Here is a 57,671-nt window from a genome sequence, read left to right on the forward strand (position 1 = left end):
ACTCCGCTCGACTTGCATGTATTAGGCATGCCGCCAGCGTTCGTCCTGAGCCAGGATCAAACTCTCCAATAAAGATGGATTTCAGCAGCGCGGTTAGACGCTATGAAAATCATCTGGGGTATTGAAAAGAGCGATTAGCTCATTTTGAATCTGACGAGATTAAAAATCTCAATTGTGCTCCGGTTTTCATACAGTCAGATGACTTGTACCGAAAACCTTCACGTTCATCCTGCAAGCAGGATGATTACTCACTCGTTGTTCAGTTTTCAAAGATCAAACTTCGTTTGCATCCGAGTGTTGTTCTCTTCAGCAACTCTTATATATTATCACGTCCGAACCAATTTAGCAAGCACTTTTTTTTAAGTTTCTTTCGAAGCTTATTTGTTTTGCTTACCGCACCGTGTTTCTCGTGTTTTCTTGGCCGGACAATTAATATATCACAGACTCAAACAACTTGTAAAGAGTTTAATTATAATTATTTTTCTCATTATAGTATTCCTGTGTTTCAAGTGACTGCGTAGAACTCCTACGATAGTAGATGATAGTCTTTCTTCTATATAATAAACATACCCCGTTCAATCCTACTGGATTTGAACGGGGTATGTTTAGAAATCATTGTTGTTATTTACGTTCTACTGTGTAACCTTTATCCTCAAGCAATTTCACGATTCCGTGCTCACCCAGGTAGTGGGCAGCACCTACAACGATAAAGTACTCCTCTTTCTTATCACTCTTCAAATACCCATCAATCTTGTCAGCCATGCCAATGTTACGGTCGATCAGCATTGCTTTGTTGTACTCCTCGTTATCAGAGAAGTTATTAGTGAAGTCTAACAACTGCTCGTCGTTACCCGTTTTCCACATCTCAGCCATTTGGTCTACGCTGCTATCCAATACATCGAAGTTATCCAGTGTTGCACTCAGTGTTTCTTCTTGCAATTCTTTCGAGAAGTCGTTAAACATGCCCAGTTGGGACTCGTAAGACTCCAGTTCAATAACCGGAAGTTTACGTTCGATCGCCTTTTGAATGAAATATAGATCCACTCCCGCTGAAGCCTCATATCCGGCCGTCGCCGCTTTCAGGCTGGCAAGTGTACTCTCTACAACCCAGGGCTTGAATGCATCCAGTGCATTAGGCTCCAGTCCGTTTTTCTTGAGAACATCCCCCAGCTTGGTGTACGTCTCGCTTGAAACATGATCCTTCAGTGTTGTTCCATCCTTGTAAGTTCCCAGATCCAGAACCAACTGTTGTTGTGCCTCGTCAGCCCCTTTACTTACATCAACCTCTACGCCCAGATAATCCGCTTCAGCGAAGGCCTCTTCAAACTCCTCAGGCAATGGATAGAAGCTATCGTCCGCAATATGCATGGAGCCTACCAGATATACCGTGTTACCGTTGCTTTCCACTTCCCACATGAATCCGCGGCTACCCGTTTTTGCGGCAGTTTCAGTTCCCTTGGAGACAAGCAGCACTGTGCGGGTCTTCGCATCCCAGTTTACTTCGTAACCTGTAGCGTCACCTACGATACGGATCGGTGCATACGTTACGCCATTAATGCGTGTAAGCTTGCTTTTGAGTGTAATCGTTTTGCCATCCACTACTGCTGTAATCGTATCATCTGTCGCAGTCGTCAGCTTCACATCCATCGCATCAAGTGTGGAGCGAAGCGGAACCAATGTAGTTCCCTTATTATTAATTGGTGCTCCTACATTGTACTCCACTGCCTGGTCATTGACTTTAACAGAAGTCCCTTGAGGTGCAGCCATGGCCGGCGCAGCTGAAGCGAGCAAACCCACCGAGATTGTGAGGGATAAGAGCATGCGTTTCCAGTTTTTCATATTATGTATTCTCCTTTTAGATATATAGTAGATTAAATCTATTAGTTCAATGAATGAACATCCATCCATATTACGATAATAGACTGGGAGGGGTTCCACCTTTTCCCTAGGATGGTCCCCTCTTCCCTTATTTTGATTACTTCTTAAAGCAGTAATAGTAGAGTAGTAGTAGTAAGTAAGTACTTGAAATAACTTAAATTTTGTAAGCTCGCATCGCCTTAAATAGCTCCTTGAAAGTTGGACGCTTACCATACATCAGTACACCTGTGCGATAGATTTTGGCAGCAAGCCAGCCGAAGATTAATATCGATACGGCCAGTATGACCAGAGACACGATAATCTCCCACGTTGGTGCAACCCCCGCCCCGATCCGTACCAGTATGGCCGTAGGCGAGGTGAACGGAATGAAGCTGGCAACTTTTAAGAGCAAAATATTCGGCGTTGAAATACTGAAGATTGCAATGTAGAAAGAAACCAGTGACAGCATCGTAATCGGCAGAACCGCTTGACCCAATTCTTCCGTACGGCTAACCATTGAACCAATCGCAGCAAACATCACAGCGTATAGGAAGTAACCAAGAATGTAAAAGATAAGTCCGTATGCAATCACAGCTAAATTCACATCACTCAGATTCAAACTGAATTCACTCAATACATCACGGTTATGAGGAAGCAGCACATTCCCGGCAACCACTGCACCGAAAATACCGATTTGAAGCAGACCGACCATAAATATACCGATGATTTTGCCAAACATCTGACTGAGTGGAGACACGCTCGTAATCAAAATTTCCATAATGCGCGAGCTCTTCTCTGCAGTAATTTCGGACGCAATCATGTTACCGGTCATCATTGTGGATGTGAACAGCAGGATGATCAGCAGGTAGACTACAATGTAGTTGATCGGGCTCATTCCATTCTCGGACGCGGCATCAGATCCCCCCTCATCCACAGTTAAGCTTTGCTCGCTTACCTTAACAGGCGTATTAATCAGTTCCTTTTGTTCATCTGTAAGAACATCCTTCACAACGACATCCAGCTTCACACTTTGCAGCGCAGCTTCTATAGAAGCAATAATTTGAGGGGACACCTCTTCCGTTGAATACAGGATCGGTTGCGGGAACTCCTGTCCTTGGGCCGCCTCGAACTTCAGATATCCATCGGTAAGCCCGGATTCTGCGTCTGCCTTCAGCGCTGCTTCATCTTTATCACCAGCAGCAATGAATCGGTACGCCTGATCTCCTTGTGCGGATGAGAACTTCTCCAGCTTCTCCGACAATTCAGGCTGTCCAGCACTCAGTAGTCCAATGTTTACAGGGTTGCTTCCTGCAGTTCCACCGCCACCTGAGCCACCATTAAACAAGGTAATGAAATAGGGCACATTAAGTCCAATCGATATTAAAAGTGCGAGTACAATTGTCGTAACTACAAATGATTTCGTTTTAACCTTGTTTTTGAACGTAAATCCGATGATTGTTCCCATTTTATTCATTCGACTCACCTACCTCACGAATAAAGATTTGGTTAAGCGTTGGTTCTTTGATTTCAAAATGCTCTACGGTAGTCTGCATCATTGCGTGTTTCAAAATCTCCTGCGCCGCCTCCACCTGAGCGATATGGATGAGATATCCACGCTCGTTTCGTTCTACCTTTTTCACACCAGCCAGCTGCTCCAAGCCATCGACGCTGCCAGTAGTGTTTAGGTACACCTGCTCACGTGGATAGCGGTTCTTGATCTCCTTGATCTCGCCTTGAACCACAGTATTCGAGCGATGCAGGATTGTTATCTGACGACAAAGTTCTTCTACATGCTCCATACGATGTGTCGAGAACAGAATGGCCGTTCCCTCGTCACGCAATTCCTTGACGGTGGATTTGAGCAATTCCACATTCACTGGATCAAGACCACTAAACGCTTCATCCAAAATAAGAATTTGAGGACGGTGTACTACCGCAGCAATAAAGCCCATCTTTTGCTGATTACCCTTCGATAATTCTTCAATCTTTTTGTCGTAATACTCGGGGACTTCGAAACGATCGAGCCAATACCTCAAGCTTTTGTCCGCATCTTTGCCATTCATGCCGCGAAGGCGGGCCAAGTAATTGATCTGATCACTGACCTTAACCTTGGGATAGAGCCCGCGTTCTTCCGGAAGATAACCCATGATCTGCTGCAGCTCGGTACTATAAGGCTTGCCGTTATATCGTATCTCCCCACCATCCGGATGAATCAGTCCAAGGACCATACGCATCGTTGTTGTTTTACCAGCACCATTGGCGCCCAGCAGTCCGTAGATTTCGCCTTCTCCCACATTGAGCGTAACGCCATTAACAGCTGTCTTATCCGCATATTGCTTCACTACCTGTTTCAGTTCCAATCTGTTCATCATCTATCGTCCCCCTTCTTTTATCTCCACAGTGTCGGAGCATACCCTTCAATCCAATATTGCAGTACTTCGTCCAGCTCCAGGTTTCGGATCTTCATTATGCGATTACCCGCAAGCTCCAGCCTCTCCTGCGCTTCAACGACCCGGGTCGTAATCACCCGAATGGCTCCAGCCTCCTGCTTCGACTCAACAGCCCCCGGTATACTCTCAGGCCTAAGATCACCTTCGTACCAGATTTCTCTCCATTGATCGAGTACCACATCTTTCTCTGCCATGCCAAGCGATTGTCCCCGGTGCATCAGCACGATGTAATCAGCGAGACGCTTCACTTCATCAGCAATATGTGTAGCTATCAAAATGGTGGTATCCCCATCCGCCATGAAATTGCGGAATTGTTCTACCATAACCCTCCAGGCAAAGGGGTCAAGCCCTGAAGAAGGCTCATCCAGCAGAAGCAATCTCGGCCGTGCAGCAAGCGCAGCCGCTATTTCGAACTTGCGACGTTCTCCTTTGGACAACTTCTTTAACTTCACATCATAAGGAACATCCATATCATCCATGAGCTGGTTGAAAAATTTCGCATCCCAACGGGTATACCAATGCGCCCGGAATCTGGCAGCTTCAACAGCGGTTATATTGTCTTCTTCCGAACCTCCACCGTCTGCAACAAAACCAATATGCTCTCTCAGCTCTGTAGGAAGTTCACTTTCGTAATGCTGTCCGAACCACATGATCTGACCGGAATCCGGTAGCACGACACGCTGAAGCATATTCAGCAGGGTGCTCTTCCCTGAACCGTTATGTCCCAATATGGCGACGACGTATCCTTCGGGAATTGCGAGATCAATAGGGCCAATAATTCTACGCTTGCGTATCTTGGATACACCGTTTAACTGAACCGCTATTGGTTCCATGTTTGGTCCCTCCTCACTTCGGATAGTAGATCTGAAGAATCTCTTGGAACAATCTAGCCATTTCTTCCTCACTGCATCCAACGGATTTACCTGACTGCACTGCTGCCTGCAGTGCTTCTCTTGCTGCTGTCAATTTGTACGTTTCCCGGTCTCCTGCCTCAACTTTGGCTACGAACGTCCCCGTACCCTGCTTCGTTCGAAGCAAGCCTTCATTCTCCAAATCCTGATAGACCCGGCGAACAGTAATAACGCTGCAGTTCAATGATCCTGCGAATTCTCGAATGGACGGCAAATGCATTCCCTCCCCCAATTGACCCGTTATAATTAAAGATCTTAGCTGGTTTTCAATTTGGTGATATAAAGGTTCAGCACTGTTTTCATTAATTTGAATCGGTATATTCAAGCCCTGCACCTCACCCTCGCGTACACTTCAGTTCACTTGCACGATAGTGCCGGTCATCCTCGATGTCGTTCTGTATTTGGCCTAACTTTAACTTAAATCCCGTTTCGATAATTTCCTGAGTGTGATGCGACTAAGCAACCACAACACCGCAAAACCTAGGATTAACGAAACCCACATAAAAGGTGATAACAACCCCCAGGTTTTACTGATCTCTACGGCATATTGCACTCCGTTCCCGCCCATGAGTCGAATTATAATCGCAATAAGGACAATCACGGGTATAAACAGCATGCTGATTAACAAATACTTTTTGCCAGTGTGTAAAAACTCTCCAAAGATATAGAACCCTGTAATCAGAACCCCATATCCTGTACAAGTTAGGGCAAAGGCCAAATATTGATCCCATCGGAACCCTTCCAGATGCATAACGGAGACATACAATGCGCCATAGTGGAATATGCCATTATAGATAAAGGCCAGCAATGCCTGCTGAATGCGTCCCCACATGACTGTTTCTGCCGAGATGGGAAGTCTGCGATAGTAGGTCAGCATCTGTGTATACGAATCTTCCTGTATGTAGCGGAAAGAGCGTCTGGAGAAGATAAATCCCTGAAATGGAATCATAAGCATGAAGTAGGAATCGGAAATCGTGTTAAGTACATTTTCCTCTCTCTGTCCATATAACATGACACCACCCATAGCTCCAACGTAGATCATAAACATCGCAGACCATAACCATTGAAGACGATCCTTGCTCCATTCGCTGCGGGTTAACCACCAAGCCTGCTTCCAATCATTCATAACATTGCCTGCCTTTCCATCTCACGCTTTACTGTGCAAGCTGTGTTCACTGTGTTTACTGTATATATCAATATACACAGTATACAGACTGCACCTCTGTGCCGTCAACCCTTATTTTCCTGAATCAGGAATATTCCAGGGGCTTATTTCCTTTTCCATGCTGCTGAACTCCTGAGCGTGACGGGCCTTTCAGGCAGATAGCGCGGCACGTACCACTATGATCGTTCAATAACTGTATTGAGCTGTAAATTTGCAGGCACAAAAAAAGAGAGCTGACTCCGAAATTGTGCGAACACAAAGTGGGGTCAACTCTTTCATTTTCACGGCAACTGTATACAGAAGAGGTCTAACTTTTAAACCAGAGTGTAGCCGCTTGGCAAACGGCGATTACGACGGATGGCACGAATCTCGGCTAGTGTCAGCCGTTGATTAGTGGAAATCAGGGATTCCACATCATTCCCACGGATCAGATCATCCAAATCTCTCAAGTTGGTGTTGCCACGATAAACACGGAACCCACCTTGAAAGTTTGGTCTCGTAAACACAACCAGCGTTGCATTCGAACTTGTCGAGAAAAAGCGCAGGCTCTCTACCCCACCCAGAATGTTGTCCAGATTGCGAAGACCCGTGTTGCCACGGTAAATCCGGCTTCTTCCGTTATAGTTCTCCTCTGAATACACCGTAAGACGTGGATACGTTTGACTGACTTGGACTGTTTTTTTCATTTGTCTTCCCCCCTCTCGATCTCATTCTATGAATGGATGTGAGAGAAGGTATGGACGAATCAACGGATCGATTCATCCATTTTCATATTTTCATAGGGAAATTGCTCAAATTCTACAACCCAAGAATGACTTCCCATACAGGACGTGTATGCCCGCCAGGATATAGGAGGTATAACAATACATACACAATGACGCCAGTCAGTGCACTACTGAACCAGACCATGGAAGTAAATCGTCCCCAGCGGCGATGAGTTGCAAACTTCTTTTTGAAACCCAGTACCAGTGTGGAGATACCAAAGACAGCTGCTGCCGTAGCGAGAATAATATGAAATATCAAAAAGATCCGGTAGAAAATCTCCATCTCAGGATCACCGCCCCAGGCGGTATTTCCAACAAAGATCGTACGAGACATATAAATCACAAAGAACAGCAAGGCAGCAACGGCTCCTGCAACCATCGCGGTTTGGTGTGCCTCACGTTTTCCACGAATAATCAACCCCCACCCAATTCCCACCAGCACAGCACTAATTACAATGAAAGAAGTACTGATCGTAGGCAGCAGAAAATGTATATCCATCATCGTGTATTCCCCCTCTTGTCTAAACATGACTTGGCTTATTTCGCAGGATTAAGCGGCCCACCGGAACTCTCTACAGGATATGGGTCATCATCATCTTCGCGTTTTTCCTTGCGATACCATTGGAAAAAGACATAAGCCAGCATGGAAACGAAGATACCCTCCTGAATGAATTTCATCACAATCCCGCCCACCTGCTGATCCTCCTTGGCAGAGGACAGAAAGTTGAAGAAGGCTGGACCTCCGAAAGTGCGCAGCAAGGCCGAGGAGTCCCCGGATACACAATACCGCATCGCTTCAGCCCATACACCCGGGTTGCTATACGTTGCATATAACGGCTCGGACGCAAAGATAATCAGACCACAAGCGGGTGTCAGCAGTACCATGTTGAGAAAGATAAATCCGATCTTCGACAGTCCTGATGCCTGTCTTCTTTCTGGCAGCGGATTAAGAAGTGTCCACCACATGAGCATGGAGGTTATAAAGAGAACCAGGTAATATAATCGGTGGACTGTAAAATTGAGCATCACAAAATCATGCACAACAGGCAGATGATATAAGGAGAATAGTCCATTGAAAAGCAGGGCCGCCACGATTGGATGAGCCAAGAAGGAGAGCTGCCGTGTTGGCAGCCATCGAAGCATTTTGCGCCATACCCACGCAGGCAGACCCTTCATTAATAACGGTGGCGCTACCAGATAAGACAAAGCCATGCTCACCATGTGGAAACTGAACATGACATGCCCCAGCAGATTAAATGGCCCGGCTTGCGCGAGATAGAATACAGCTAGACCAATGATAAACATGTTTTTTTGAGCAACCGTTGCCGGCTCTGCATCCTTGATTCTCTCACTCAATGGACCTACGACGACCAGATATGCAGCTGCGATAAGCAGAAAAAAAGCAAGAATTAGCGGACTCCATAAATCGTTGAAACTAAAATATTGCAACCCGAGCATACGGGAAACCTCCCGGTGATCTAATATGGTTGTTTTCTGGAATTCGTTACATGGATTTGGATCGCCAAAAAGGGGAAAAGACGGCGGCTCTGCGCCGCCGCCATCTCATTTACCACCAAACCCAATAAAGCGCCATAATGATGCACGTGAATGCTACGAAAAATCCGAACGCCATAAACAGGATTGGCATCAAATGCCCCTTATCCTTCATGTGCATCCAATATCCAAGCTGAACAAAAACCTGAAGGATTGCCATGACCACCAGAAGGATAATGGTAAAGGACGTATTCATGCCCCCTGCCTTCACGGCTGCGAACGCAATGAGTGTCAAGACGATTGAGAATATAAACACAACAACGTGTTTCTGTGGTCCTTCTGTTCGGTGACGATGCTTCACAGGTTGTTGATCACTTTTATCCTGTACCGACATGTGTTACCCCACCTTTCCGAGCAGGTAAACGACCGTAAAGATAAACACCCAGACCACGTCAATAAAGTGCCAGTACATTGCGGAGACGTACACCTTTGGTGCGGTTACGACCGTTAATCCTTTTCTGAACAGCTGCCCGATAATAAGTCCGATCCACAGAATACCGAATGCAACGTGGGCGCCGTGGAAGCCAACCAGGGTGTAAAAAGCCGAGCTGAATGCACTGGTTGTCATCCCGAACTCTTTGTGCACCACATATTCATAGAATTCATAAATTTCAATACCAAGGAATCCAAGGCCCAACACTACCGTTATTCCGAGCCAAAGCGCCAACGCGTTGCGGTTGCCCCGGTGCATGGCCTGGATCGCAAAAACACTTGTCAGACTGCTGACGAGTAGGATGAAGGTAGCTGCTGCCACGAGAGGCAAATGAAACAATTCATTGGCTGATGGGCCCTCATTCGTTTGGTTCCGAAGTGCCAGAAAGGTTGCGAAGAGTGTACCGAACAATACCGTCTCCCCGCCAAGGAACAACCAGAAGCCAATAAGCTTGTTGCGTCCCTCCAGCGTTGCTTTCTCCGGTTCATGCGGCAGTTGGCCGTTCACCGGTTCGGCATGTGAAGTTGTCATGTTCTAACCCCCTTCTCATCCTGATCTTCCGGTTCGATATGCCAGCCATGGTCATCATAGAGTGAACGCAGCGCCATCGCTCCGAATGTAATCAGAAGGCCGACAATGACCACAATATAGTTATTGAACAGTCCATTCATAAAAGCATTGCCAAAATCGTCCTTGCTGAACATCAGACCCAGTCCGGCAATGAAAATACCGACAGACATGACAAATGGCAGTGGAGTCGCAGATGGCATATGAATCGAACCTACCGGTTCGGCCGGAGTCATTTCGGTATGACCTGCCATCTTTTCCTTCCAATATGCATCGATCCCGCGAACAAGCGGAGTCTGCTTGAAGTTATATTCTGGCGGCGGAGATGGAATGGACCATTCCAACGTACGGCCATCCTCCCACGGATCATTTGGTGCGTCGACCGGTTTTCTCGTTGTGATTACGATGTTCACGAGGAACATGATCACCCCAACTCCCATCAGGAATGCTCCAATGGAGCTGACCAGATTAAGCAGGTCGAAATCCTGGTTCGGCAAGTATGTAACGATCCGGCGCTGCATTCCCATGAGACCCAGGAAATGCTGTACAAAGAACGTCAATTGGAAACCGATCATGAACGTCCAGAATGTCCATTTTCCAAGCGTTTCACTCAGGATGCGACCAAACATTTTTGGCCACCAGTAATGCAATCCCGAGAACAAGCCAAGCACCAATCCGCCAACGATAACGTAGTGGAAGTGGGCCACGACAAAGTACGTATCATGAAACTGGAAATCGGCCGGTGCAGATGCCAGCATGACACCCGTAACACCACCCATGACGAAGGTTGGAACGAATCCAACAGCAAACAGGTTCGCTGCTGTAAAGCGGATCTGTCCACCCCACATCGTAAAGAGCCAGTTAAAGATTTTGATTCCTGTCGGTACAGCAATCAACATGGTTGATATTGAGAAGAGCGCGTTTGCGACATTACCCAAACCTGTTGTAAACATGTGATGCGCCCAGACCATGAATCCCAGGAAGGCAATCAGGATGGTTGCAAACACCATGGAGCTGTAACCAAACAATCTTTTGCGTGCAAAGGTCGGAATAACTTCCGAAATAATACCAAAGGCCGGCAAGATGAGTATATACACTTCAGGATGTCCGAAGATCCAGAAAATGTGCTGCCAGAGTACCGGGTTACCACCATTCGCAACATCGAAGAAGTTGGCTCCCAGAATACGGTCAAATGTTAGCAGCACCAATCCCACCGTAATGGCAGGGAATGCAAAAAGGATAATGGCTGATGTAATAAATGTTGTCCAGGTAAACATCGGCATCCGCATGTAGGACATGCCTGGCGCACGCATCGTGATGATGGTAGCAAGAAAGTTAATGCCCCCGATGAGTGTTCCCAGACCGGCAATCTGGAGACCGATTGTGTAGAAATCCACACCGTGTGTCCCGCTATATTCACTACTAGAGAGTGGCGTGTAGGAGGTCCAGCCTGCATCAGGTGCCCCGCCCATAATCCAGCTCAGGTTGAGCAGCAGTCCACCAAACAGAAACGTCCAGAAACCAAGTGCATTGACAAATGGAAATGCGACGTCCCGGGCACCAATCTGCAACGGTACAACAGCATTCATAATGGCAAATATGATTGGCATGACTCCGAGAAATATCATTGTTGTTCCGTGCATGGTAATCAATTCGTTGAACACCTGTGCCGATACAAAACTATTCATCGGCTTCATCAGCTGAATCCGGATTAAAATGGCTTCAATCCCGCCAATCCCGAAGAAAAATCCGCCTGCAATTAAATAAAGAATGGCGATTTTTTTGTGATCGACGGTGGTGATCCAATCCATCAAGCCCCTGTACCGCTTGACGCTATGAGCATGAGCCAAGGTTGTGTACCCCCTTCTTCGTCCTTGCTGTTCTATTCATAGTCCAATTTGTAGTTGGCTAGATATTCGGCAATTCCGTCGATTTCTTCATCCGTAAGTCCAAGATCTTTTGGATTCGGCATCGTATTGCCTGGCTTCACGGATTGCGGATCATGGAGCCATTGTTTCATGTTATCCAGTACCGGATTGCCTTCTTCTTGTCCCTCACGCTGGTTCAGCAGAATTCCGGCAACCGATTCCTTACCACCGATTCCTGTGAGATTCGGCGCAACCGGTCCGCCCTGATCTCCTACAGCGTGGCAAGAGAGACAGTTTGTTTTGAATTTCTCAGCAAGCTGTGTATCTTCCGGCAATACCGCTGGAGCTTTCATTTCATTGACCCATCTGTCGAAGGATTCCTGGCTGACTGCTTTTACCTTGAACTCCATATAGGCATGAGACCTTCCGCAGAGCTCTGCACATTTCCCGCGGTAAACGCCTTCATTCGGAGCCGAAAAACTAAATTTGTTCACTGTTCCATCCGGGTTTGTGTCCATTTTGCCCGCAAGTGACGGCACCCAGAAGGAATGAAGCACGTCAGCGGTTTTTAATTCGAATGCGATTTTCTTGCCGGTCGGGATGATTAGATCTTGAGAGGTGGTGACATCATATTGAGGATAAGTGAATTCCCACCAATACTGATGCGAGGTAACTTTGACCTGAATTGCATTTTTGTCCTTGGACAGATCTTCGCCTTGGGCAAAAATCGTCTGAACCGTCGGTACGGCCAATACAATAACAAGCAATAACGGAATGGCTGTCCAAATAACTTCCAGCTTGAAATTGCCTTCAACCTGTTCGGGCACTTCATTCTGCCCGGCCCGCCTGCGAAACCGGATCAGCACATACGCAGCTATGGCAAATACAATGATGAGCACCACGATCATAATCGCAATGGACAGCTTCATCAGATCATATTGGCCTTGCGCCACAGGACCCTGAGGTTTCATTACCGACAAGTCTTCCCGCCCGCATGCGGATAGCAGCAAAGAGAACACCGCCAGCAAGGGGAGAATTCGCTTTGCAACCTGCCACTGTTTCATCATTGATCTACCCCACTTTTTTACATTTTCGTAGATTACCGTCGTCGTTCGAAGGCCTAGCTCATTCAACCTGTTTCAACCCGATACGCATAATCCTGTCCGTCATACAGAACGCTTACAAAAATAACGCTTCCAGAACCCCCATCATTTCCTTCATAGGGCATGTCTGCGCATTCTTCCAATTCATTCTATATGGTTCAATCACTTATTAAATATAAGTTGAGGGTATGATTTTGTCAATCTTTGGACACATGTTCACAAATTGTTCACTTTATGTAAAAATCCGCACCACAACTTAGTTTGCAAACGATTTCAGTTATAAATGTAAACCTCTTAATTTGAAAATATTTGCCATATTTCGGTGATTTAACGTGTTCTTTTGGTGATTTTTATCACGTTAAAAACATGCAGTATTATGCAAAGGGATTGCTGCTTTATCTCCATTTGCCTTTTTCCAGATCTACTGGGAAGTGGCGCTCATTCAGCTCTCATTTACAACGATGAACCGGCATGAAGCGCCATCCCTGTAATATAGTTACATTTTAAATTAACACTGGAACTGATCAATTCTGTCCCTTAGTGGATTTATGATCCATCTGTCAGAATAAGAGGTCCATCCCGGGTTATCGCTATCGTGTGTTCATATTGGACTCCCCAGCTTCCGTCCACTGTCCTGACAGTCCATCCATCTTCATCCCAAAATACCGCTCCAGAACTTCCCCTCGTAAATATCGGCTCTATCGTAATGACCATGCCTTCGGTGAGCATCATGCCCGTTCTGCGTTTGCCATAAGGAAGTACATTGGGTGGTTCATGAATATATTGACCAATACCATGACCAATGAGCGGCTTTACAATACCATATCGATACAGCCTTGCGGTACGCTCAATAGCGTTGCCGATATCCCCGAGCGTGTTTCCAGGGACCGCTTGGGCTATAGCCCGATGGAGAGCCCTCTCCGTTCGTTTCATCAGCTTGCGGATGGACCTGCGTTGTTCACCGATCCCGTAAGTCCATGCCGAGTCGGCAAGCCAGCCGTCCTTGTTTACCACCATATCAATGGTCACAACATCCCCTGCGGCCAATTCCCGATCGTCCGGGAAGCCGTGACAGACAACTTCGTTGACCGAAGCGCAGGTTGCATAAGGATATCCCTTATATCCCTTTTGCTCCGGCGTTGCTCCTCTTTCGGTTAGAAATGCCTCAACCCGTCTGTCAATTTCAGCTGTGGTTATACCAGGAGTGAGCCATTGTTCAATTTGCTCGTGGCAGCTTCGCAGAATCCGGCCTGCTTCCCGCATGTAGTCAATCTCTTCTCTCGTTTTCAAAATAGGGTCCACATGCATTCATCCTTCCTGCCATATGTGTACTTCCATGTATATGCAGCAAGAATGCAACAAAGCCCAAAAGTGATGCAAAGCTCTGTTCCCTCTCCGAGTGAACTACAGAACAACAAAAAAAACCGTCTGCCGGAGCATGACGCCCGGGAGACGGTTCTATTCATATCGGAACAGTATAATTCAGTGATGTGGTGTTTCAGGACACGGAAGAATCCATCTTGACAAGCTCATGCTCGACCACAGAAGTCAATTCTTCCTCATATCCACCCGTAATCCGGTATTTCCTCACGTACTCCTTCACGAATTTTTTTGGATCCTTAGGACGGAAAATCCGAGTCATTTCCCTCAAACTTTCTTTGACCTCATTGTGACCTTTCGTTGCCATTGTAATTCCCTCCCAAAACGTTGAAAGTGAATGCTCCGTTTAGAGAACGCCGAATAAGTCTTAAATGCCATCCATGAAGTTGTGTGCGCGGCTTAAAGCAAGCTTTAGGTCGGGAACCTCGCTAAAAGCAAGTACCTGACACTATAAATACCCGATATGATTCAGTGTGAATCATAATCTTATTGTAGCATATTCGGGAGTATGTTACGACTTGACGATTTTACTTATTATTTATAACGGTTTTTACGCCCAAAAAGTTTAATCCCGAATCATATTTTATGAATATGTCCTTTCTGTACGGAATTAATTCTATCCAGCATAACACGGAACTATTCGGGGGATATTATCACGGACAACCCATACAGTTAAATTAATGGTATCCAAAGGAGGCGCCGTTTCATGGACCGCGAAGAACAGGATATGCTGCCCCTTTCGCATGAAAAGGTGGAAGTCGACGGAGTCTACATCAACGAAGCGGGACGCGAGGAACATCTGCACCGGGGTCAACATTTCCCGGCCGATCCGGTTCTGGGCAAATCAGAGTGGAAACTCACCGAATTTATGTTTGACAACCATCACGAAGGCCGCACTGACGAACGACTTGTACCCAAAGAGAACGATACCGACAAAATCGGCAAAGTTACTCATCCACGCAGAAATTTTCAACGAAAAGATCTTTAAATTCGTTGAAGTGCATTGATTATCTAGCAAACTGACTGGGGCACATCCAAGCCATACCTATGGCTGGTGCGCCCTTGTTTCCATATAGGTTTCTACATATTAAAGATTGCGCTTCAAAATGAATATCTTCCGTAGTACTTATGGTTCAGTTCTGTCCACCTTCTTCATACCTTAGAGAAAAAGGACAAAGGAGGCTGGACCGGATGTCCCCAATGAAATCGTCAAGCGGTCTGGATGAAAATATTGCCGGCATGCTTTGTTACCTGTTTACTTTTGTAGGCGGTATCGTCTTCCTGGCCGTTGAAAAGCGCAGCCGGTTTGTGCTGTTTCACGCGCTCCAATCCGTTACGGTCTTTGGCATTATCATGGTTGGCCATGTATTATCCGCATTTCTTCCTCTTTTCGGCCCCCTGGTGGCATCCTTGTTATCACTGCTGGGTGTAGTCGTATGGATTATCATGGTCGTCACCAGTTTACAGGGAAAATGGCTGAAGCTGCCTTGGGTTGGTGATTTTGCCGAGAAACAGATGCGCCATCTGTAGCTTTCTTAATAAGCAAGTTCCGTCTGTTCAATAACAAAAGGCGATCCGAACCTGACTGAGGTTTGAATCGCCCTTTTTCTATTAAATTGCTGCCACCATAATTGGTCAATGCCACCCAAAGACATACAAGGAATCAAGCAGTCTGGCAAACTGTTTTCGCTGGCTCCATAGTAGTAAGGGACTCAGATAAAAAATTTTGTTCCCTTGCTTTTCCTCTGAAGACAAAAAAACATCCGGATCGCTGCTCTTCCACGCAGCCATCCGGATGTTTAGGTGATATATCATTTATTCCGTGAATCAATCATGCCATTAACTGTATTCATTCATATCGTGACTGATTCATCCTGTGAGTTAACATAGCTACCATTCCGGTACCTATATTCAAGCTTTAAGCCGATTTTCCTGACTCTCCAAGAATCACATCAGCCTGCTGTTCAGCCATCTTGGCAGCCGTCGCCTTAGTCCCCAGACCATTGAACAGCAAATTCATAAAGATGGCCGTAAAACTGCCGGCAATGATTCCGTTACCGAGCATAATCTGTGCCCAGTCCGGTGCACCCGCAAACAACTCTGGTACGACTGTAACGCCCAATCCCATCCCTACGGAACAGGCAATGATGAACAGGTTCTCATGTCGATTCAAATCGACCTGGCTGCCAATGATGCGGATACCGGAGGAAACGACCATTCCGAACAGCGCAACCATCGCTCCGCCCAATACGGAACCGGGTACAAGCTGTGCGAGTGCTGCAATTTTCGGTACGAATCCGATCACAACCAGCAGTCCACCTGCTACCACGATAACATCCCGCGTTTTAACACGGGTCATCTGTACAAGCCCTACATTTTGCGAATAAGTGGTATACGGGAATGAGTTGAATATCCCGCCAATCACAATCGCGAGTCCTTCCGCACGGTAACCACGGGCCAGATCCTTGGAGGACAAGTCTTTGTCCAATATTTTGCCGAGAGCCATAAATACACCTGTCGATTCAGCCACGCTTACGATCGCTACCAGGATCATCGTCAGAATAGGAACAATCTCAAACGTTGGTGTACCGAAGTAAAATGGCTTCACCACATGGAACCAGCTTGCTTCACGAATCGGAGCAAAATTAACCTCGCCCATAAAGCCGGCTGCTACCGTCCCCGCAAGAAGGCCGACCAGAACGGCAATAGAACGGATGAATCCTGTCGTGAAGCGGGTCATCAGAATGATAAACAGCAATACGCCGAACCCAAGCAGAAGGTTTGTCCCGCTGCCGAAGTCTTCCGCTCCCTGACCGCCCCCCAGATCTCTAAACGCTACAGGAATCAGTGTCAAACCAATAATGGTCACGACCGAACCTGTCACAACGGGTGGAAACAGACGGATTAGTTTGCCGAATAACCCCGAGAACAGCACAACGAAAATCCCTGACGCGATGACCGCCCCGTAAATGGCAGACACCCCACTATTCAGACCAATCAAGATCATCGGAGATACTGCCTGGAACGCACAGCCGAGCATGACAGGCAGTCCAACCCCGAAATAACGATTACCCCATACCTGCAGCAGCGTTGCCACACCACAAGCGAGCAGGTCGATGGCAATCAGGTACGTCAGTTGTTCCTGCGTGAAGCCCAGTGCATTACTAACGATAAGTGGTACGACTACTGCTCCCGCGTACATTGCAAGGACATGCTGCAGACCAAGCGAGAACGTTTTGATGGGATGCCGGTGCCGCTGGAAAATGCGCTCGCGTGCCATATTAGTTCGTTCCCTCCTCGTCCGCAAATGTAACCTGTCCATCCGACAGGGCTTTGATTCGAACCAATGATTCCACTCGATATCCCGCTTCTTTCAGCAAGCGGCCTCCCGGTTGGAATGCTTTTTCAATGACGATCCCGATGCCAACCACTTCAGCGCCAACCTGCTCCACAATGCGTGCCAGACCAAAAGCCGCCTCACCATTCGCCAGAAAATCATCAATGATCAGCACACGGTCGCCTGGCTGCATAAACTTCTTGGCAACCGTAATTTCATTCGTTTCCTGCTTGGTGAAGGAGTACACCTTCTCTACCAAAATGTCTTCCGTGAGTGTCAGCGACTTCTGCTTCCGCGCAAAAATCAGCGGCACATTCAGTTCCAGCGCAGTCATGATGCCCGGTGCAATTCCGGACGATTCAATCGTAAGCACCCGCGTAATGTTCTCTCCTTCAAAACGGCGGATAAACTCCTTGCCCACTTCCTTCATGAGAACCGGGTCCATCTGGTGATTCAGGAATGAATCCACTTTGAGTACCTGCTCGGACAGGACGATTCCTTCCTGTCTTACTTTGTCTTTTAACAATTGCATTGTGATTCTTCCCCCTGTGCGCCCTCTATACAGCCAGCCAGCATGTCCATATCCCATGGTAAAAAAGCAAAAAGCCCGCCTTTTTCACGTGCTGCGGAAAAACCGGAGACGGGAAAAGACGGACTTGTACTTATCAGGACAAGCCGTATCGGATGCTGCATGTACACATGAATAGATTGGATATCAATACACGACAACCACTCTCGGCATATACCTTCAGTCATTTACCTAGAGAGGGTGCCCAATCATAGCGATCATGCAGATCTTTCCCGTAGTCCGATCATTCCGGTGATCGGGTAGAGACATGCAGGCCTATTCCTGCACATATACGAGTAACGGCATATTTAATTTTTGGCTCCAAGATTCGTTACAATATATGATTGCGAACCTGAAATATAAAAGTGTAAACGTAACTGACAATGTTAGAAGTATACCGAATCGGCGGCGTGAAATAAAGAAGTATTTTCATGGAAATTGTGAAAACATGTCTTAATTTGTAACTAGGGGGTGATTGGTGCGTGTTTTTTTTGTACAATATGATAACGGAAGCGCGGCCTGAACTATGAATTTATCGGTCAAAGGAGATTGCAGACATGAAAGGCATACTTAAGGAGTTTAAGGAATTCGCTGTACGCGGCAACGTGATCGACCTGGCAGTTGGTGTCATCATCGGGGCTGCTTTTGGCAAAATCGTCACGTCCCTCGTGAATGATATCATCATGCCCCCTGTCGGGAAGCTGCTAGGAGGCATTGATTTCAGTCAGAAAATCATTAATCTGGATGGGAAAATGAGAACCGCCAGCGGAGAGGAAATAACGACATTGGCTCAAGCCAATGAGGCAGGCGCTACAGTTATCGCCTACGGACAATTCATCAACATACTTATTGATTTCCTGATTGTTGCATTTTGCATTTTCATGCTCGTCAAGGGCGTCAATTATATTAAAAGCAAAGAGCACAAAAAGCCTGAGCCGAAAAAAACAACCAAGGCTTGCAAGTACTGCCTGTCCGAAATACCGGCTGCAGCTACCCGCTGCTCGCACTGTACTTCAGTGCTGGAGGCAGAAGGCAGCAGCGCCCCGGCATAATCAGCAGGGTTACTACTGTCACTGTTTATGTAAAGGAAACCGCTCCAGCATGAAAGGTCTCACCCTAAAGGTGGGGCCTTTTTCATTATGGCCATGAGCAGATGAATGCTGCTGTAACTTAAACTATTTTAAGACATCATCATGGTCTAGAATCGGCGTGGCAGCAGATGCTCCAAAATCGACTTCAGATCCTTATCTTCCTTATAAACTTCTTCCCCGGTATCGAGTTCGGTTACCCGAATATATTCAAAGTTTGCCGAAGCATCTACCGGTTTAAACAGCAATTGTGCCTCATCTTCAAGACGTACGTTGAATCCCATATCCTTAAACATGGTCGTTAACTGATGGTTTGCCGGTTCCTGTCCTTGCCCAACAAAGATAAGCCCTCTAAGACTTTTACGCTCCTGTGGTTGCGGATAGATGACCTGAAAGTGTACAATGCATTCCATATACGTTCGTTCCCCTTTCGTTTAAAACATACTTTGTGAAATTTTGAACTTTAAAACTTGCTATATAAGGAGATACGTATTATGACCCAAGAACGTTTCGACATTTATGACGATCAGCAGCAATGGTTAGGCACGGAGCTTCGCAGTGAGGTGCATGCCAAAGGATATTGGCACCGTTCATTCCACTGCTGGATCGTGCGTGACGATCGCGATCAGCGGATGGTTCTTTTTCAACGTCGCCGCGAGATCAAGGATACCTTCCCCGGTTGTTATGACATTACAGCAGCAGGACACCTTAGTGCGGGTGAGCAGCTTGAGGATGCAAGTCGCGAACTGGAGGAAGAGCTGGGAGTACATGTCCCTTTTGAAGCCCTGACTTATCTGATGACTGCCAAGCAGCTGCTGCAAGGCGAGGTTCGCGGCGTACCATTTATGGATCGGGAGATCAGCTCGGTATATGGTTTATGCCTGAACCAGCCACTTGAGGCTTACACCTTGCAGGCCAGTGAAGTGGACAGCCTGTATGAAGTGCCTCTAAGTGATCTGCTCGCCTTGTTCCGTGGTGAAATGGATTCGATCCAGGCCAGTGGGGTGAATGCGGAGCAGACACCGTTGCCAGAATCCGTGAATCAAGCAGATCAGAATTATAATCGCGAATGCTCATCTCCCTTTCCGGCACGTCAGGATCGTTTAATCCAAGCTTCCGAATTCGTACCTCATGGGCCGGAGTATTACATCAGTGTACTCGAAGCTCTATATCACGTGCCCAAAGGCTGATTCAAACGTTGTTCAAAATGGAGTTTCGGGTTCATAGTTTCAGTTTCTCAAAATTAGCATGACTTCATACCTTACTCTAACTCAGCAGGGCACATGTGCTGTGATGAACATCACTGCTTTGCTTCAAATCACAAAAAGCAGGCGTCTGTCTCGTGGGAGCGCCTGCTTCGTTTTTTTACATAAATTGAGTTCTCAATAGATTGTTCTGCTCCAGCTCAACCGAGGGCCGTTGCCTCAGAACCTTTGGCTTAGCCTTAGCCTTGATCTCCTCCGGCATGAACCGACCAGTAACGTGCAGATAGCTGCCCAAACCGACGTCCGTAGCGAGACTCCAGCTCTTCCCCCATATCCTGTTCCAATTCGTATAGTACCAATTCCTGTGCAAAATGATTCAGCAGCAAACCTGTCATGACCGGATGCTCTGTCACGACAGCCTGAGTTGCGCAGGACTCCCCGCGCATCCCCAGCATGCACCAGCGTCGATCAACGACAATGGAGAATTTTCTCCCGTTGCCATTACCGTATAGAGGCAGACCCGGCCATGGCGCTGGCTGATCCAACATGCCTTCGCCTCCATCACATGACCATAACAGCCTGACACCGCGATCCTCTGCCCGTTTCAGTTGATCCTGCAGCAGTTCGGCTTCCTCACGCCAAATATCCACGACAATCTCGTGTTTGGCATCTGCCAGCTCGCGGCTCAGGTTATCGAACACATTCTTGTCACCTTCAATATTGTAGAAGACCGGTTTCTCGGGTTCATGCTGTGGCATGCTGCTCTGTACGTAATCAAGAGATGCACGCATCTGCCCGGAGATCATTCGGGTCATCTCCTCCGGTTTCAGCACACTGTACTTCGCAGGCTCTCCGGCACTGCAGCGCAGAAACCCGCGCTGTGAGAGTCTTTGCAAAGTGGAATATACATTGGAACGGGACACGCCCAGCCTCTTAGCAACCTCATAGCCTGAGGCAGAGCCTTGGCGTGCAAGTTCCACCATAATTTTGGATTCCATCTCGGTAAACCCGAGATGATTCAGATGATGCAGCAGTTGGTCCATATTCCCGTCCCCCCATGCTGTCAGCAACCACACTGCCTTACCTTACTGTGGCAGTGACTCTACTGCATCAGATCTGTTCTGCACCACAACGTGGGCACCACTTCGAGCCTTTCGGTAGCTCAGCTGCACAAATCTGGCACTTGACCATTTCACGAGGCACTTCGGTCTGTACGTCAACCGTGTTCACGATCGGGTTGTTTTCTTTCCAATAGCGAATACGCTCATCAAGTTCCTGCTGCCGTTCCCGTTCGCGCAGCATTTCTTCTTCCCGGCGGCGTTCCCACTCTGCATCGAATGCTTCCTTTTCTTCCTGTGTGAATTCGGTGCTGTTGTATTCGGATTCGGTCTCCAGATCGGCAATGGACGGAATTACCGTGTGATATGGCTCGGCTTCGTCCGTTTCTTCTTCAATCGTTTCATCATAAAAAGGCCGTTCCGTACTTTGGGCTACTGCCGCTTCCTGTCTGGCTGTAGCCGGACCTGCGGATGCCGCTGCTGCGGCCTTGAATCCCCCCAGCTTGCGTCCGCATTTCGGACAGAAGTTGGCATCCAATGAAGCAACGTGGCCACATTCGCACAACCGCTCATTTTTGAGTTCCGCAATTTTGCTGCGGAGACCGTCAATCTCATCCTGCAATTCGTCGCACAGATGTGACAGATCCACCATCTCTTTTTCGGCACGCGTCATATCTTGTGCACGGTAACCCTCATAAAAGATGCGACCCATATCTGTAAAATGGACTTCCTGTTCCTGCTGCAAGCCCACAATTTGATTGTTTAATTTCCCAATCTCAACGGCGTGCTGGGCACGCTCTGTTGCCTTGTTCGCTCCGTTCTTGATACGTTGAAGCAATTTCATGACATCTCCTCCTCTGTCCCGTCAGACGTTGAATCTCTCGATTCAACTGCAATTTGTTCTTTAAATTTTCATAGTATATAACTTATACGATATCATGCCAAAAAGTTGCGCATTCGCGCGCGAGTGCCCGTTTTCTGCCGATGATGGATGAAATCGGGGGCTTTCGTCAGGACCATACGTTCGGGTATAATGAAGCTTTGGCCCTGCATAACCGCCTGCTTAGGCGACTAACTCTATCATACCAATTTACAATGTGATTGTGAAAAGGGCAAATGGTTTACTTTTAACCGGGATAGTCCTATCCCTGAATGCATACAGAGGTGGATGAAACATGTTAAGCCCGAACTCAACGTTCTACGCCCGTCCGCTCGGGGTCACTCCGGCGGCATCCTTGCCCCAGTCCCCGTCTGCTCCACTGGAGACCAGTCGGCAGCTCGTGGGCGATGATCAACAGGATGCATTCTACTTCCGTTCCCTGGAAGAGGCAGGCATCCGTCTGAACGGGCCACAAATCTCGGCCGTCCGTCACGGCAAAGGGCCCCTGCTCACGCTGGCCGGAGCGGGCTGCGGCAAAACAACCGTACTGGCTGCCCGAGCCGGCTACCTCATGGAGGTCAGCGGTGTTCATGCAGGCAGCATTCTGCTGGTGACGTTTACGAACAAGGCCGCTGCCGAGATGAAAGACCGCATCGCATCACTGCCAGGCATACGTCCTGCAGCTGCGCGAGCGGTGCAGGCCCGTACATTCCACTCCTTCGCCCTGACGCTGCTGCGTCATTACGGTGTACAGGAAGAGATTTTTGGAGAACCCCGTGCCCAGCATACCGTAATCAAAATGCTTCTGCGCCAATATGGCATGAGTGAAGCATTTCAACCCGAGAGTCTGCTGTCCATGCTGTCTGCATGGAAGATGCAAGGCTCCGAGACAACGGACCTTCCCGAAAAGTCGCAGGAGGAACGTGATGCCAAGCGGGTTCTTCTTGGTTACGAGAACTGGAAGCGAGAGCGAAACAAAATGGATTTCGATGATATTTTACTGAAGGCAGCAGCACTGCTTCGGGATCCGGCTGTGCTGAAGCCGCTGCAGCAGCGTTTTCAGTACATTATGGTCGATGAGTTCCAGGATACGAATAATCTGCAATATGAAATTGTCCAGAAGCTGGCTTCGGCCCATCGCAACCTGATGGTTGTGGGGGATGATGACCAGACCATCTATACGTTTAATGGAGCGCGTCAGGAATCGATTCTTGAATTCGATAAAGTTTACCCTGGTGCACGGATCGTGACGCTGGATATCAATTATCGCAGTGATGCACGCATCCTCGGACTTGGCAGTGAACTGGTCGCCCGCAACAAGCGAAGGCGCGACAAGCGGCTTCGTGCAGCCGGACATCGCGGAGATGCGCCCCGCTTCGCCACACCTTCGAATGCAGAGGAGGAAGCAGCTTGGGTCGTGAACCAGCTCTGCCAGCAGGTTGAGGAAGGATTGCACACGTATCGCGATATTGCGATCCTGCACCGAACAGCCAGCAGCAGCCGGGCAGTGTTTGAGCAGTTGGTGCTAAAAGATGTGCCGTTTGTACAGCACGGGGCTTCTCCTGTATTTTACGATCAATCACTTATCAGACCCCTAATGGATCATATGCGTCTCTCCCTGAATCCACGCGCTGTGGATGCTCTCCCAAGTGCACTTGGACCACTCTACGTATCCCGTGATGCTGGTCTGGAGTGGATTCAGCGGAACGAACAGCAGCAGGCCAAAAAATATCCGCTGATCCATCTGGCCAAATGGGACAAGCTGAAGCCCTTTCAGCAGGAACAGGTCAAGGAACGCATCAAGCTGATTAAGTCGCTGGTCAAAATGAAACCGGTCATCGCCATCCAGGAGATGCGACGCCAATTTTATGACAAATATATGGAGAGCGGCGATCCCAGCATCTTCACCCACTACAAGGAGACGATGCTGGAGACACTGGATGAGTTCGAAGCCGCAGCCAAAAAGTTCGAAACGGTGGAAGAGTTTATAGAGTTTGCCGATGAACTCTCCCGCAGACACCGTGAGATGGAATCACTGCGGCGTGCCCAGGACAGTGATGCAGTACAGCTGATGACCATCCACCGGGCTAAGGGACTGGAATTCCCATGTGTCTACTGGATTGGTGCCAGCGAGGGAATCGTACCTCACAGTACAGCTCTGCGGCAGGAAATTCCTGAAGATCAGAAGGCTGCTCTGGCGGTACAACAGACCGATACGGAACTGGATATGGCGCTGGAAGAGGAGCGGCGGCTCGCTTATGTTGCCATCACGCGAGCCAAACAGTACTTGTATGTTACATCGCCAGCGAGTCATCACGGCAAGCCAGCAGATGTATCCCGCTTTCTGCTTGAAGCCTTTGGCATGGAAGTTCCAGACAAACGGAAAGACCGTGATGAAAGCCGAACCAGCAATCATACGTCATACAGCAAGGGATCAGGGCAACGTTCCCGATCGGGTGCCCGATCCGAAGGTCGGGAAGTGGTACATCGCCGCTCTATCAGCCACAGTGAGCGTGACTTCGAGGTCCACAATGAACGTGACGAGGATCGCCTCAGTGAACGTCGTGGCAGTGGTAAGATTCGCAACCACAAGGCATTCAGCACCACCGGTGTGAGTCAAACAGCCACGACCTCCTCCCGCTCGCAATCTTCAGGTTCAGGCCATGCTGAACGGACTGAGACCGTTGCAATCTGGAAATGCAGCTCTTCCAGCTGCAAGGCATGGCTCCGTCAGAAACCAGCTGTGCCTTCGGCAAAAGTAAGTAAACGAGCAGCGTCCGGGCCACCAGCCTGTCCCCTGTGTTCAGGATCCATGGTAGCCGGAACACGCGAGGTGCCTGTGACTGGGCGGATAGGCCGGTAACAAGCACTACATGATATAAAATCTCTTTGGAATACTAGATTGGCAGTACAGCCTATCCACAATTGTTTATTGATGGATAGGCTTTTTTACGCAAGAATATGTAAATATAATATTTTATTGGATATTATTGTAACCAGCATTGTTTATCAATATATACTTAAGATATCTTGTCTTGAATTGGATCAATTGAACCGAGGAGGTGTGTTAATGGAATTGGAGAGCGCAATCAAAGAGAGGATACAAGAGCGATTCGATATATTACATGAGCTTTATGATATCTGGTTTACGGAAAATCCCGCTTTAATTGCACCTATGGAAAGATTCTATCAGCAAGCACATATTGAGAAACACAGAGCCATTACTTATTTGTTGAACAAAGGGTTTATCGCTGCCAATCCCGTAGAGAATGAACCAGAACTTGTGGCAGTCTGTATCACCGTAGACGGAATTGATTTTTTCGAACAAGGCCGTTTGGATGGCAAAGGCAATGGATGGTCCGTTGTGACCGAATACTCTGATGGATAGGCATAAGTAACTGTATCCTTCGTTTCAGGGCGCTTACTGCTGTTTATTAACAGTAGAAGCGTCTTTTTTCCATTTTAGAATGGAGGTTGGATTATGCAAGATGGTAAAACGCATTTTTATGTGTCCGTAACCCATAACCTCATTGAACAGACCAAGAACGAATCGACACCATTTGAAGTCATGGTGGATGACGAAGAGTTGAATCAGCTGAAAGACCTGATGAAAGTACTGGAGGATGACGATGCCTATACGCTGCAGCGCGCCCCTGTACCCTACAAATCGGCGGATCACGATGAAGCAACCGAACAATTTTCGGATGGCATGACATTGCTGTACAGTTTTCTGTACGACCATGGCACCTCCCATACCCGGCAGGCCATTAAGAGCATGAATGTACTGCTCCGGCTGCAGGATACCGATTACGATGACCCTGGGTATGAAAATTCACCGATGAATAAATGAAACAGTCAAAAGCATGCGAGGCCGCATATCAAGCGGAAGCGCATGCTTTTGTAATATTATTAGAATCCTTGCAAATCCTGCAATACGATCAGTCCAGACGAATTTCCTGACCTTTTTCCGCCGACTCGTAAATTCCGCATAACATCCTTGTCGAGGCAACACCATCCGCAATCGGGCTGATCGGTCCAGTCCCATTCAAGCAGCAATCCACAAAGTGATCGATCTGATTCTGAAATGCACTATGAATATGCAGCCCCGTGTTATCTGTTTGCGGCTCGATATTCAATATGGTGTTGTGTTTTTCCGTTACAATCAGTGTCTCCGGCTCCAGTTCGAATCCGCCTCGTTCTCCATACAGTTTTACTGAAGATTCATCTCCGCGTGCATGCAATGTAAAGCTTACATCCACCGCCAGCGAAGCCCCGTTCTCGAAGCGGATCAACGCATTCGCCATATCTTCCACGTTGTTCACGGCTGAACTGTAATCCGCTGCCTTATAGAAAGAAAGTTCTTCGATATGAGCACGATTGCCGAGCTTCCGATACGTGTTGCCACTTACCGAGACGGGTTTCGGCCTGCCCATGAGATACCAGCATTGGTCAATGATATGTACGCCCAGATCAATAAGCGGACCTCCGCCGGAACGGTTTTTATCCGCGAACCAGCCTCCGGGATTGCCCAGACGCCGCAGAATGGATGCCTTGGCATAATACAACTGACCAAATTCCCCTGCATCGATAAACCTGCGCAGCATTTGCATATTGTTATCGTAGCGCCGCACAAATCCAACGATAAAGGTACAGCCACTTTTCTTCACGGCTTCCTCGATTCTCAGCGCATCTTCCACATTTGTAGCCACCGGCTTCTCCAGCAGCACATGCTTGCCCGCCTCCAATGCGGCAATGGCGAATTTGGCATGCGTGTTGTTCCAGGTACAGATGCTGACTGCATCCACATGAGGGTCCTTCAGCATTTCCCGGTAATCTGTATAGACGGACTGTGCATCATATTTCTGTGCTGCTGCTGCTGCGCGCTGTTCGTTCAGATCACAGATGGCATAGATGACAGCATTCTCGTTTTTGGCGTAACACCTCATATGCAGATCCGAGATGGATCCGGTCCCGATCATTCCGATGTGCAGCATTTTGCTCGTACTCATTTTCGTCCTCCCTTCCTTTTTCCGGAACATCATTCTCGTCTAGTCTGCCCGCAGCATACCTTTGTAAATACCCGGTGTTGAATTTTCGATCTTGACGGCACCGAGCGTCCGGGCATAAAAATCTACTGGTCCTGCCGATCCGATGATCGCATAGGCATAACCATCTGCCTTCATCGCGTGCATGCAAGCCAGCAGCAGTGCTGTACCCACACCTTTGCCCCGTGCATCCTGATTCACCCCTGTTGGGCCGAAAAAGTTGCGGCATGTCGCTTCGTAACAGGCGAAGCCGATCATTTTTCCATGTTCGAGGGCAATATAACAGGATACCGGCTGACGTGCAAAAGATACATCACACTCATCCACCCAGGGCTGGCTAAAATGAGATTTAACCCAATCCAGCACAAGCTGCTTCTCCGGGGCGATGGCTCTTCGGATGACGATGGAGGATTGCTCCAGTTTCTTCAAACCACTCTCCTGCTCCGGCAAATCGTAGAGTGCTACCAACATATCACTCATCTGATCCATTCCTCTCCTCATTGAATGTGATAATGCTTTTTTTCAAACAACTAAGCAACAGGAAACAGACCACAGGTTGTACCACTCACCTGAAATTTAACCGTATCCCACTGCCTGTAACCTGCAAATTGCCACATGTTGCAAATAATGAGCTGACACGTCACACACATGACCAAGCGTTCAGGTGCAACAATTTACCAAGTTGTCCCGTCTATAAGAATGAGCGCAGCCCTAATTAGGAGTTTACCGCGATATAACCAAGATTAGAAGGGATGATCAACAATGAACAACAACATGAAAAAAGTAAGTGCCCTAATGGTCCTATCCTTGGCCCTGAGCGGAGGAGCAGCATACGCAGCAACACTCGACACGACACAGTCTGGTAACCAAACTTCCGTAACAACGGATAGTTCATTATCCTCAGCTGTAAAAGTGTCCGTGAACGGCACAGCGATAGCTGATGGCTATTGGAATAAAGATGGCAAGGAAGCCATGATCGCACTGCGTGATCTTACGGATGCACTTGGCATTGAGTTGAAATGGAACAAAGAAAACAAGTCGGCCGAGCTGACAAAAGGTAACCTTTGGACACTCGTCACAACAGACAAGGATCAGTATTCCGTCAATAAAATGCTGCTTACCCTGGGAACTGCCCCTCAAATCACCGATGGCAAACTGTTCGTACCCGCTTCTTTTACAGAAAAGGTACTACATACCCAAGTAAACACAACGGGTAACCAAGTCACGATTACAAATGAAGAGGACGTGAAAAACGTTACGGAGCGTGGTGTCATTACTGGAATCAACCCGGATACGAAGTATCCATCCATTCATATCGGGGGTACAGGCACCGAGGGTCTGGTACTTAACCTTGGCGAGGATACGGTCATCAAGTCTGCAGATGGCAAGGAGATCGCACTTGCCGATCTGACCATTGGCATGACTGTGGAAGCCGTACATGCACCAATCATGACGATGAGCCTCCCACCGCAAACACCAACCTACCAAGTTACTGTTCTGGATACCGTTTCTGCGGATGCTGAGGCACAACCCAAAGAAGTTCTTGGTACAGCCGGTACGATTGAAAATGTAAAAACAACGGAAGATCAGGTGACTCAAATCGAGATTTCTGGTACTCGTTTAACCGAAACAGCTCCTGACCACGTCATCCTCAATATTTCGGAAGACACCAAGCTGGTAAATCAGAATGGTAAGGCCATCAAAGCAGAGGAACTGACGAAAGATGCAAAAGTCATCGGATTCTACAGTCCTATGCTGACTCGCAGTCTGCCTCCAATCGGAAATGCCTGGAAAGTCGTTTTGGAAACTTCCGATGCAGAGGTTGTACCATTTCAATAAGCAAGTTGTCACAGGTTTATTAAAGTAAACCGATTGATTCTACTAAAGCTCAAATTGCAAAAATAACCTTACCCAGCCTGTTTTATGCAGACATGGATAAGGTTATTTTTCCGTTCTTCATTCCGCTTCAGAATCCGTTTCAATCATGGCTTCTACCTCAATCTCGACCATTAATAACGGATCAATAAGTGCACTCACCTCAACCATAGTGGCCACAGGCTGGATCTGGCCAAAAAATTCGCCATGAGCCTTGCCTACTTCCTCCCAACGGGAGATATCGGTCACAAACATGCGGGTTCGTATCACATGCGATAAATCTGCGCCGAGTTCATTTAATGCCTTTTCAATCGTTTGCAAAACAAATCTTGTCTGGGCATAAGGATCTCCCGCACCGACAACAACACCATCCTGCATGGCTGTTGTCCCTGCCACCTCGATCCGGTTCCCGATCCGGATGGCTCGACAGTAGCCCACAAGTGGTTCCCATGGAGAACCGGTAAACACCTGCTGTTTGCTCATTGGGACCTCCCTTTCTCTACTTGTCATTTTCGTGGATAATCTCTGAATTATAACAAGCCGGGAGCATTTGGCATACCAAAAATTAGGTGATTGATCGTTATATGTACAAAAAAAGCCCCGTGCATGAAACCAGCTGCTCAGCAATTGGTAACTTGCACGGGACTTATCACGCAGATGCAGGCGTCAACACATGAAACGTTTTGCCTACAGTTTAATATTAGCCTCATCAAAGTATTCCTCAAGTGTCAAACCGCTCTTTACAATGTCCGGTGCCAGATCGGTTCCGACATAACGAATGTGCCAAGGCTCATAGACGTAGCCCGTTATGTCCTCCTCACCTTCGAGATAACGGATGACGAAGCCGTACTCTGCAGCATGTTCGGCCAGCCACTGGCCTTCCTTCGAGGTTCCAAATACTTCTTCCAGCGCGTTCCCTACACTCGGGCTGGATACATCCATCGCCAGACCGGTCTGATGTTCGCTTCTGCCCGGCTTAGAACTCACACGATCCGTGTATTCTTGACCTTTGGTTTTGACATTGTTGTTATAGATGGAAACCTGACGCTCATATGAACGGTATCCGGATACGGCACGCAGTTCAATGCCGTCCGCCTCGGCCCCGGCAAACAGCTTCTCCAGTGCTTCTGCGGCTTCCTTCCGCATATGGCGCTTCTCATGAGGACCGTCGAAGGAAAACGGCACATTCGGCTCTACCAGATCGTTCGGCTCGTATCCTTCTGGCAGGCTGCGCTGCTTGTTCACAATGACAGTCATTGCTTCTGCATTGGTTACAACGGATTCGCTGTCAATCGTATTTTGCATAGCGCTGACGCTGCGCTGCTCCATCAGGGAGTCGTCCGTTGCCGTTTCATTGCCAGCATCCGAAGAACCTTGCTCTTCATCCGTAGAAGCACTGCCCGAATCCTCACTGTCACCAGATGGTGAACTGTCAGATTCACCGTCTGTCTTAGCACCATCATCTCCAGTGTCCTCGGTTAAATGAACGGTCGTCCCGTCCGCCTCCTGTTGTGTATCGCCTGCTGCATTCAGATTCTGATTCTCCTCTGAACCCGAGCCATCCTGGCAAGCGGACAGCAATGCTCCGCATATCATCAGTGAGGACAGCAATACCGCAATGTGGCGCTGTCTTCCTGTTCGTGATTTCATATAAAAAACTCCTATCGCAAAATAATCATGACAAAAATTGAGTACGCTCTGGGGCATTTCTTCCCCTGCGACAGTATAACATCAAATTGCATTGAAGCTCCACTGCTCCAGACCTCACTGGCAGGGAATGGCCCTCGCGTGAAGGAGGGTGTGCGGGCTATACGTCCGTTTTTCGGACAATTAAAGCTTCATCCCAACCTTTAATCAACAGATCCAGAATGAAGTTTGGATAGATATCCTTTCCAAAACATGTTTATGCAGATGCCATACCACAAACAAGCGAGGGTGATCTAAGATCTCCCCCGCTTCGATGCGAGCATCATTTGGTTGCCGGGCTGTCCTTCTTCTTCTGGACAGCCTGCCAGATCCGCGCGGCTACACGCTCGCGGATCATTGTCAGCCCGGCTGCTACGGGTACTCCCGGCAGCAGCGCGGCCAGCTCCGGCGTTGCCGGGGGCTTGCCCGGCTGCGCCAAACGCACTTTCACGGCGCCGAAGCCAGGCCCCGGCTGGTGCATCGCGCCGTCTGCGGCCGCCTCGGCGATCCATTCGCCGACGGCAGCGCCGCCTTCGCCGCCCCGCGCCTGCGGGCGGCCGGCTGTCTCCGCTGCGCGGCCTGCGCCGCTTGGATCATGGGCCAGCTCCTCTGCCCAAGATCCAAGCACGCCGGCGAGCAGCGCTTCGCGCGGCAGGCCGGCGTGCGCCAGCTGGAGCAGCGGCTCGGCCGCGAAGCGCGCAGCCATGGCCTGCTCCGCAGCCGCAGCATGTGCGCAGTCCGTGCGGCCGCAAGTGCACGCTGCAGCGGCCGCAGCCGCAGGCATCAGCCCCGCAAGCTCCCCTGGGGCGGGGCCACCGCGCAGCAGCGCGTACAGCGCCAGCGGACGCTTGCGCAGCTGGGCCAGCACGGCCTCGCGTGCGGCTTCGCTGAGCTGCGGCAGCGTACCGGTTACCGTGAACAGGCTAGCTGCTGTCCCGGCCTGATCCACGTCTGCTGACACATGTTGACGTGCTTCAGCAGACTCACTTACCTCTGCTGTCCATCCACCGGGGGACATATGCAGCTCCACATTCCACTTTTCGCTCATAACCTTCCCCCTTCCCTTTTATCGCTTACCAATGTATTCATCAAGCCTATAACCACGTCTCACCCTGAAGTGAAATAAGTCCGCGCAGTTCGTCATCCGACATTTCAGTCAGCCAGTTTTCACCGGAACCAACCACCTGCTCGGAGAGTGCCTTTTTGCTCTCAATTAATTCATCTATGCGTTCTTCCAGCGTACCCTGACAGATCAGCTTGTGCACCTGCACATTGCGGTTCTGTCCAATTCGGAACACCCGGTCCGTTGCCTGATTCTCCACCGCCGGGTTCCACCAGCGATCGTAGTGAATGACATGACTGGCCCGGGTCAGATTCAGACCCACACCGCCAGCCCGGAGTGATAAAACGAACAGAGATGGTCCCTCGCCTTTTTGGAACGTCTCCACCATCTCATCCCTCTGTGTCTTGGACACGCCGCCATGGAGGAAATAAGGCTCTTCCTCATAACGCTGTGTAAGACGTGAGACCAACAGCTCGCCCATCGCTACATACTGAGTGAAAATGAGTGCCGATTCCCCGTTGTCCCGGATGGCATCAACCAGCTCCAGCAGGCGCTCCATTTTGCCGGATGCCTCCACCTTCGCATTATCCTTGCGGCTGCTGTCAGCCAGTACCGGATGATCACAGATTTGCTTCAGCTTGGTGAGCGACGATAATACAATGCCTTTACGGGCAATGCCGTTTCTGCCGTCAAGTCCACCCATCAGATCATCGACCACACGTTGGTATAGAATGGTTTGCTCGGGTGTTAACGAGCAGTACGATTTCAGCTCCAGCTTCTCTGGCAAATCTTTGCGGATGTCCGGATCACTTTTGAGCCTCCGCAGCATAAATGGCGAGACAAGCCTATGAAGCTCCCGCAGTGACGCGCTGTTTTCTTCGGATGTCCCCATTCCTGTATAACGTTGACGGAACGATGAAGCCGTTCCGAGATACCCCGGATTGAGGAATTGGAAAATCGACCACAGCTCACTCAGGCGGTTCTCGACCGGCGTACCGGTCATGGCAATCCGATGAGGAGCCGATAAGCGCATTACACTTTGCGCCTGCTTGGTGCGATAATTTTTAATATACTGCGCTTCATCAAGGACCACGGTAGACCAATGCAATGATGCAAGATCCGGTCCGTCCCGGCCAGCCAGATGATACGTCGTCAGTACGATATCATGGGCCTGTGCCTCGGCTTGAAATGCGCTCCCGTGCAGTCGTTGTCCCCCATGATGGATGTACAGCGACAGATTCGGGGCGAATCTTTTCAGCTCGCGCTGCCAGTTGCCGAGCAGAGAAGTCGGGCACACGATGAGTGCAGGCTGGTGTACATCCTGTGAGGGGATATTCTCGCCAATCTCCAATGGATGGTCCGCCCCATACATCTCATGTTCTCGTGCCTCTTCAGCCGCTGCCTGCTGCTCCTCATGTTTCAGGTCCAGCAGGCAAGTAATCACCTGAATCGTCTTCCCGAGACCCATATCATCTGCAAGACATACGCCGAATCCAAGCTCGCGCATCGCAGATAACCATTGATACCCCCGCTCCTGATATGGCCGGAGCTCCCCGTGCAGCTCTTCGGGCACCTGACGGGGCTCGATACTGCGAAGCACCTGTCCGTCCAGCAGGAAGGAGAGCAAGCCTTCGGATTCCGCCCCAAAAACAGACAGCCCTTTCCAGGCTGCATCCTCCCCTTCCTCTGCAGCCAGATGCAGCCATTCAGATAGCGGCATATATTGTTCTTCTTCTTTTTTCATATAACGCAGAACCTGGCGAATCTCTTTGGTATCCACTTCGATCCATTCACCGCGGAACATGACATAAGGTACCGTGGCTTCTGCCAACGCAGCAAGTTCCTCTGCTGTAACGGGTTTACCATCCAGCATCGGCTCTGCCTTGAAGGCTACCAGCTGTTCCATCCCCAGTGCATTCGGAGCGCCAGGCGCCCGTTCATTCCCACGATTCAGCATTTGCAACCGCAGCCCGGCCCGCCGTTTTCCGGCACGACTCCAGCGGGATGGCATCAGCACAGTTATCCCTGCCTTCTGCAACCGAGGCACCGCATGTGTCAAAAATTCAAAAAACGGCTGCTGCTCCAGCTTCATTCCCTCCGGGCGTGGTTGAAGCAGGGCGATTTCCAGTTCAGGTGCCAATTCACTGGCTTGACCCAGTGCCATCAACAGCTGCTCCGCCGCTGATACGTACCGTACCTTCCCCCGATCCAGGTCACGTTCCGGGTGGGCCCAGATGGTGCGTGCTGGCAGTCTCAGTCCAGATTCCTGCGCACTATCTGCCCAGAAGGTGATTCCCCATAACGATTCATGTTCACCAAGAGGGGGCTCAAGCCGCAGCACCAGTTTCAGCTCGCCTTCCGTGGGAGCTGTCTCCTCACTGCCCACGACCGGCATCGCCGTGCCCCCTGCTTCTTGCAATGTCTCGATAAGTTCTGCCATTTCCTCCGTCGGGCCCTGCACAGTCACGGGACGGAACATGGAAATCAGACTGTTCCACCACAACTCGGCTACAGGAGAAGATCCACGCCGAAATTGAGTACGGTATCGGGACAAATCACTGTCCATACTTTCAAGTTCCCCTGTTACAACCGCGTGAATCATGCCACTCATGAATGAAAATAAGACAGCAGCACCAGCCTCCTCACGCGATTCCGGCTCAAAGGAAGCATACGCACCAGGAGCAGACAAACCGATCGGCGGCATGGCTTCCGCCAGCTCACGGAAACGCTCCACATCGTCTTCCTGCGACAGACGAGGACGCCAAGTTCCTGTAAGCGTCTCTTGACCCGTACGCCGCCGCGCACCGGTTTTGGCCGCGAACTCAGCAGAAGGAGCAATCTCCCCGCGCAGCAGCAGTTCCTGTGTGAACTGTGCCGCTTTTATCCAGTAGCGGATCTCCTCCCCTGCCTGAATCCCCGCGGCCTTCAGTATGCTGACATCCCAATGCAGCAGTAGTTTAAATGTATCTTTGGGTGAGATCGCCAATCCTTCCAGCGTCCGTCCAAGAAATTGGCGCCGCTTCGTACCCTTGGCTTCCGCAGCATTACGCATCGGATTGGGCCAGCGCAGCTCCGCAAGACGCAGAGCCGCAGGCTGAAACAGACGACCCCCGTCGCCAAAATTCAGCCTCCTTACCACGTGGGTCCAAGCATCTACACGTGGTTCCGATGTTTCACCGGAAAAACAAAAAAATACGTCACCAAGCCATACTCCATACAGCGATTGCATCATTACAGTCTCCCGTCATCCCTTCGCATTGTTACTCTCCATCATATACGAAAATGCCCGGATTTAAAAACCTTTACGCACAAAAATTGCTTTATCCATCTCCTGACGCTCTCCTTACAGGGGGAATTCGCATAAAAAAATGTCCCTTCTCCCCTGTAAGGGATTAGGAACATTAAAATTTTAGGCAGGGTGTCCTCTGCCATTGCAGTAAAAATGAAATTGTTATTCGCCTAAGCTCGTCAACATGCCCAACAGTACATCCAGATTCAAAATACCCGCCGTATGATCCGGGGCATGTCCAATCTCCCTAAATACGCCTGTCATAAAACGTTTATGCTCTTCCGCAGGTTCTTCGAATCGATCGTACGTCACCACAGAATCCACCGTATCCACGATCAAAGGCACATATCCTCCTTTATATGGAACGACAATGATACGCGTCGAAGCATCATCTTCCCGATCGGGCATTCCCAGCAAAACCCGCAGACTAACGACGGAAACCACCTTGCCGTATAAAGATCCAAAACCTCTGATTTCCGGGCTGCCGAACGGGACGGTGGTCACGGGAATCATCCTGATAATTTCATGAACTTCCTCAATGCGAAGCGCGAAAAACTGATCTCCGACCGTAAAATTAATGTATTGAACTTGAGCTTCCTCATTCATAGTTGTCTCCATACCCTCTCACTTTTAAAGTGTTACTTGGTGTATCGGCTATTTTCCATGAAATATTTAGAGCTTCGTCCATTTTGGCAAGCTGCAGCAATGAGTTGAGTACTCTAAAAAACTTGATAGAGAATTCGAAGCATTATCCGATCATGCAGATTGCTGAGTGAAGTCCGCCGTTTTAATACGGAAAACAAATAAACTAAACCAGTACACTCTAAACGAAAAAGACCAAAGGGTTGGCTGCATGCCAAATCTTTGGTCTTTTTTATCCTAATATCTGTGGATAACTTTTATATTTCAATAATTAGAGTGAATTTCCACAGTGAAAGTACAAGTTATACCCCTTTTGTGGATAAGTTGTGCACATATTGCACACAGTTTGTGGATAAATGGGTATTTCTATGTGGATATACAATAATTTAATGTGGACATGTTGTGTATTTGTTTGTAAATCTCACGTAAAACCTTAAATGCCCACTCCAATTATCCCTCACTGTGGACATACTGTGGATTGCAGAATCCACGTATTCATCAGTCCCGTTATTCAACCAGCTCGCCTCTGCGCATAATCAGCTTGTCATCGATATAGACATCCGGCTTTTGCACAACTGCGTCAATATGTACCCCCGCCGCAATCGTTCCACCGAAAGTGTTATTGCTGCCGAAGGCAATATGAATGGTTCCATACACCTTCTCATCTTCCAGAACAACTCCCGTAATTCGAGCCTTATTGTTGGTGCCAATGCCGAATTCACCGAGGTAACGACCATCCCCTTCGCCCAGCATCGCGAGCAATTGCTGTCCGTCCGGGCCATCGGTTGAAACCAGCCGTCCTTCTTGTACTGTTAGGGTCATCGGTTCACGGAGTGCACCGATCCCGGCGACAGATCCATCTACAACAATGCTGCCTTCACCTTGGCCTTCAACCGGAGCAATGTACGCTTCACCCGAAGGCAAATTTCCCGATTCGCCAGGATTCAAATACATTCCCGTGCTGGGCACTCCGCTTCGATCCTTGATGGAGAACACCAGGCTGTGTCCATCCTTTTCAATCCGAACCTGGCTGCCGGCAGTTAGTAAAGCTGTCACCTTCTCGGTCAGTGCCTTCACCTGTGGGTATTCGGCTGTGATGGCACCATTCATGAACATATCTTCCGTCATGCCGGGCATGGTGGCCACTCGTGTTCCTGATGCAGCAGCCTGTTTCCGGGCCTGTGTGTGGGTTAATGAATATCTCGTCACGCATACGGCCACATCGGCTTGCATCATGGCTTGTGCAACCGCTGCTGGCGGTTCTTCTCCGGACCTGCTCCGCTCCTCCATGATCATCAGTACAGATTCTGCACCAAGTGCTTTACCCGCCCCATAAATGGATTCAGCCAACTCCCGTTTGGCATCGTCCGCCACAACGACGAGATTCTCTCCCCCACGCAGCCCCAAACATTCGGTAAGTACATTTTTACTGATTTCCACACGTTGCTGATTCATTTCATTCTCTCTCCTGTCTTTGGTTGAACTCAGTTGGACTCCTAAACACTCGACTTGACCCTTTCGACAATCCGAATGGAATTCCTGCACGCCCCAACTTGGACAGGAATTTGAACTCATCTCATCGTAGCGGACCATTCTGCGAGAATTGCAGCCGTTTCCCGGTATTGAAAGACTGGAAAGTAATGACCATAAGGCACATCTATCCGGTTAAACTGTGGATTCAAATCCTCTGGGTAGTGATATTCCGGGTCTTCCTTGGCCCATACTACTAATGTATTGTTAGCTTGATCGACTCGGTTCCACATTCTCCCCCATGATGATGTAGTACCCTTTATTTTGCCGGAGTGAATCCACCGCAACAAGTCGGCATGCGCTCCTGCTATCCGCGGGGATTGCAGACTGGACTGGATTCTCTTAGCCAGTACAGCCTCCGTAAGGCTACCTTCTTCTCGGACGCTGGATGTACTTAACATATGCCGCCAACTCTTCTCCGACCTTCGACTAAGAAGTGTGCGCATCATTCCTCTTGGCAAACGGGAAACCCACCGCAGCATATTTGGGTCTGTATTGTCAGCGACCGGCTGAAGCAAACCAAGCCTAATATCCTTCCTCCCACTGCGCAGCACCGCCGCAGATGCAATAACTGCACCTATGGAGTGACCTACCAGCTTCATCGGACCTTCAAACTCGCCGATGGCTGTAAGCAACGTATCAACCTGACCTTCAAAGGCTTCTTCCCCCTGATGTACAGGAGATCGTCCGAACCCTGCCAGATCCACAAGCCAAACCGGATGACCTGTAAGTACATGAAGCTGCTCTCCCAGAGGTAACATTTCATCAGCACAATTCAGCAGACCATGCACGATCAGCCACGGTTCTCCTTTCCCTTCCCAGCCAAGCGCCGCCAAGTTCCCAATGCGGGTTCTGGTCCAACCGGAAGGCCGACTTTCATATGTTGTATGACAAAGTCGATAATCCAGATCGGCTGTCACAAACGGAAGCTGCTCCCGGATATCCGGCCATGATTGTCCCATGCGTTTAAATAAATCTTCCGTCTCATCCACATGAAATATTCTGTCTGTAATAAAAGAAACGGATTCGGCCGGCACACCGCTGATCCGTGCCCCTCCGGATCTCATTGCAAATTGCATCCATGATAACGGAACAGCCCCGTTGGGCTTCGGCACATCCAGCTGTTGCGCAAGAAGATGGAGCAATTCCTTCATGTTGGGACTGTTTTCTTTGCGTGCCAGGAGCGGATAGGTCCCGCCTGACGGAGCTGATTCTTTGGTCAGGAAAACCAGAGTCCGCGTAACTACATCATTCTCAACTAACGGCAACCAATAAGATGATCCTCCGGGCACAACCGGCATGAGCCGTTTTTGCATCGCCTGAATGAGCAGGCCGATACCACCTGTTTGCTCGGTCTCACCCGTCGGACGCGGTCCAACCACTGTACTCGGGTTCACAACAGACAATGGATATTGATGCTTTTCTGCATGTTCACGGAGATACAAATCAGCATGAAACTTCATTTCTTCATATGCGCTTTCATTCGAAGCCACTTTGTCAATTGGTATGACCTCACCCTTTTCGTTACGCAGCCCATAAGGACTCATGAATCCAACCACATGGATAACATGTCTTAGACCACGTACACGCTGAATCTCTTCAGCCAGTCCGGCTACTTCTTTTGCCCCATTCATAAATATCTGCTCCGCAACTTTGCGCTCCAGGGTTACGTCCATTGTCCCGCCTGCATGAATGATGACATCCGCTCCAAGTGCACGCCCCCGATCCGCTGTAGTGAGTCCAAGTCCCTTAACCGTCAAGTCTCCTTGTAGAAATGTAATTTTGCTAAAATCTGTTATGCCATAAGAATTCAAGGCACTTCTCGCTTGGGATTCAGAACGGACAAGCAGTACTAATCGTACGTTCTCTTCCAGTAATTGCTTTATGGCCTCCTTGCCGATAAATCCAGTACTGCCTGTCATAAAGATAACGGCTGATGCCTCTGAGTCCACCTTGTTTGTATGTTTCGAGTCGTTTGATGTTATATATGTAGAATTTACGTTCATGAATTCATTCTCCTCATTAGTACTATATAGTACTAAATATATTCAAAAAAAGAGCTTCGCTTAACGAAGCATCTGGCAAAATGTACGTGCGGATTGTTCGATAATCCCGGTATCCTTTGCGGTCTCCGCCAAAACCAGCGAACCTTCCAGTGCCGCTACAAAGAGCGAAGCAGCTGCTCCTGGATCAATAGTTTGACGGAATTCGGCGCGATCCACCCCCTGCTGTAATAACTTCTCGATCATTGGCTGGAGCTCACGGAAAAATCGGGATATACTCGCCTTCACCTCAGGCGCACTCGCGGGTGTCTGCATATAAAGGGTAATAAAAGGACAGCTCCCTTCATAATTGCGCCCCTCCATTCCAGCCGACAATGACGATATAAACGTGTTAATGCGCTCTTCGACGCTTCTTTCTCGCTGACTGAGCAATAGGTATACCTGCGACTCGTACTGGGCGATCCAGTATTGCACAACCGCTTGAAGCAGTTCCTCCTTATTTTTAAAATGATAATAAATATTGGACTTGGACACACCGCTCGCCCGCACGACTTCATCCATGCTGACATAGCTGTATCCCTGACGCAAAAATAACTGTGCCGCTACTTCAACTGCCTTGGTCCGGTTAACCGGATTGGAACTTCTGGATTTAGCTGAACCAGAGCTTGATGTTTGTTTTGTCATAAATAGAACTATACAGTACTAAACGTGCATATACAAGTATTTCTGTTAACAAAAAATGATAATCTTCACATGAAATCCTCGCACTTTGTCCACATGTAGAAACGTATACACACAAGATATCCACATATAGTGTTAACCTGGTGTTAAACATGTCATTGAACCATCTTATAATCCCGGATTATCCACATTTCAGGAGCCGTTTCTCGTTGTGTTGGATTTAAACTGCAATAATTGAGTCTCCACATAAAGAGAGGCCAACCAGAATGCAATTCTGGCTGACCTATTTAAGCTGGCAATGAATTAACCCTTTCCTAAGGGCTTCAAATCCTGTGGATACCCCTTTTGTGTGGATAACTTTTCAAGGATGAGAAAGCTCCTATTTTACGGATGTAGTGAATCGTTGATGGGTTTACTTTTTCAGACTATCCCAGTTTTGCTGTAAGGCATCAAGCAATCCGGCTTTATCCGATTTGCCTGCGACATATGCCTGAATCGTGCTGCCATACTCCTGTGGAACACCTTCCGGGAAGCGGTTGAAGTTCCAGCTCAATGTTTTATTTTCCTGACTGTACTTCATGATCTCTGTTGCCAGATCTCCCAGATCCTCTTCCGATGCCTGGATCGAGCTGAACGCCGGGATAAACTTGAATTCTTTGGTCATGTACTGTTTCCCGATATCAGATGTCACGAGCCATTCCAGGAATTCCTTCGCTTCCGGCTTCACTTGCGAATTTTTGTTCACAACCCAGTAGTTCGGTACGCCGACAAACAATTTGTCATTTGGTTCATTCGTGATTGGCATTGGCAACATACCAAGATTCAGATCCGGGTTAATTCCATCAATCTGCACCTGTGTCCAGTTCCCTTGCTGCATCATTGCTGCTTCCCCACTTGCAAACAGGGTTACCTGCGTATTGTAGTCCGTTGTAAGCGGGTTTTTGTTGCTGTATTTCAGCGTTAGGTCAAGCAGGTTCATCCAGTCCGTAAACACTTGGTTGCCCGGGATTTTTTCTGTTCCTTCGTTAAGACCTTGAATGAACTTCACCGGGTCTGCCTGATTCGCAAACGCCACGTTTACATTATGATTGCCGAGCACCCACCATTCCTGATATCCATTCGAAAATGGTGTGATGCCAGCAGCCTCAAGTTTTTGTGCTGCCTGATCCAATTGTTCCAGTGTTGTTGGAATTTCAGTGATGCCTGCTTTTTCGAAAAGGTCTTTGTTATAAATGAAACCATAGCCTTCCAGTGCCAGCGGCTGTCCGTACAGCTTTCCGTCTTTGGTCATCGGCTCTTTGGCTACATCAAGCACGTCCTTGGTCCAAGCTTCACCCGACAGGTCTTCCAGATATTCGAGCCAGGTATCCAGTTCACGATATCCGCCAACGTTGAAAATATCCGGTTGTTCGCCAGCCGCGAACTTGGCTTTCAATGCAGCGCCGTAGTCACTGCCGCCGCCGACAGTTTGAATGTCCAGCTTGATGCCTGGATGGGAGGATTCATATTCCGCTTTGAGACGGTTAAGCGCTTCCGCAATTTCGACTTTAAATTGAAAGATTTTAATCGTTTTTTCCCCTGCAGCGGCCTCTCCACCAGTTTGAGCATCCGTATTGACCGGACTACCGCTTTTGTCCCCGTTACCACAACCTGCGAGCATTACGGAAAAAGCAATCAGCATGAGCAACGTCAACTTTGTCATTCTTTTCATACATACACTCTCCCTATAGTAGTTTCAGTTATAACAGCTTGTTGGCTATATTCAGCCACCGGGGTGCAGACGGCGATTGGATTTACAACCGATCCTGCATCGGTGTCTTCCCTTACACCTTGCTAAGTGACCTGGTTCTTCCTCGGAGGGGATGTCTTAACAGCCATAAGTATGAAGGGTAACATCCCTTTTTGGTGTCCTTCCCGTCTAACGAACCAAGCGCATGCTATTCGCTTTTGTTTGCACAGGTTTGCGGTTTAACGAATCATAGAGACGTTATTTCGGCGAATTTTAAGGTTTTGAAGCTTGTTTGTCCTAAATAACGTTACTGAGGTTCGTTAATCTTTGCATGCCTTGATTGTTCACCTTTAATATGCGTCGGGTTCGTTAGCGCCTGACCCGCAAGTATATCATTCTCCCCAAGAGGAGTGCCCAGGCTATGCGGGCATTTACTCCCTTGGCACACCTCTGTGCGAGGCGAGAGCGGAGGGATCATGATGCACTGCAGAAGCGGAGCGCTCGCCTTTGATACCCGGTGGCTTCCTTTGCTCCAATTATTCAGGCCACCGGGGAGCAACAGCGATCGGAAGTGCACATGTGCCCGGAGCGACCCCCCCCTCGCACCTACCCTTTAACGGAGCCAGCCGTAATCCCCTGAATAATGTACTTCTGCATCAGCAGGAAAAAGATAATGATTGGCATGATGCCCAGCACGAGGGCTGGGAGTGCCAGATCCCATTGCTTCGTATATTGACCGAATAGCGCAAAGGTCGCAATCGGGATCGTACGCAAATTCGAGCTTTGCAAAATCAGGGATGGCAGCAGGTAGTCATTCCAGATCCAGAGCGTGTTCAGAATAATGACCGTAACATACATCGGCTTCATAAGCGGGAATACAATCCGGAAGAACACTCCGTAAACGGAACTGCCATCCACTCGTGCCGCTTCCTCGATCTCAACCGGGACCGATTTAACGAACCCGTGGAACAGGAACACCGACATGGGCGCACCAAATCCGAGATAACAGATGATGAGTCCGCCCAGACTGTCGATCAGGCCAAGATTACTGGTTACCGTAACGAGCGGAATCATGATAGACTGGAACGGAATCACCATCGCGGCAATGAACATGCCGAACAGAATCCGGTTGAAGCGGGTATCACTGCGAACCATCCGGTAGGCAGCCATCGAGCTGATCAACACGAGCAGCAGATTGCTGACCACTGTGACGATAAGCGAGTTCATCAGTGCCGAAGGGAATTTAATTTTCTCCCAGGCGTTTGCATAGTTGCCCCACTGAAACACTTCCGGCCAGGCGGCCGAGTTCGTAAGCAGATCACCAAACGTTTTGACCGAGTTGACAAACAGGAAGTAGAACGGAACCAGGAACAGGAGTCCAATCAGCACCATAATGATCTCGGTTATGATCGTACTGAAGCGGTAGTTTTTTGTCGTTTCCATCTATGCCTCTACCTCCTTGCTCTTCGTCAGACGTACCTGGATCATCGTAATGATCGCAACAATCACGAAGAAAATGAGTGCTTTCGCCGTACCAATACCGTAGCGGTTATTCACAAATGCCTCGTTGTAAATGTTGAGTGCTACGGACTCCGTCGATCCAAACGGCCCACCTTTGGTCAGGGACAGATTGAGATCGAACATTTTGAATGACCAGGAGATCGCCAGGAAGAGGCAGATCGTTACACCCGGCATAATGAGCGGTAGAATGATGCTCCGCAGTACCTGCCAGCGGCTTGCTCCATCAATCTCAGCGGCTTCCAGCAGATCCGGCGACACATTGGTCAAGGAAGAGATGTAGATTACCATCAGATATCCTGCGGTCTGCCAGACAAATACAATAACGATTCCCCAGAAAGCGGTCGGTTCGTCTCCCAGCCAAGGGAGGTTGAAGAAGGACCACCCGGTTACATCGCCAACTGCTGAAAACCCTTTCACAAATATGAACTGCCAGATAAAGCCGAGCAACAGTCCACCGATCACATTAGGCATAAAAAAGATCGTGCGCAGAATGTTTCTCGTCTTAAGCGGTTTGGTCAGAAAGTACGCCAGGAAAAAACCAATGACATTGGTTAATACCACACCAACCACCGTGAAACGTACCGTGAACCAAAACGCCGTTTGGAACTTGGGATCATTCGCAAAAATATGCAGGAAGTTGTCGAACCCTACCCAATTAATATTCTCCGACACCCCGTTCCAGTCTGTAAAGGAGTAATACATTCCCAGCAGGAAAGGGACCACGATGATGAGAATAAAAAACACGATGGAGGGACCTACGAACACAAGCTGCTGTAACAGCTGTGAAGATTTGCGATGCTTCATATCGTTCTCCCCTTCTATAGATGGATGGAATTGGTCTCTTTTTCTATTAAACCCCAATCTTGCCCTGAGAAACACCGACCCTTGTGAACAGTTGGGTGTAAAATATTGTCCTTTCTTAACCTGCAACCAGAAGGGGTGTCCTGATGTCAAAATACTACAGCATACGCACCAAGTTAATCGCTTTTATGCTCATTGCAACCACACTTCCACTGCTGGCCTCCATCAGCATGACGTTCATTCAGACCAAAACAGCCCTCCGCGAACAGGCCGTTGCCGAGAACAAACGCCTCATCTACCAGGCATCCACCAATCTCAACAACTATGTGGATAATGTGGCACGTGCTTCGCTGGCGGTATACAGTGACCCCAACTTTTTGCGAAACTTGGCGAAAATCCCTGGGGATTACCGCGCGGTGGCCGAGGTGTATACAACACTGCAGACCATCCGCTCAGCTGTACCGGATGTGTTCCAGCTATACTTGCACTCGTTCGCAGCCAACCAGTCCACCCTGATCATGAGCCCTTTTCCGAAGCGCGAGGAACGCAAACAGGCTTATTCGGACTCCCTTCATGGAAAAACAGGCGGTGAAAGCCCGGATATATGGGTTGAATCAGCACATACGAGTCACACTTATGGATTCAAGGCTGCTTCCGCTGATGACCCTGCAAGAACAGTGATCACCTTGCATCGTGTAATCAAGGATGTTCCTTCTACCGAGCGTCTGGGTGTGCTCGCCATTGACCTGAACATGGATACGATTGCAGCGATCTGCAGCAGACTGTACGATCCGGAGAAGGAACAAATCTATGTCGTGGATGGTCAGAATCAGATCATATACCAGGGGCATTCTGACATCAGCGGAACAGATCAATTACGACAGGAAGCAACCACGGAGTTGAACATAGCCCGTGCCGGTACAGGTACGAGCCCAACCGCTGCAGGACATTTTGAGCAGGAGCATTCCATGTATGTTTACCAGCAGATGGGCAGTACTTTTGCCGATTGGACCATTGTTAAACAGATTCCGAATGAAACGCTCTATGCCAGGGCTACCACACTGACATGGAATAACGCCATGATTGCCATTGCTGCTCTGCTGCTCGTGATCGTGGCAACCCTGTTTATCTCGATCCGCATCACCGGACCACTCAAGCAATTAATGAGATATATGAACCAGATTCAGGCGGGTCGTCTGCATGTGGATATTCGGCTAACGAGCCGGGATGAGATCGGTGTACTTGCCCGTCATTTCCGGGATATGATGGATACGGTAAACAATCTGATTTTAAGGGAATACCGACTGGAAATTGCGAATAAAACCAATCAGCTCAAGGCGCTGCAGGCACAGATCCATCCACATTTTCTGTACAATACGCTGCAATCCATAGGCACACTCGCCCTTCAGCATCAAGGACAGCGAGTGTATGTGCTCCTCTCTTCCCTGTCCAAAATGCTGCGTTACAGCATGCGGGATCAAACCTGTGTAACCTTGCGGGAGGAAGCCGAGCATGCACGGCTGTATCTGGAACTTCAACAGGAGCGGTTTGGTGACCGCCTTGAAGTACAGCTTGATTTTGCAGACGATACGTTACGTACCGAAATGCCGAGAATGACCCTGCAGCCATTAATTGAGAACTACTTCAAACATGGGGCGGACGTTCAGCCCGGGAAAGGTTACATTCGTATAAGCAGCCGCAGAACATCAGATCACTGGGTTGAAATTCAGCTGGAGAATAACGGCCCGCCCATTCCGGAGGATAAACTATCCGAGATTCAGGGATGGCTGAGCCTGGTTCACAGCTCTTTCGGACCAGCCGCTCACGATCCTGAGCAATCGGAATCTATCGGTCTTCGGAATGTGATGCGCAGGCTTCAGCTGAATTCGCCGCCAGACCATACGGCTATGCTGGACATCAGCAACATGGAACCAAACGGTGTCATGATCAGGCTTAAAATTTACGCGGGAGAGTGAACAACATGAAAGCACTTATTGTCGATGATGAGAAGCACGTCCGCGATGCCATCCGGCTGCTTGGGCATTGGGATGACCTGGGGATTGATACCCTTCTTGAAGCAGCAGACGGTCATGAAGCCGCCACAGCCATCTCCTACCATCAACCGGAAATTGTCCTCAGTGATATGCGCATGCCTGGTCAGGATGGCATGGCCCTGCTGGAATGGATTTCGGTTCATGCTCCGCATAGCAAGGTACTGGTGATCAGCGGATACGATGATTTTGAGCTTGTTAGACATGCAATTCGTTATGGCGGCATGGATTATCTGCTCAAACCCGTGGAAGCGGATGAGTTGAATGCCTCCCTATCCAAGGCAGTCAACGCTTGGCAGGAAGAAGAAGCCGTCCGTTTACAGGCAACACGCCAGTCCATTGTGGTCAATCGTATGCGTCCCCATTATCATGACAGACTGCTTACAGAGCTTGTGGTTGGACGTGGCAATAGCCATGCCCAGATTCAGCGGCTGCGGGATGAGCTGAATCTTCCGTTAAAGGCTGGAAGATGCAATGTTGCAGTCACCAGCCTGTCCCATTTGGACGCGGATTGTCTGGCAAAATACCGCAGTCATCCGGATCTGCTTGTATTCTCTGTACTAAATATCTGTGCCGAGATGTTATCCACACCTGAAGAAGGCGTGGCCTTCCGCCATTTGGATCAGACTGATGAAGTGGTACTGCTGCATTGGGGAAATTGTTCCGCTCTTCAGCCCCTGCTGGAAAAGGTAAACGATGGATTACAGCAAACCATTCAGCGCCGTCTTCATTTTGGTATCTCTGCCTGTGAAACGTATCCCTCGGGAATCGCGGCTGCCTATCAGGAGGCAAGCCTCCGGTTATGGCGGCGTAATGCCCTCCAGAACGCCCAAAGATTCCATGATTCATTGGAAACGTTGTCCGGGAACAAGGGAATGCGTTTATCCACTTTTGAAGAACCGATGCGGCTTGCTGCGATGAGCGGGCGTGTCTCCAGTGTAGCCACCGCTGTAGCTGAATGGATCGATCCCATCACGCAGCTTCAGGTCGTCAGTGCAGAACAGGTTCATCAGTGGATGGAGGAAATGGAATGGATGCTTGGGCGCTGGCTTGATGATGCAGCCGACTCTCCGCCAGCGAATGAAGAAGATGCAGCGGAGGAACAGTCCTTCCCGTTTGCCGAGCTGCCATTTGACTCCGAAGGGCTGTTGTCCTTGTCTCTCCTTCGGTCATTGCTGGAACAGCGTTTACTCGCAGCCGGAAAAGCTCTCACATTCACTCCTCACACCAGCCCTGATCCGATGACTGACATCGCACGTTACACGGATGCCCATTACCAGGAGGATCTGTCCCTGCAGCAGATCGCTGCACGCTTTTATCTCAGTCGTGAATATATATCACGTAAATTTAAACAGCAATTCGGTTTGAACTGGTCGGAATATCTGGGAAAACTGCGAATTAACAATGCCAAACTGCTCCTGCAGAACCCTTCACTGCGAATCGTCAAAATCTCGGAGATGGTCGGATACCAGGATGAAAAATATTTCAGTAAGGTGTTTAAAAAGATGGAAGGCATAACACCCGGTGAATACCGTAAAACGTTAACGGAGGCGAATTCCTAGCAAAATGAAAAGGGTTATTCTGATTACAGGCATGTCGGGCACAGGGAAATCAACGGTTCTGACCGAACTGGCCCGGAAAGGGCATCGTGTGGTGGATACCGATTACGGGGAATGGAGTGAAAACTTAGATGGCACCGGTTGGTTATGGAATGAAGACCGGATCATGGCACTTCTTATGGGGCATAACGAAGGGGCTCTATTCATTTCGGGCACCGTATCCAACCAAGGAAAGTTTTATTCCATGTTTGATGCAATTGTATTGTTAAGTGCACCACTTGAAGTTATTTTGGAACGCGTGGCTTCCCGCAGGAACAATCCTTACGGCAAGACCCTGGCTGAACGGGAAGAAATTATTCACTATGTGCATACAGTGGAACCACTGCTGCGAGCCGGATCTACGTTTGAAATTGACACGCGCAAATCCATTGAAGAAGTGACCAACGAGCTTGAGCGGATAGTCACCTCCCAAAGTAAACGCGGCACGAGCGAATAAAAAACTTCGTTCCTGTTCATATCTCATTTATCTCTCATAATGAACAACGGCACAAGGCGAATGTAAATCAACTCTCCCGCCAATTCGATGATGGTTTGGGTTACCATAGCAGCGGCAGCTATGGTAGCCCCGTCTCCCGGGAGTGCAAGCGCCAGCGGGAGAACAACGAGTGAATTACGGGTGGCCGAGCTGAAGATCAGAGCACGTCCAGCACCGATGTCCAATCGGAACAGAAGCGCAACCAAGCGTGACAGGAACGGCATCACTATAAGAAAAGCAACGTAGATCGGAATAACATTTGCAATAATCGCAAAATCTGTATATACCTTGCCGATCTGTGATGCAACCACTACCACTAAAGCCAAAGCCATCAAGGGAACAGGCAGCCAGGCCGTAGCGTTCATTACCTGTTCTCCTCCAGCGTTTCCCCTCGACAAGACTTGTGTAAGGATTGCCAGCAGCAGCGGTATAACAATAAGAAACAGGAAGGCCTCCGCAAAGGGCCCCACCCTCATCAACTCTGCTGCTTCCTTTCCGGTCAGTAACCATAGATAAACCGGCAGTAGTACCATCTGTACAACGAACAGAATTGGCGTTACAGCCAGCATGAGTTTTTCATTCCCCCGGCCAAGCTGCGTAAACACAATAACATAATCAATGCACGGGGTTAGCAACACCAGATAAACGCCAATTAGAACCACTGGTGATTGCGGAAATAGCCATGTCAGTAACCATACGACCACAGGCACAATGATAAAATTGGCTGTCAGTACAGCTCCAATAAATCTTACGTTGGACCAGGATTGTTTCAACTGCAAAAAAGGAATCTGAGCAAACATGCTGTATAGCAGAATGGCCAGCACAGGCGAAACGGTATATTGCAGCGCAGACCCCCATTCAGCGTTTCCCAGCCCGATTGCGACACCTATAAAAAGCGCTGCGACATAAAACCATGTTTGCTGCTTCTCCATCGTTTCTCTTGTAAACAATCCTCATCCTCCTTTATGGGGTATATTCCTCTTTCCTTCAGCGTACATTGGACAGAACATAATCTGGGAGCAGGGAGCGGAAAGCGCAGGACTCTACAATGGATCCTGTGAATTTTTTGCGGCCCCTTATTAGAATGCGGAGGAACTGGGTATATTCATTGTAGACTGACCCGTGGTTCATTCATTTTTCGTTAACCAAGGAGGATGTACAATGTCTCGTAACAATCCGTACAAATGGCTTAATGCGATTGGTTTTATCGCGGTTATTGTCGTCAACTATTTGTCGAATTCACTACCCATCGGCGGCAGAACCAACAAGGAAGTTTCCGATATGTATCCGGTGCTGCTTACACCCTCAGGGTACGCTTTCTCCATCTGGGGATTAATCTATCTGCTGCTTGCAGGTTTCGTGGTCTATCAGTTTCTTCCTTCATCGTGGAAAAGGGATTCCATCACCCGTCTCGGTTACTGGTTTCTGGCCAGCTGCGCCTTTAACGTAGCATGGATATTTGCTTTTCAGAACCTCCAGATAGGCCTCGCCCTGCTTATCATTGTACTGCTTCTGCTGTGCCTGATCATGCTGTATCTCAAAACGCGTGCCATCACCCTCCCGACAACAGCGGAGATTTGGCTGGTTAAGCTGCCGTTCAGCATCTATCTCGGCTGGGTCAGTGTGGCAACCATTATTAATGCGGCTGTTCTATTGTACAAAATCGGCTGGGATGGTTTTGGTATCAGCGAACCGGTCTGGACCGTGATCATGCTAATTGTAGGTCTTGTGCTGGCGGTATTGGTCAGCTTCCCTTATCGGGACAGCATCTATCCACTTGTGTTTACGTGGGCATACATCGCTATCGCACTCAAGCAGAAGGATGTTTCCTCTGTCTATTATACGGCGATTATCATTGCGATTGTACTGGCGATCTATGCCGTATGGCTCTTCTTTGCCCGCAATCAGGACCGTGATTAACTCGAAACATACTCTCTCTAGCATAAGCAAAAAGCCGATCCCGGTCGTATGACTCGGAATCGGCTTTTATGTATTTTACTTCTCAGAGAAATAACAACAATTGTTTCTACTTCAGGGCAATAACTTCGATCTCCACGAGTGCATCCTTCGGCAGACGAGCCACTTCAACCGCACTGCGTGCCGGATATGGCTGTTCGAAAAATGTGCTGTACACTTCATTCACAGGAACAAAGTCGTTCATATCTTTCAGGAAGACCGTCGTTTTTACGACTTTATCCATACTGGTGCCTGCTGCTTCCAGAATCGCTTTTACGTTGCTTAAAGACAAACGAGTCTGTTCCTGTACATCTGCGCCGAACTCTCCAGTTTGGGGATTCAGGCCAAGCTGACCGGACGTGTAGATGAAATCGCCTGCAGCAACAGCCTGGCTATATGGACCAATAGCGCCTGGAGCCTGATCTGTAGAGATTGGTTTTTTCATGGGCTGGTTCTCCTTCATGTTCTCAAGTTTTGAAGCCTATTATACCATGATCCCCTACTGGCAAGAAACTGTTCAAGAGTCCACCGTTCCGAGGACATGAATCACTTCATTGGAGTAAACATGGTTGCCTTTGGTTCTTACAAGTGCCATGTTGATCATTGCACATGCGATGGTTGAAGCATGGATGGCACGATACTTGGCGGCTCTGCCCCTCATCCATCGATCCAGAAACTTCATGAGGTGAGCGGCAAGCTGCTCTCCAATACGTGTCTCGCTTCGGTCACCAAGAATCAGGGAAGGCCTAAAGATATGCAAAGAACGAAAACCAATCGAGGAGAGAGCTTCCTCCAACTCCCCTTTGGTTCGACTATAGAACACTCGCGAGCCCGCACTTGCACCCATGGAGGAAATCACGAGCATTTGAGTTACCCCCTGATGAATCGCAAGTTGGGCCGCCTCCACAGGATAGTGATAATCGACTTTGCGGAAATTTTCCTGACTGCCTGCCTTTTTGATGGTTGTCCCCAAACAGCAGTACAAGTCATCCATTCCTTGAAACAAATCCTTGGCATCCTCCAGTCGGTCCCAATCCACAAGATGTTGTTCAAGCTTTGGATGCTCAAGCTCCAGCTGCTGCCTGACGAGAATACGAACCAAGCCATATTCTGGTTGGCGAAGCAAGCTGTAAACGAGTATGCTGCCAACCAGACCAGTGGCCCCGATCACGATGGCTTTTCGTTCGCGAATTTCCATACTCACCCCTCCATTTCACTTCTCCGATCACGATCTTAGAAGCACACGGCGTCCAAGTGTGAAGGCAAGAAGCAGCATGGCGATACCTATACCTACCTGAAACCCATAGGTAGCCATCCATGTCAGTGCTTCCGGCCATCTCTCCATTTCCTCGTATAACCAGCCGCCAATCAGCGGTCCGAGGAATGAAGTCACCCCAGTTAAAGCCGAGTACACAGCAACAAACATAGGCCTTTCACTTTTCGGTGTATCCCCGATGGTAAAGTTAAAGGCGAGCTGGTTAAACCCTCCGACACCTATGCCAAGAAAGATATGAGACAAAAAGAGCGCTATCAAAACGGGCATAAACGACATCAAGCCCCAGGACAGGCAGGAGAGTGCGATAATCGGCAGTGTCCAAAATAATAAGGTTTTGTTGCTGAATCGTGCATTTAAATTACCCCAGATATAGAATCCGGCCATCATGACAATAGTCTGTACCACCGTAATTAAAGAAACCATCTGATAATTAATGTTAAGCAAGTCGAGCATCACATAAGAATAGAGTGGAACAATCAAGGTTTGAATCAGTAACCAAACCGCGAGGAATAATGCAGCCTTCAGAAAAGATCGATCCTGAAACGGCTTCTTCAGCATCCGCCAGAAAACCGTCTCGGTCGAACGTTCAAAAGGAACATCCGGATAAAAGAAATAGATTACGATATTCGCTATTGCACAGATCCACACCGGAATGAAAAGAAGCAGGAAACCCATTTCACCCGGGAAGCGGTCCAAAACAATTCCTCCCACAAACAGGCATACGCTTCCAAGCGCATTCAGGATCGTGTTTCGAATGCCGAAATATCGTCCCCTTACCTTGGCATGTACGAGGTCTCCAATCAGGGAAGTCCAGATCATGCCCCCGATGGTGTTTGATATAAATGCAACCGTGTACATTCCAATGTAAACGCCTACCCACCACTCTTTTGGAAACAGGAACGGGATTAGCCCCGTTGCGCTCCACAAGATCCGATGTACCCCGACGAACAGCAGCAGCATCCGCTTCCGGCTGCGAATACGCTGCATCCAGAAGGCTGCTCCAATCTGGGCAATATTCACGAACGTTGTTATGGCGAGTACAAAACCAATATGTCTTGACCCGGCCCCAAGATACAGCAGAAATCCCGTTAAGAATGGTCCACCCAGCAATGTTTGCAATATAATTGCCGGCACACCCTCCCATGTTGCGATCGATAAATTGATACGTTGTGTCGAACCCTTGCGCCTTGGTTTGCCAGCAAACGAGGGAGGGTGAACTTTGACCATCTTCTGTATGGGGATACACTCCTTAGACCGGGATTTGAATGCCGGCCGATGCTAGTTATCACCCCAAATTCTACTCACAGCAAGATGGTTGTCAACTCATTTTTTCATGGTTCAGCGGAAGGTACAGCCGGAAGGTACTTCCCTTGCCTTCAGCACTCTCCAGTTGGATCGATCCATCCAGCAAACGTGCCAAATCCCGGCTGATGGAGAGACCCAGTCCTGTGCCCCCAAATTTGCGGCTGATCCCCCCGTCGGCTTGTTGAAAAGCTTCAAAAATGGAGTGGTGTTTGTCCTCCGGAATACCGATTCCTGTGTCTTTAACCGAGAAAACCAGCCATTTCCCTAAACTTCCGGGCTCGTCCGACTTTTCGGTGCTCACCGTCAATTGCACGGCCCCTTTATGCGTAAATTTAATGGCGTTGGACATCAGATTGCGCAATATCTGCTGCACGCGTTGGGAATCGGACCACATCGTCTCCGGTGCGTCAGGGTTCTTATGGATAAACAGCTGTATACCCTTTTTTTCAGCCACCAGCTGGAAGTGGCTCATTACGTCCTCGGCAAGCTGCATCACACTGATTTCCTCATATACGATATCCAGCCGGCCAGCCTCAACTTTCGACAAGTCAAGAATATCATTAATCAGGGTAAGCAGTTCCTGACCGGAATGGTCAATCATCGTTGCGAATCGAACAATATCCTCCTGTTCCATCGTGTCACTGTTTTCACTAATCATCTGTGCAAAGTTAATCACACTGTTCAGCGGTGTACGCAGCTCATGCGACATGTTGGCCAGAAATTCGGACTTGTACTGTGAAGCCAGCATCAGCTGCCTGGCTCGCTCCTCCAATACAATTTGGGCCTTCTGCAGCTCTTCCTTCTGTACGGACAATAATCGGTTCGTGCTTTGAATAAGCAGAATCCGATTCTGTTCATTTTGAAAATCCCTTAAAATAAACGCAAAAATGAGACTAAGTACAATACCTACCGGAAGTGTATAGGGCATAATATGGGAAAAAAAGTACGTTGGAGGAAAAACGCCAAGCAGAGCAATATTGATACTATTGACAACATTCACGATGACTATAACGAGCACGCCCTTGATAATAAGTCTGTAATCACTGCGTCTCATCCATATATTTAATGCCGCACATAACACACCCAGGATCGCCATATTCCCCAGTCCCGCCAGCGTAGCTTCATTAATGCCAAAGGTTAATCGGGACAACCCAATCCCAACACCAATAATCACCAAGCTATAAGACTGCCTGAAGGTCAGAACGGCAATAATTAATGGCACAAACCGGAGATCAAAAATGACTTCATCCGTTAGCTGAAAGCCAAACACCGTACTAACCCAGCCCGCAAAAATAAGGACCAGCACGGAGCTCCATTGTTTAAATCGGGTGGAAGTACGTATCACAATATATTTATAGAACACACTCGCCAGATAGGCTATGGTTATAAGCATTCCCATATTTAATACGAACATCTTAGAAAATTGCATCCACTCACTCCTGTTGTCCCGGCTTTGTCCGCAGACATATCATTAGTCGTATGTACTTCTATCATATCATGCCCATACAACCTTCGACATTCCTCGCTCGTCAAAAAAATACACAAAAATACACAAATCCGGATTCAATTTGTGTTCAAAACATAGTAGAATATAGTGTTGTTTAATTTTATTGCTGTGATCCACTTCCTTGACGGGTGTGGGTGAAAGGAGAAACGTTGTTGTGCAATCGTTAAAAAGTAAATCCTATTGGCTGTCATTAAGCTTAATGCTTTCCCTGGCTGTCATGGGACTGTTATATGATGTTCTTAACAGCCCTGAGCGCGGATTCGCTGTGCTCAATTCACCAATCGATCGGCTCATCCCGTTCGTACCTGCCATGTCCCTGCCTTACCTTGGCTGGTATCCGTTTGTATTTGGTGTACTCGCATATCTCTGTGCCAAAGACAGGCTTACCTATTACCGGGTACTGTTGTCCATGAACATCTGTGTCTGGATCTGTTACCTGATCTATTTCAATTTTCAGACCACCGTTGTTCGCCCGGAAATTACAGGTACAGGCCTTGGCGCAACCGTTCTGGGATGGCTCTATAGCCAGGATCGACCATACAATTGCTTCCCGAGCATTCATGCACTTCATTCCTATCTCGTTATGCGTGCGGTCCTCTCAGTACAAAGCATTCGCCGTTATGTAAAATTGCTGATAGCCGCTGGGGCAGCCTTGATTGTACTGTCCACTCTGCTGATTAAACAGCATGTGATTTATGATGCCCTGGGTGCAATCATTCTTGGCGAGTGTATCTTCACCATCATAACCGGACTGTCCTTACACCGGCGGCGCCGGAAGGGTTCGAAGTGGACAGAGGGGATCAACTGACCCCTCGCTCCGACGAACCGTGAAGATGCTGCTTCCTTCTCCACTCTTCTATAAACAAGCCTGCAAAATAAGGGTCCCATTGGGTCCCTTTTCCTTCTTCCAAAATGGATAGCGCTTTCTCATGACTCATGCCATTCCGGTACGGACGATCCGATGTCATGGCGTCGAAGGCATCAGCCACTGCAATGATACGTCCAAAGAGCGGAATATCCTGACCTGCCTTGCCATCGGGATATCCTTTCCCATCATACCGTTCATGATGAGACCTCACTCCCGGCAAAAAATCAGCCATGGCATCCATGGGCTCAACCTGTAACAAAATGCTCTCGCCCAGAACCGGATGAGTCTGAATGATTGCAAATTCTGCCTCACTAAGTTTACCGTCCTTGAACAAAACCTCATCAGGTACCCCGATCTTACCTATGTCATGCAGAAGTGCAGATTTATACAGCAAATCAGCTTGTTCCTCATTCATGCCACTCAATTTGCCAATCATCAGGGAATACTCGGCCACACGCATCGAATGCCCGGCCGTGTACTTATCCCTCGCGTCCAGTGCAGCAGCCAGTGTGGAAAAATAGCTCTGCAGCAGCTGCCGATTGCGTTCCTGCCTCATCTCAAGCCGGTTAATCATCATATTAAAACCGGATATCAGTGCAGAGAACTCATCCGCATAGAGGTCAGGAGCTCTCCTTCCAAGATCCCCCTCCTGAATCCGGTTCATCTCCTTGGTTAGCTCTGCTACCGGATCACGCACATCACGGATCAGCAGCCAGCTGCCTACAAGGGCAAAGCCAGCCCCCAACACGACAACGATGACGCCCCACAGGATATACTCTCTCGCAAACTCATGATCCATATACTGAAGCCGGATAAATGTAGCCAGGAAGAATAAAAACAGTGGGAATAATCCGATTAGAGCTGTACTCAGCTGAAATTTTCGCTGAATCGATACCAACACACGCCCTCCCAGTGATGGCTCGGTGCCATACTGCTGTTTGCCTCTGCGGCGGGCCTCCATCAGGAGCGGCCTAACCGCCCGAACGGTCAGGAAATATTCAATCAGCGCATGCATGATAGCGATCAAGATGGCACAGGCAGCTGCCACGACAACATAGTTGGATGGGAACTCCAACCAACCTGCCGATATCATCCATAGCGTCAGCCCTGCAGCGGGTATCGAAAATCCCAACAAATGCGGCCCCATGATCCGGTAGATGGTCCGCCCCGGAAAACGATGAATATTCTCATACATTTGGCTCAATTCAGCCCGCTCGTGACGCTCTTGAGCGAAAAATTTCCTGATTGGCCCTAACTGCCTCCGCAAGGCAATTCCTTCGGCAGCGAGCATAAACAGAAGGGAAACCAGCACAATCAGAATCAGAAGTACAAATTGAATATTCGGTATTTGCAGGGTTGCTACCATCATCACTGTACCGATAACAAACACGGCCGAGAGTGAACCGACCAGATAATTGCGCACCAGACGAAAGATAAATGAACGGTATATCTCCACCCAAACCCCTCACTCTCTATGTGCAACCAGTTCTCCCGATCAATGTAGGGGGAGATTAAGGGTAATGCCTTTATTTTTTATCGGTTAACCCGTGTCAAAAAATTAATGTATTTCTTAATCATCCATCTCCGGCATATTACACTATGTGCATATCTCCATTTATAGTTCGTATTGCATACAAAAAGACTGTCCCCCGCAAGGGACAGTCTCATGTATAGAGTTCTGATTACCCTTTAATCTTGGCAGCCAGAATCATCGTCCCCCGCGGCTGGTCGCCCGTCGCGTCCGGCTCCAACGTTATCGCCACAGTATCATAGTCATTGACCGAGTCCAGTGTATAGTACACAGCTCGCAGGAAGTCACTGGCTTCCCTACGCAAAATGTTTCATAAAAAGCTTTAGCCTTCCTTTATCTTGCAAAAACTTACAGACTGTGGTATACTCTTAAAGTTGGTATTAAACCTCAACTGATTTTCTATCTTCTTTTAACCCCGGAATATTTTCTTCATGCTGCGACCGCAGCGAATATGTACAACTAACCTATGGAGATTGAAGAACCTGATTCACATTGACCCGGTATACAGAGTTTCACAAGATTTTCCCATTCACACTGGCGCGGTCATCGGAGCCGCAAGGACAAAAGAGAGGTAGGGCTTTTGTTGTTTTGGAAGTCACTTATTCTTGAGAAGATTGAAAACATACAGAAACCAAGCACCCGGAATTGGGTTCCGGGTGCTTTTCCATGTTTGCATACATATTATTTTTCGATAACAAACTTGCCGGAATGCCTTTTTTAGATAAACATTGTTTTGGAGATAATGACGAGCAGGATGAACAGAACCAGAATGGTGCCCATCGATCCCCAGCTTCCGCCCCCGTGACCATAAGACTTTCCACAACCCTGTTGGTAACCATGCATGATCGGAGCCTGATTCGCGTGGTGTCCGTATCCGTACCCGTATCCAACCGGCATTGTTCCGCAGCCATAACCGTACATTTCGTGACCTGTGTATTGATATCCATACATGTGATCATGACCTCCCATATGTCCGTATACGTGTCCCTGTCCGTTCGGTGAATTCGGTTTAACTTCGCTCATTGTTCAT

The 57,671-nt window shown here is 48.6% G+C and carries 54 protein-coding genes, 1 rRNA gene and 1 riboswitch; of the genes, 13 read left to right on the forward strand and 42 right to left on the reverse strand.

From position 1 onward, the window contains the following. From AB3N00_RS25115 to AB3N00_RS25190, 16 genes are all read right to left on the reverse strand, one after another. Positions 1-72, reverse strand: a 16S ribosomal RNA gene (locus AB3N00_RS25115); the annotation flags it as partial. Positions 73-621: 549 nt separating this feature from the next. Next, positions 622-1,839, reverse strand: a complete 1,218-nt coding sequence (locus AB3N00_RS25120) for a TraB/GumN family protein (protein WP_413037014.1) — start codon at positions 1,837-1,839, stop codon at positions 622-624. 193 nt (positions 1,840-2,032) lie between these two features. Further along, positions 2,033-3,331 (reverse strand): ABC transporter permease, encoded by a 1,299-nt coding sequence (locus AB3N00_RS25125; RefSeq protein ID WP_413037015.1) that lies wholly within the window; start codon positions 3,329-3,331, stop codon positions 2,033-2,035. Then, complete coding sequence (locus tag AB3N00_RS25130; protein ID WP_413037210.1) at positions 3,324-4,226, reverse strand: ABC transporter ATP-binding protein; 903 nt, start codon at positions 4,224-4,226, stop codon at positions 3,324-3,326. The genes AB3N00_RS25125 and AB3N00_RS25130 overlap by 8 nt, the downstream gene beginning before the upstream one ends. 20 nt (positions 4,227-4,246) lie before the next feature. Further along, positions 4,247-5,140 (reverse strand): ATP-binding cassette domain-containing protein, encoded by an 894-nt coding sequence (locus AB3N00_RS25135; RefSeq protein ID WP_413037016.1) that lies wholly within the window; start codon positions 5,138-5,140, stop codon positions 4,247-4,249. Positions 5,141-5,153: 13 nt separating this feature from the next. Then, complete coding sequence (locus AB3N00_RS25140) at positions 5,154-5,543, reverse strand: GntR family transcriptional regulator (RefSeq protein ID WP_413037017.1); 390 nt, start codon at positions 5,541-5,543, stop codon at positions 5,154-5,156. Positions 5,544-5,630: 87 nt separating this feature from the next. After that, entirely contained in the window at positions 5,631-6,344 is a 714-nt protein-coding gene (locus AB3N00_RS25145; RefSeq protein WP_413037018.1) for a hypothetical protein, read from the reverse strand. A 353-nt stretch (positions 6,345-6,697) separates the two neighbouring features. Then, entirely contained in the window at positions 6,698-7,069 is a 372-nt protein-coding gene (locus AB3N00_RS25150; RefSeq protein ID WP_413037019.1) for a hypothetical protein, read from the reverse strand. A gap of 112 nt (positions 7,070-7,181) precedes the next feature. After that, positions 7,182-7,646 (reverse strand): DUF420 domain-containing protein, encoded by a 465-nt coding sequence (locus AB3N00_RS25155; protein WP_413037211.1) that lies wholly within the window; start codon positions 7,644-7,646, stop codon positions 7,182-7,184. Between the two features lie 38 nt (positions 7,647-7,684). Beyond that, positions 7,685-8,605: a cytochrome c oxidase assembly factor CtaG gene (gene ctaG / locus AB3N00_RS25160; RefSeq protein ID WP_413037020.1), complete on the reverse strand. Its 921-nt coding sequence runs from the start codon at positions 8,603-8,605 to the stop codon at positions 7,685-7,687. A gap of 109 nt (positions 8,606-8,714) precedes the next feature. Next, positions 8,715-9,035: a cytochrome C oxidase subunit IV family protein gene (locus AB3N00_RS25165; protein ID WP_413037021.1), complete on the reverse strand. Its 321-nt coding sequence runs from the start codon at positions 9,033-9,035 to the stop codon at positions 8,715-8,717. 3 nt (positions 9,036-9,038) lie between these two features. Further along, positions 9,039-9,665, reverse strand: a complete 627-nt coding sequence (locus AB3N00_RS25170) for a cytochrome (ubi)quinol oxidase subunit III (protein ID WP_413037022.1) — start codon at positions 9,663-9,665, stop codon at positions 9,039-9,041. After that, positions 9,662-11,512: a cytochrome c oxidase subunit I gene (gene ctaD, locus AB3N00_RS25175; RefSeq protein WP_413037212.1), complete on the reverse strand. Its 1,851-nt coding sequence runs from the start codon at positions 11,510-11,512 to the stop codon at positions 9,662-9,664. Before ctaD ends, AB3N00_RS25170 begins: the two co-directional genes overlap by 4 nt. Positions 11,513-11,583: 71 nt before the next feature. Then, positions 11,584-12,636 carry a cytochrome c oxidase subunit II gene (gene coxB / locus AB3N00_RS25180; protein ID WP_175394883.1) on the reverse strand — a complete coding sequence of 351 codons (1,053 nt, stop codon included), beginning with the start codon at positions 12,634-12,636 and terminating at the stop codon, positions 11,584-11,586. A gap of 582 nt (positions 12,637-13,218) precedes the next feature. Next, entirely contained in the window at positions 13,219-13,980 is a 762-nt protein-coding gene (map, locus tag AB3N00_RS25185) for a type I methionyl aminopeptidase (RefSeq protein ID WP_413037023.1), read from the reverse strand. Between the two features lie 190 nt (positions 13,981-14,170). Continuing rightward, positions 14,171-14,359: a hypothetical protein gene (locus AB3N00_RS25190; protein ID WP_017690840.1), complete on the reverse strand. Its 189-nt coding sequence runs from the start codon at positions 14,357-14,359 to the stop codon at positions 14,171-14,173. A gap of 399 nt (positions 14,360-14,758) precedes the next feature. On the opposite strand from AB3N00_RS25190, the gene AB3N00_RS25195 reads away from it, so the two are divergent. Beyond that, complete coding sequence (locus AB3N00_RS25195; protein ID WP_413037024.1) at positions 14,759-15,040, forward strand: transposase; 282 nt, start codon at positions 14,759-14,761, stop codon at positions 15,038-15,040. 203 nt (positions 15,041-15,243) lie between these two features. After that, positions 15,244-15,582 carry a DUF4870 domain-containing protein gene (locus tag AB3N00_RS25200; RefSeq protein ID WP_413037025.1) on the forward strand — a complete coding sequence of 113 codons (339 nt, stop codon included), beginning with the start codon at positions 15,244-15,246 and terminating at the stop codon, positions 15,580-15,582. Positions 15,583-15,970: 388 nt separating this feature from the next. On the opposite strand, the gene AB3N00_RS25205 is transcribed toward AB3N00_RS25200, so the two are convergent. Together AB3N00_RS25205 and AB3N00_RS25210 are read right to left on the reverse strand one after the other, a co-directional pair. Further along, entirely contained in the window at positions 15,971-17,332 is a 1,362-nt protein-coding gene (locus tag AB3N00_RS25205) for a nucleobase:cation symporter-2 family protein (RefSeq protein WP_413037026.1), read from the reverse strand. Position 17,333: 1 nt separating this feature from the next. Continuing rightward, positions 17,334-17,921 (reverse strand): xanthine phosphoribosyltransferase, encoded by a 588-nt coding sequence (locus tag AB3N00_RS25210; RefSeq protein ID WP_413037027.1) that lies wholly within the window; start codon positions 17,919-17,921, stop codon positions 17,334-17,336. Between the two features lie 252 nt (positions 17,922-18,173). Further along, a riboswitch (purine riboswitch) is annotated at positions 18,174-18,273 on the reverse strand. A gap of 241 nt (positions 18,274-18,514) precedes the next feature. On the opposite strand from AB3N00_RS25210, the gene mscL reads away from it, so the two are divergent. After that, on the forward strand, positions 18,515-19,009 hold the full coding sequence (mscL, locus tag AB3N00_RS25215) for a large conductance mechanosensitive channel protein MscL (RefSeq protein WP_413037028.1): 495 nt from the start codon (positions 18,515-18,517) through the stop codon (positions 19,007-19,009). A 146-nt stretch (positions 19,010-19,155) separates the two neighbouring features. On the opposite strand, the gene AB3N00_RS25220 is transcribed toward mscL, so the two are convergent. Beyond that, positions 19,156-19,458, reverse strand: a complete 303-nt coding sequence (locus AB3N00_RS25220; RefSeq protein WP_175394890.1) for a hypothetical protein — start codon at positions 19,456-19,458, stop codon at positions 19,156-19,158. Between the two features lie 81 nt (positions 19,459-19,539). On the opposite strand from AB3N00_RS25220, the gene AB3N00_RS25225 reads away from it, so the two are divergent. Beyond that, positions 19,540-20,235: an NUDIX hydrolase gene (locus tag AB3N00_RS25225; RefSeq protein ID WP_413037029.1), complete on the forward strand. Its 696-nt coding sequence runs from the start codon at positions 19,540-19,542 to the stop codon at positions 20,233-20,235. 254 nt (positions 20,236-20,489) lie between these two features. Here the strand turns inward: AB3N00_RS25225 and AB3N00_RS25230 are convergent, their stop codons facing one another. Both AB3N00_RS25230 and AB3N00_RS25235 read right to left on the reverse strand, forming a co-directional pair. Continuing rightward, the gene (locus AB3N00_RS25230) at positions 20,490-21,293 is read right to left on the reverse strand and encodes a TrmB family transcriptional regulator (RefSeq protein WP_413037030.1); all 804 of its coding nucleotides are present in this window, start codon (positions 21,291-21,293) and stop codon (positions 20,490-20,492) included. Between the two features lie 67 nt (positions 21,294-21,360). Beyond that, on the reverse strand, positions 21,361-22,152 hold the full coding sequence (locus tag AB3N00_RS25235) for a zinc ribbon domain-containing protein (RefSeq protein ID WP_413037031.1): 792 nt from the start codon (positions 22,150-22,152) through the stop codon (positions 21,361-21,363). A gap of 331 nt (positions 22,153-22,483) precedes the next feature. Between AB3N00_RS25235 and AB3N00_RS25240 the strand changes: the two genes are divergently transcribed. The 3 genes from AB3N00_RS25240 to AB3N00_RS25250 all read left to right on the forward strand — a co-directional run bounded on the left by AB3N00_RS25240 (position 22,484) and on the right by AB3N00_RS25250 (position 26,038). After that, positions 22,484-25,051, forward strand: a complete 2,568-nt coding sequence (locus AB3N00_RS25240) for a UvrD-helicase domain-containing protein (RefSeq protein WP_413037032.1) — start codon at positions 22,484-22,486, stop codon at positions 25,049-25,051. A 207-nt stretch (positions 25,052-25,258) separates the two neighbouring features. Beyond that, complete coding sequence (locus AB3N00_RS25245; protein ID WP_413037033.1) at positions 25,259-25,576, forward strand: hypothetical protein; 318 nt, start codon at positions 25,259-25,261, stop codon at positions 25,574-25,576. A 93-nt stretch (positions 25,577-25,669) separates the two neighbouring features. Next, positions 25,670-26,038: a hypothetical protein gene (locus AB3N00_RS25250; protein ID WP_413037034.1), complete on the forward strand. Its 369-nt coding sequence runs from the start codon at positions 25,670-25,672 to the stop codon at positions 26,036-26,038. Between the two features lie 88 nt (positions 26,039-26,126). Here AB3N00_RS25250 and AB3N00_RS25255 read toward each other — a convergent pair whose 3' ends face one another. Further along, entirely contained in the window at positions 26,127-27,197 is a 1,071-nt protein-coding gene (locus AB3N00_RS25255) for a Gfo/Idh/MocA family protein (protein WP_413037035.1), read from the reverse strand. Between the two features lie 39 nt (positions 27,198-27,236). Beyond that, positions 27,237-27,713: a GNAT family N-acetyltransferase gene (locus AB3N00_RS25260; protein ID WP_175394898.1), complete on the reverse strand. Its 477-nt coding sequence runs from the start codon at positions 27,711-27,713 to the stop codon at positions 27,237-27,239. 282 nt (positions 27,714-27,995) lie between these two features. Between AB3N00_RS25260 and AB3N00_RS25265 the strand changes: the two genes are divergently transcribed. After that, complete coding sequence (locus AB3N00_RS25265; RefSeq protein WP_413037036.1) at positions 27,996-29,072, forward strand: copper amine oxidase N-terminal domain-containing protein; 1,077 nt, start codon at positions 27,996-27,998, stop codon at positions 29,070-29,072. Between the two features lie 117 nt (positions 29,073-29,189). On the opposite strand, the gene AB3N00_RS25270 is transcribed toward AB3N00_RS25265, so the two are convergent. The 11 genes from AB3N00_RS25270 to AB3N00_RS25320 all read right to left on the reverse strand — a co-directional run bounded on the left by AB3N00_RS25270 (position 29,190) and on the right by AB3N00_RS25320 (position 44,056). Continuing rightward, positions 29,190-29,591 carry a RidA family protein gene (locus AB3N00_RS25270; protein WP_413037037.1) on the reverse strand — a complete coding sequence of 134 codons (402 nt, stop codon included), beginning with the start codon at positions 29,589-29,591 and terminating at the stop codon, positions 29,190-29,192. Positions 29,592-29,795: 204 nt separating this feature from the next. Continuing rightward, a complete protein-coding gene (locus AB3N00_RS25275; protein WP_413037038.1) occupies positions 29,796-30,758 on the reverse strand; it encodes a D-alanyl-D-alanine carboxypeptidase family protein in 963 nt (320 codons plus the stop codon). Between the two features lie 319 nt (positions 30,759-31,077). Continuing rightward, positions 31,078-31,842: a hypothetical protein gene (locus tag AB3N00_RS25280; protein WP_413037039.1), complete on the reverse strand. Its 765-nt coding sequence runs from the start codon at positions 31,840-31,842 to the stop codon at positions 31,078-31,080. 46 nt (positions 31,843-31,888) lie between these two features. Continuing rightward, on the reverse strand, positions 31,889-35,089 hold the full coding sequence (locus AB3N00_RS25285; RefSeq protein ID WP_413037040.1) for a DEAD/DEAH box helicase: 3,201 nt from the start codon (positions 35,087-35,089) through the stop codon (positions 31,889-31,891). 219 nt (positions 35,090-35,308) lie between these two features. Next, positions 35,309-35,764, reverse strand: coding sequence for a chemotaxis protein CheW (locus AB3N00_RS25290; protein WP_413037041.1), 456 nt, complete (start codon positions 35,762-35,764; stop codon positions 35,309-35,311). A gap of 531 nt (positions 35,765-36,295) precedes the next feature. After that, positions 36,296-37,243, reverse strand: coding sequence for an aminopeptidase (locus tag AB3N00_RS25295; protein ID WP_413037042.1), 948 nt, complete (start codon positions 37,241-37,243; stop codon positions 36,296-36,298). Positions 37,244-37,359: 116 nt separating this feature from the next. After that, positions 37,360-39,324 (reverse strand): alpha/beta fold hydrolase, encoded by a 1,965-nt coding sequence (locus AB3N00_RS25300; RefSeq protein ID WP_413037043.1) that lies wholly within the window; start codon positions 39,322-39,324, stop codon positions 37,360-37,362. A 60-nt stretch (positions 39,325-39,384) separates the two neighbouring features. Beyond that, the gene (locus AB3N00_RS25305; protein ID WP_413037044.1) at positions 39,385-40,005 is read right to left on the reverse strand and encodes a TetR/AcrR family transcriptional regulator; all 621 of its coding nucleotides are present in this window, start codon (positions 40,003-40,005) and stop codon (positions 39,385-39,387) included. 409 nt (positions 40,006-40,414) lie between these two features. Beyond that, entirely contained in the window at positions 40,415-41,713 is a 1,299-nt protein-coding gene (locus AB3N00_RS25310; RefSeq protein ID WP_413037045.1) for an ABC transporter substrate-binding protein, read from the reverse strand. A 624-nt stretch (positions 41,714-42,337) separates the two neighbouring features. Continuing rightward, positions 42,338-43,174, reverse strand: coding sequence for a carbohydrate ABC transporter permease (locus tag AB3N00_RS25315; protein WP_095291844.1), 837 nt, complete (start codon positions 43,172-43,174; stop codon positions 42,338-42,340). Further along, on the reverse strand, positions 43,175-44,056 hold the full coding sequence (locus AB3N00_RS25320; RefSeq protein ID WP_175395760.1) for a carbohydrate ABC transporter permease: 882 nt from the start codon (positions 44,054-44,056) through the stop codon (positions 43,175-43,177). Positions 44,057-44,199: 143 nt separating this feature from the next. On the opposite strand from AB3N00_RS25320, the gene AB3N00_RS25325 reads away from it, so the two are divergent. Genes AB3N00_RS25325 through AB3N00_RS25335 form a run of 3 tightly spaced genes read left to right on the forward strand, consistent with a single transcriptional unit; the run spans position 44,200 to position 48,159 of the window. After that, complete coding sequence (locus AB3N00_RS25325; RefSeq protein WP_413037046.1) at positions 44,200-46,029, forward strand: histidine kinase; 1,830 nt, start codon at positions 44,200-44,202, stop codon at positions 46,027-46,029. A gap of 5 nt (positions 46,030-46,034) precedes the next feature. Further along, positions 46,035-47,666, forward strand: coding sequence for a response regulator transcription factor (locus AB3N00_RS25330; RefSeq protein ID WP_413037047.1), 1,632 nt, complete (start codon positions 46,035-46,037; stop codon positions 47,664-47,666). A gap of 4 nt (positions 47,667-47,670) precedes the next feature. After that, entirely contained in the window at positions 47,671-48,159 is a 489-nt protein-coding gene (locus tag AB3N00_RS25335; RefSeq protein WP_413037048.1) for an AAA family ATPase, read from the forward strand. A 23-nt stretch (positions 48,160-48,182) separates the two neighbouring features. Here AB3N00_RS25335 and AB3N00_RS25340 read toward each other — a convergent pair whose 3' ends face one another. Next, positions 48,183-49,130: an arsenic resistance protein gene (locus tag AB3N00_RS25340; RefSeq protein WP_413037213.1), complete on the reverse strand. Its 948-nt coding sequence runs from the start codon at positions 49,128-49,130 to the stop codon at positions 48,183-48,185. 229 nt (positions 49,131-49,359) lie between these two features. Between AB3N00_RS25340 and AB3N00_RS25345 the strand changes: the two genes are divergently transcribed. Beyond that, on the forward strand, positions 49,360-50,118 hold the full coding sequence (locus tag AB3N00_RS25345) for a TspO/MBR family protein (protein ID WP_413037049.1): 759 nt from the start codon (positions 49,360-49,362) through the stop codon (positions 50,116-50,118). Between the two features lie 106 nt (positions 50,119-50,224). Here AB3N00_RS25345 and AB3N00_RS25350 read toward each other — a convergent pair whose 3' ends face one another. The 4 genes from AB3N00_RS25350 to AB3N00_RS25365 form a co-directional block, all read right to left on the reverse strand. Continuing rightward, on the reverse strand, positions 50,225-50,599 hold the full coding sequence (locus AB3N00_RS25350) for a RidA family protein (protein WP_175395764.1): 375 nt from the start codon (positions 50,597-50,599) through the stop codon (positions 50,225-50,227). Positions 50,600-50,671: 72 nt separating this feature from the next. Then, positions 50,672-51,352 (reverse strand): oxidoreductase, encoded by a 681-nt coding sequence (locus AB3N00_RS25355; protein ID WP_413037050.1) that lies wholly within the window; start codon positions 51,350-51,352, stop codon positions 50,672-50,674. 27 nt (positions 51,353-51,379) lie between these two features. After that, complete coding sequence (locus tag AB3N00_RS25360) at positions 51,380-52,540, reverse strand: MFS transporter (RefSeq protein ID WP_413037214.1); 1,161 nt, start codon at positions 52,538-52,540, stop codon at positions 51,380-51,382. A gap of 208 nt (positions 52,541-52,748) precedes the next feature. Then, positions 52,749-54,164 carry a sensor histidine kinase gene (locus AB3N00_RS25365; RefSeq protein ID WP_413037051.1) on the reverse strand — a complete coding sequence of 472 codons (1,416 nt, stop codon included), beginning with the start codon at positions 54,162-54,164 and terminating at the stop codon, positions 52,749-52,751. 232 nt (positions 54,165-54,396) lie between these two features. Here AB3N00_RS25365 and AB3N00_RS25370 point away from each other — a divergent pair, with 232 nt between their 5' ends. After that, entirely contained in the window at positions 54,397-55,050 is a 654-nt protein-coding gene (locus tag AB3N00_RS25370) for a phosphatase PAP2 family protein (protein WP_413037052.1), read from the forward strand. Here the strand turns inward: AB3N00_RS25370 and AB3N00_RS25375 are convergent. The 3 genes from AB3N00_RS25375 to AB3N00_RS25385 all read right to left on the reverse strand — a co-directional run bounded on the left by AB3N00_RS25375 (position 55,043) and on the right by AB3N00_RS25385 (position 57,664). Then, positions 55,043-56,566, reverse strand: a complete 1,524-nt coding sequence (locus AB3N00_RS25375) for an HD domain-containing phosphohydrolase (RefSeq protein ID WP_413037053.1) — start codon at positions 56,564-56,566, stop codon at positions 55,043-55,045. The genes AB3N00_RS25370 and AB3N00_RS25375 overlap by 8 nt on opposite strands. A 226-nt stretch (positions 56,567-56,792) precedes the next feature. Then, positions 56,793-56,945: a hypothetical protein gene (locus tag AB3N00_RS25380; protein WP_413037054.1), complete on the reverse strand. Its 153-nt coding sequence runs from the start codon at positions 56,943-56,945 to the stop codon at positions 56,793-56,795. A gap of 413 nt (positions 56,946-57,358) precedes the next feature. After that, positions 57,359-57,664 (reverse strand): hypothetical protein, encoded by a 306-nt coding sequence (locus AB3N00_RS25385; RefSeq protein ID WP_413037055.1) that lies wholly within the window; start codon positions 57,662-57,664, stop codon positions 57,359-57,361. Positions 57,665-57,671 lie beyond the last annotated feature (7 nt).

The organism is Paenibacillus xylanilyticus (genome assembly GCF_047246825.1).
Classification (GTDB): Bacteria; Bacillota; Bacilli; order Paenibacillales; family Paenibacillaceae; genus Paenibacillus; species Paenibacillus xylanilyticus_B.

Bases quoted from the DNA above. Each gene is read 5' to 3' on its own strand.
- AB3N00_RS25120 (WP_413037014.1), bottom strand. From the start codon at position 1,839: ATGAAAAACTGGAAACGCATGCTCTTATCCCTCACAATCTCGGTGGGT.
- AB3N00_RS25125 (WP_413037015.1), bottom strand. From the start codon at position 3,331: ATGAATAAAATGGGAACAATCATCGGATTTACGTTCAAAAACAAGGTT.
- AB3N00_RS25130 (WP_413037210.1), bottom strand. From the start codon at position 4,226: ATGAACAGATTGGAACTGAAACAGGTAGTGAAGCAATATGCGGATAAG.
- AB3N00_RS25135 (WP_413037016.1), bottom strand. From the start codon at position 5,140: ATGGAACCAATAGCGGTTCAGTTAAACGGTGTATCCAAGATACGCAAG.
- AB3N00_RS25145 (WP_413037018.1), bottom strand. From the start codon at position 6,344: ATGAATGATTGGAAGCAGGCTTGGTGGTTAACCCGCAGCGAATGGAGC.
- AB3N00_RS25150 (WP_413037019.1), bottom strand. From the start codon at position 7,069: ATGAAAAAAACAGTCCAAGTCAGTCAAACGTATCCACGTCTTACGGTG.
- AB3N00_RS25155 (WP_413037211.1), bottom strand. From the start codon at position 7,646: ATGGATATACATTTTCTGCTGCCTACGATCAGTACTTCTTTCATTGTA.
- ctaG (WP_413037020.1), bottom strand. From the start codon at position 8,605: ATGCTCGGGTTGCAATATTTTAGTTTCAACGATTTATGGAGTCCGCTA.
- AB3N00_RS25165 (WP_413037021.1), bottom strand. From the start codon at position 9,035: ATGTCGGTACAGGATAAAAGTGATCAACAACCTGTGAAGCATCGTCAC.
- AB3N00_RS25170 (WP_413037022.1), bottom strand. From the start codon at position 9,665: ATGACAACTTCACATGCCGAACCGGTGAACGGCCAACTGCCGCATGAA.
- ctaD (WP_413037212.1), bottom strand. From the start codon at position 11,512: ATGGATTGGATCACCACCGTCGATCACAAAAAAATCGCCATTCTTTAT.
- coxB (WP_175394883.1), bottom strand. From the start codon at position 12,636: ATGATGAAACAGTGGCAGGTTGCAAAGCGAATTCTCCCCTTGCTGGCG.
- map (WP_413037023.1), bottom strand. From the start codon at position 13,980: ATGCATGTGGACCCTATTTTGAAAACGAGAGAAGAGATTGACTACATG.
- AB3N00_RS25190 (WP_017690840.1), bottom strand. From the start codon at position 14,359: ATGGCAACGAAAGGTCACAATGAGGTCAAAGAAAGTTTGAGGGAAATG.
- AB3N00_RS25195 (WP_413037024.1), top strand. From the start codon at position 14,759: ATGGACCGCGAAGAACAGGATATGCTGCCCCTTTCGCATGAAAAGGTG.
- AB3N00_RS25200 (WP_413037025.1), top strand. From the start codon at position 15,244: ATGTCCCCAATGAAATCGTCAAGCGGTCTGGATGAAAATATTGCCGGC.
- AB3N00_RS25205 (WP_413037026.1), bottom strand. From the start codon at position 17,332: ATGGCACGCGAGCGCATTTTCCAGCGGCACCGGCATCCCATCAAAACG.
- AB3N00_RS25210 (WP_413037027.1), bottom strand. From the start codon at position 17,921: ATGCAATTGTTAAAAGACAAAGTAAGACAGGAAGGAATCGTCCTGTCC.
- mscL (WP_413037028.1), top strand. From the start codon at position 18,515: ATGAAAGGCATACTTAAGGAGTTTAAGGAATTCGCTGTACGCGGCAAC.
- AB3N00_RS25220 (WP_175394890.1), bottom strand. From the start codon at position 19,458: ATGGAATGCATTGTACACTTTCAGGTCATCTATCCGCAACCACAGGAG.
- AB3N00_RS25225 (WP_413037029.1), top strand. From the start codon at position 19,540: ATGACCCAAGAACGTTTCGACATTTATGACGATCAGCAGCAATGGTTA.
- AB3N00_RS25230 (WP_413037030.1), bottom strand. From the start codon at position 21,293: ATGGACCAACTGCTGCATCATCTGAATCATCTCGGGTTTACCGAGATG.
- AB3N00_RS25235 (WP_413037031.1), bottom strand. From the start codon at position 22,152: ATGAAATTGCTTCAACGTATCAAGAACGGAGCGAACAAGGCAACAGAG.
- AB3N00_RS25240 (WP_413037032.1), top strand. From the start codon at position 22,484: ATGTTAAGCCCGAACTCAACGTTCTACGCCCGTCCGCTCGGGGTCACT.
- AB3N00_RS25245 (WP_413037033.1), top strand. From the start codon at position 25,259: ATGGAATTGGAGAGCGCAATCAAAGAGAGGATACAAGAGCGATTCGAT.
- AB3N00_RS25250 (WP_413037034.1), top strand. From the start codon at position 25,670: ATGCAAGATGGTAAAACGCATTTTTATGTGTCCGTAACCCATAACCTC.
- AB3N00_RS25255 (WP_413037035.1), bottom strand. From the start codon at position 27,197: ATGAGTACGAGCAAAATGCTGCACATCGGAATGATCGGGACCGGATCC.
- AB3N00_RS25260 (WP_175394898.1), bottom strand. From the start codon at position 27,713: ATGAGTGATATGTTGGTAGCACTCTACGATTTGCCGGAGCAGGAGAGT.
- AB3N00_RS25265 (WP_413037036.1), top strand. From the start codon at position 27,996: ATGAACAACAACATGAAAAAAGTAAGTGCCCTAATGGTCCTATCCTTG.
- AB3N00_RS25270 (WP_413037037.1), bottom strand. From the start codon at position 29,591: ATGAGCAAACAGCAGGTGTTTACCGGTTCTCCATGGGAACCACTTGTG.
- AB3N00_RS25275 (WP_413037038.1), bottom strand. From the start codon at position 30,758: ATGAAATCACGAACAGGAAGACAGCGCCACATTGCGGTATTGCTGTCC.
- AB3N00_RS25280 (WP_413037039.1), bottom strand. From the start codon at position 31,842: ATGAGCGAAAAGTGGAATGTGGAGCTGCATATGTCCCCCGGTGGATGG.
- AB3N00_RS25285 (WP_413037040.1), bottom strand. From the start codon at position 35,089: ATGATGCAATCGCTGTATGGAGTATGGCTTGGTGACGTATTTTTTTGT.
- AB3N00_RS25290 (WP_413037041.1), bottom strand. From the start codon at position 35,764: ATGGAGACAACTATGAATGAGGAAGCTCAAGTTCAATACATTAATTTT.
- AB3N00_RS25295 (WP_413037042.1), bottom strand. From the start codon at position 37,243: ATGAATCAGCAACGTGTGGAAATCAGTAAAAATGTACTTACCGAATGT.
- AB3N00_RS25300 (WP_413037043.1), bottom strand. From the start codon at position 39,324: ATGAACGTAAATTCTACATATATAACATCAAACGACTCGAAACATACA.
- AB3N00_RS25305 (WP_413037044.1), bottom strand. From the start codon at position 40,005: ATGACAAAACAAACATCAAGCTCTGGTTCAGCTAAATCCAGAAGTTCC.
- AB3N00_RS25310 (WP_413037045.1), bottom strand. From the start codon at position 41,713: ATGAAAAGAATGACAAAGTTGACGTTGCTCATGCTGATTGCTTTTTCC.
- AB3N00_RS25315 (WP_095291844.1), bottom strand. From the start codon at position 43,174: ATGGAAACGACAAAAAACTACCGCTTCAGTACGATCATAACCGAGATC.
- AB3N00_RS25320 (WP_175395760.1), bottom strand. From the start codon at position 44,056: ATGAAGCATCGCAAATCTTCACAGCTGTTACAGCAGCTTGTGTTCGTA.
- AB3N00_RS25325 (WP_413037046.1), top strand. From the start codon at position 44,200: ATGTCAAAATACTACAGCATACGCACCAAGTTAATCGCTTTTATGCTC.
- AB3N00_RS25330 (WP_413037047.1), top strand. From the start codon at position 46,035: ATGAAAGCACTTATTGTCGATGATGAGAAGCACGTCCGCGATGCCATC.
- AB3N00_RS25335 (WP_413037048.1), top strand. From the start codon at position 47,671: ATGAAAAGGGTTATTCTGATTACAGGCATGTCGGGCACAGGGAAATCA.
- AB3N00_RS25340 (WP_413037213.1), bottom strand. From the start codon at position 49,130: ATGGAGAAGCAGCAAACATGGTTTTATGTCGCAGCGCTTTTTATAGGT.
- AB3N00_RS25345 (WP_413037049.1), top strand. From the start codon at position 49,360: ATGTCTCGTAACAATCCGTACAAATGGCTTAATGCGATTGGTTTTATC.
- AB3N00_RS25350 (WP_175395764.1), bottom strand. From the start codon at position 50,599: ATGAAAAAACCAATCTCTACAGATCAGGCTCCAGGCGCTATTGGTCCA.
- AB3N00_RS25355 (WP_413037050.1), bottom strand. From the start codon at position 51,352: ATGGAAATTCGCGAACGAAAAGCCATCGTGATCGGGGCCACTGGTCTG.
- AB3N00_RS25365 (WP_413037051.1), bottom strand. From the start codon at position 54,164: ATGCAATTTTCTAAGATGTTCGTATTAAATATGGGAATGCTTATAACC.
- AB3N00_RS25385 (WP_413037055.1), bottom strand. From the start codon at position 57,664: ATGAGCGAAGTTAAACCGAATTCACCGAACGGACAGGGACACGTATAC.